Annotated in this window: 55 protein-coding genes (1 of these 55 only partly in view); 34 read left to right on the top strand and 21 right to left on the bottom strand. The window is 55.5% G+C overall.

Features of this window, described 5'->3' with window-relative positions; genetic code table 11:
• The first annotated feature begins 140 nt into the window (after window positions 1–140).
• Entirely contained in the window at window positions 141–527 is a 387-nt protein-coding gene (gene ridA, locus JOE25_RS09565; RefSeq protein WP_209634456.1) for a 2-iminobutanoate/2-iminopropanoate deaminase, read from the top strand.
• Between the two features lie 44 nt (window positions 528–571).
• Here ridA and JOE25_RS09560 read toward each other — a convergent pair whose 3' ends face one another.
• Together JOE25_RS09560 and JOE25_RS09555 are read right to left on the bottom strand one after the other, a co-directional pair.
• Window positions 572–832, bottom strand: coding sequence for a hypothetical protein (locus tag JOE25_RS09560; RefSeq protein ID WP_209634453.1), 261 nt, complete (start codon window positions 830–832; stop codon window positions 572–574).
• Window positions 833–840: 8 nt separating this feature from the next.
• Window positions 841–1467 (bottom strand): hypothetical protein, encoded by a 627-nt coding sequence (locus tag JOE25_RS09555; protein WP_209634450.1) that lies wholly within the window; start codon window positions 1465–1467, stop codon window positions 841–843.
• 277 nt (window positions 1468–1744) lie between these two features.
• Here JOE25_RS09555 and JOE25_RS09550 point away from each other — a divergent pair, with 277 nt between their 5' ends.
• The 4 genes from JOE25_RS09550 to JOE25_RS09535 all read left to right on the top strand — a co-directional run bounded on the left by JOE25_RS09550 (window position 1745) and on the right by JOE25_RS09535 (window position 5698).
• Entirely contained in the window at window positions 1745–3181 is a 1437-nt protein-coding gene (locus JOE25_RS09550) for a circularly permuted type 2 ATP-grasp protein (protein ID WP_209635272.1), read from the top strand.
• Window positions 3175–4104 carry an alpha-E domain-containing protein gene (locus JOE25_RS09545; RefSeq protein WP_209634447.1) on the top strand — a complete coding sequence of 310 codons (930 nt, stop codon included), beginning with the start codon at window positions 3175–3177 and terminating at the stop codon, window positions 4102–4104. Before JOE25_RS09550 ends, JOE25_RS09545 begins: the two co-directional genes overlap by 7 nt.
• Window positions 4101–4895: a transglutaminase family protein gene (locus JOE25_RS09540; protein WP_209634444.1), complete on the top strand. Its 795-nt coding sequence runs from the start codon at window positions 4101–4103 to the stop codon at window positions 4893–4895. Before JOE25_RS09545 ends, JOE25_RS09540 begins: the two co-directional genes overlap by 4 nt.
• 74 nt (window positions 4896–4969) lie before the next feature.
• Window positions 4970–5698: a proteasome-type protease gene (locus JOE25_RS09535; RefSeq protein WP_209634441.1), complete on the top strand. Its 729-nt coding sequence runs from the start codon at window positions 4970–4972 to the stop codon at window positions 5696–5698.
• A gap of 64 nt (window positions 5699–5762) precedes the next feature.
• Here the strand turns inward: JOE25_RS09535 and JOE25_RS09530 are convergent, their stop codons facing one another.
• Both JOE25_RS09530 and mgtA read right to left on the bottom strand, forming a co-directional pair.
• On the bottom strand, window positions 5763–8156 hold the full coding sequence (locus tag JOE25_RS09530) for a family 20 glycosylhydrolase (RefSeq protein WP_209634439.1): 2394 nt from the start codon (window positions 8154–8156) through the stop codon (window positions 5763–5765).
• Between the two features lie 156 nt (window positions 8157–8312).
• Window positions 8313–11021 carry a magnesium-translocating P-type ATPase gene (gene mgtA, locus JOE25_RS09525; RefSeq protein WP_209634436.1) on the bottom strand — a complete coding sequence of 903 codons (2709 nt, stop codon included), beginning with the start codon at window positions 11019–11021 and terminating at the stop codon, window positions 8313–8315.
• Window positions 11022–11440: 419 nt separating this feature from the next.
• On the opposite strand from mgtA, the gene treR reads away from it, so the two are divergent.
• The 4 genes from treR (at window position 11441) to JOE25_RS09500 (ending at window position 16267) form a co-directional block, all read left to right on the top strand.
• Window positions 11441–12388 carry a trehalose operon repressor TreR gene (gene treR, locus JOE25_RS09520; protein ID WP_209634433.1) on the top strand — a complete coding sequence of 316 codons (948 nt, stop codon included), beginning with the start codon at window positions 11441–11443 and terminating at the stop codon, window positions 12386–12388.
• Window positions 12389–12681: 293 nt separating this feature from the next.
• Window positions 12682–13824, top strand: coding sequence for a tail fiber domain-containing protein (locus tag JOE25_RS09515; protein ID WP_209634431.1), 1143 nt, complete (start codon window positions 12682–12684; stop codon window positions 13822–13824).
• Window positions 13825–13909: 85 nt separating this feature from the next.
• Window positions 13910–16006 (top strand): S-type pyocin domain-containing protein, encoded by a 2097-nt coding sequence (locus JOE25_RS26575; RefSeq protein WP_245209810.1) that lies wholly within the window; start codon window positions 13910–13912, stop codon window positions 16004–16006.
• A gap of 9 nt (window positions 16007–16015) precedes the next feature.
• The gene (locus JOE25_RS09500) at window positions 16016–16267 is read left to right on the top strand and encodes a colicin E3-like toxin immunity protein (protein WP_209634429.1); all 252 of its coding nucleotides are present in this window, start codon (window positions 16016–16018) and stop codon (window positions 16265–16267) included.
• A 195-nt stretch (window positions 16268–16462) separates the two neighbouring features.
• Here the strand turns inward: JOE25_RS09500 and JOE25_RS09495 are convergent, their stop codons facing one another.
• Window positions 16463–16876: an Exc2 family lipoprotein gene (locus tag JOE25_RS09495; RefSeq protein ID WP_209634427.1), complete on the bottom strand. Its 414-nt coding sequence runs from the start codon at window positions 16874–16876 to the stop codon at window positions 16463–16465.
• Window positions 16877–17175: 299 nt separating this feature from the next.
• On the opposite strand from JOE25_RS09495, the gene treB reads away from it, so the two are divergent.
• A complete protein-coding gene (treB, locus tag JOE25_RS09490; protein WP_209634426.1) occupies window positions 17176–18591 on the top strand; it encodes a PTS trehalose transporter subunit IIBC in 1416 nt (471 codons plus the stop codon).
• A 65-nt stretch (window positions 18592–18656) separates the two neighbouring features.
• Window positions 18657–20321, top strand: a complete 1665-nt coding sequence (treC, locus tag JOE25_RS09485; RefSeq protein ID WP_209634424.1) for an alpha,alpha-phosphotrehalase — start codon at window positions 18657–18659, stop codon at window positions 20319–20321.
• 27 nt (window positions 20322–20348) lie between these two features.
• Here treC and JOE25_RS09480 read toward each other — a convergent pair whose 3' ends face one another.
• Complete coding sequence (locus JOE25_RS09480; protein WP_209634422.1) at window positions 20349–20873, bottom strand: NAD(P)H-dependent oxidoreductase; 525 nt, start codon at window positions 20871–20873, stop codon at window positions 20349–20351.
• Between the two features lie 104 nt (window positions 20874–20977).
• On the opposite strand from JOE25_RS09480, the gene JOE25_RS09475 reads away from it, so the two are divergent.
• From JOE25_RS09475 to nrdG, 3 genes are all read left to right on the top strand, one after another.
• A complete protein-coding gene (locus JOE25_RS09475; protein WP_209634420.1) occupies window positions 20978–21886 on the top strand; it encodes a LysR family transcriptional regulator in 909 nt (302 codons plus the stop codon).
• A gap of 271 nt (window positions 21887–22157) precedes the next feature.
• A complete protein-coding gene (nrdD, locus tag JOE25_RS09470; RefSeq protein ID WP_209634418.1) occupies window positions 22158–24296 on the top strand; it encodes an anaerobic ribonucleoside-triphosphate reductase in 2139 nt (712 codons plus the stop codon).
• Window positions 24297–24356: 60 nt separating this feature from the next.
• A complete protein-coding gene (nrdG, locus tag JOE25_RS09465) occupies window positions 24357–24821 on the top strand; it encodes an anaerobic ribonucleoside-triphosphate reductase-activating protein (RefSeq protein WP_209634416.1) in 465 nt (154 codons plus the stop codon).
• Window positions 24822–24823: 2 nt separating this feature from the next.
• Here the strand turns inward: nrdG and JOE25_RS09460 are convergent, their stop codons facing one another.
• The 3 genes from JOE25_RS09460 to JOE25_RS09450 all read right to left on the bottom strand — a co-directional run bounded on the left by JOE25_RS09460 (window position 24824) and on the right by JOE25_RS09450 (window position 26560).
• Window positions 24824–25102 (bottom strand): type II toxin-antitoxin system RelE/ParE family toxin, encoded by a 279-nt coding sequence (locus JOE25_RS09460; RefSeq protein WP_209634414.1) that lies wholly within the window; start codon window positions 25100–25102, stop codon window positions 24824–24826.
• An 8-nt stretch (window positions 25103–25110) separates the two neighbouring features.
• Window positions 25111–25398, bottom strand: a complete 288-nt coding sequence (locus JOE25_RS09455) for a type II toxin-antitoxin system RelB/DinJ family antitoxin (protein WP_174354082.1) — start codon at window positions 25396–25398, stop codon at window positions 25111–25113.
• Window positions 25399–25501: 103 nt separating this feature from the next.
• Complete coding sequence (locus tag JOE25_RS09450; protein WP_209634412.1) at window positions 25502–26560, bottom strand: permease; 1059 nt, start codon at window positions 26558–26560, stop codon at window positions 25502–25504.
• Between the two features lie 226 nt (window positions 26561–26786).
• On the opposite strand from JOE25_RS09450, the gene phnF reads away from it, so the two are divergent.
• From phnF to phnP, 11 genes are all read left to right on the top strand, one after another.
• A complete protein-coding gene (phnF, locus tag JOE25_RS09445; protein WP_209635268.1) occupies window positions 26787–27512 on the top strand; it encodes a phosphonate metabolism transcriptional regulator PhnF in 726 nt (241 codons plus the stop codon).
• A complete protein-coding gene (phnG, locus tag JOE25_RS09440) occupies window positions 27513–27956 on the top strand; it encodes a phosphonate C-P lyase system protein PhnG (RefSeq protein WP_209634410.1) in 444 nt (147 codons plus the stop codon). It begins immediately after the preceding gene.
• Window positions 27957–27959: 3 nt separating this feature from the next.
• Window positions 27960–28541, top strand: coding sequence for a phosphonate C-P lyase system protein PhnH (phnH, locus tag JOE25_RS09435; RefSeq protein WP_209634408.1), 582 nt, complete (start codon window positions 27960–27962; stop codon window positions 28539–28541).
• The gene (locus tag JOE25_RS09430) at window positions 28541–29626 is read left to right on the top strand and encodes a carbon-phosphorus lyase complex subunit PhnI (protein ID WP_209634406.1); all 1086 of its coding nucleotides are present in this window, start codon (window positions 28541–28543) and stop codon (window positions 29624–29626) included. Before phnH ends, JOE25_RS09430 begins: the two co-directional genes overlap by 1 nt.
• Complete coding sequence (locus JOE25_RS09425) at window positions 29619–30479, top strand: alpha-D-ribose 1-methylphosphonate 5-phosphate C-P-lyase PhnJ (RefSeq protein WP_037426030.1); 861 nt, start codon at window positions 29619–29621, stop codon at window positions 30477–30479. The genes JOE25_RS09430 and JOE25_RS09425 overlap by 8 nt, the downstream gene beginning before the upstream one ends.
• Window positions 30479–31267: a phosphonate C-P lyase system protein PhnK gene (phnK, locus tag JOE25_RS09420; protein ID WP_209634404.1), complete on the top strand. Its 789-nt coding sequence runs from the start codon at window positions 30479–30481 to the stop codon at window positions 31265–31267. Before JOE25_RS09425 ends, phnK begins: the two co-directional genes overlap by 1 nt.
• Window positions 31268–31283: 16 nt before the next feature.
• Window positions 31284–31988 (top strand): phosphonate C-P lyase system protein PhnL, encoded by a 705-nt coding sequence (phnL, locus tag JOE25_RS09415; protein ID WP_209634402.1) that lies wholly within the window; start codon window positions 31284–31286, stop codon window positions 31986–31988.
• Window positions 31988–33124: an alpha-D-ribose 1-methylphosphonate 5-triphosphate diphosphatase gene (gene phnM, locus JOE25_RS09410; protein ID WP_209634401.1), complete on the top strand. Its 1137-nt coding sequence runs from the start codon at window positions 31988–31990 to the stop codon at window positions 33122–33124. The genes phnL and phnM overlap by 1 nt, the downstream gene beginning before the upstream one ends.
• A complete protein-coding gene (phnN, locus tag JOE25_RS09405) occupies window positions 33124–33693 on the top strand; it encodes a ribose 1,5-bisphosphokinase (RefSeq protein WP_209634399.1) in 570 nt (189 codons plus the stop codon). The genes phnM and phnN overlap by 1 nt, the downstream gene beginning before the upstream one ends.
• Window positions 33690–34292, top strand: a complete 603-nt coding sequence (locus JOE25_RS09400; protein WP_209634397.1) for a DapH/DapD/GlmU-related protein — start codon at window positions 33690–33692, stop codon at window positions 34290–34292. The genes phnN and JOE25_RS09400 overlap by 4 nt, the downstream gene beginning before the upstream one ends.
• 74 nt (window positions 34293–34366) lie before the next feature.
• A complete protein-coding gene (gene phnP / locus JOE25_RS09395; protein WP_209634395.1) occupies window positions 34367–35149 on the top strand; it encodes a phosphonate metabolism protein PhnP in 783 nt (260 codons plus the stop codon).
• Here the strand turns inward: phnP and JOE25_RS09390 are convergent.
• Both JOE25_RS09390 and JOE25_RS09385 read right to left on the bottom strand, forming a co-directional pair.
• Window positions 35100–35738, bottom strand: coding sequence for an NAD(P)H-binding protein (locus JOE25_RS09390; RefSeq protein ID WP_209634392.1), 639 nt, complete (start codon window positions 35736–35738; stop codon window positions 35100–35102). The genes phnP and JOE25_RS09390 overlap by 50 nt on opposite strands.
• 172 nt (window positions 35739–35910) lie before the next feature.
• The gene (locus JOE25_RS09385) at window positions 35911–36345 is read right to left on the bottom strand and encodes a YhbP family protein (RefSeq protein WP_209634389.1); all 435 of its coding nucleotides are present in this window, start codon (window positions 36343–36345) and stop codon (window positions 35911–35913) included.
• Between the two features lie 431 nt (window positions 36346–36776).
• On the opposite strand from JOE25_RS09385, the gene speFL reads away from it, so the two are divergent.
• The 4 genes from speFL (at window position 36777) to JOE25_RS09365 (ending at window position 41100) form a co-directional block, all read left to right on the top strand.
• Window positions 36777–36881, top strand: a complete 105-nt coding sequence (gene speFL / locus JOE25_RS09380) for a leader peptide SpeFL (RefSeq protein ID WP_112363015.1) — start codon at window positions 36777–36779, stop codon at window positions 36879–36881.
• 276 nt (window positions 36882–37157) lie between these two features.
• Window positions 37158–39320 carry an ornithine decarboxylase SpeF gene (gene speF / locus JOE25_RS09375; RefSeq protein ID WP_209634387.1) on the top strand — a complete coding sequence of 721 codons (2163 nt, stop codon included), beginning with the start codon at window positions 37158–37160 and terminating at the stop codon, window positions 39318–39320.
• Window positions 39321–39383: 63 nt separating this feature from the next.
• Window positions 39384–40700 (top strand): putrescine-ornithine antiporter, encoded by a 1317-nt coding sequence (gene potE / locus JOE25_RS09370; protein ID WP_209634385.1) that lies wholly within the window; start codon window positions 39384–39386, stop codon window positions 40698–40700.
• A gap of 91 nt (window positions 40701–40791) precedes the next feature.
• The gene (locus JOE25_RS09365) at window positions 40792–41100 is read left to right on the top strand and encodes a GIY-YIG nuclease family protein (RefSeq protein WP_209635266.1); all 309 of its coding nucleotides are present in this window, start codon (window positions 40792–40794) and stop codon (window positions 41098–41100) included.
• Here JOE25_RS09365 and JOE25_RS09360 read toward each other — a convergent pair.
• Both JOE25_RS09360 and JOE25_RS09355 read right to left on the bottom strand, forming a co-directional pair.
• Entirely contained in the window at window positions 41087–41590 is a 504-nt protein-coding gene (locus JOE25_RS09360) for an N-acetyltransferase (protein WP_209634383.1), read from the bottom strand. The two genes, JOE25_RS09365 and JOE25_RS09360, sit on opposite strands and share 14 nt — an antisense overlap.
• The gene (locus JOE25_RS09355; protein WP_209634381.1) at window positions 41584–42105 is read right to left on the bottom strand and encodes an SCP2 domain-containing protein; all 522 of its coding nucleotides are present in this window, start codon (window positions 42103–42105) and stop codon (window positions 41584–41586) included. Before JOE25_RS09355 ends, JOE25_RS09360 begins: the two co-directional genes overlap by 7 nt.
• A gap of 257 nt (window positions 42106–42362) precedes the next feature.
• On the opposite strand from JOE25_RS09355, the gene JOE25_RS09350 reads away from it, so the two are divergent.
• The 4 genes from JOE25_RS09350 to JOE25_RS09335 all read left to right on the top strand — a co-directional run bounded on the left by JOE25_RS09350 (window position 42363) and on the right by JOE25_RS09335 (window position 46376).
• Entirely contained in the window at window positions 42363–43358 is a 996-nt protein-coding gene (locus tag JOE25_RS09350) for a peptidase U32 family protein (RefSeq protein ID WP_209634379.1), read from the top strand.
• An 11-nt stretch (window positions 43359–43369) separates the two neighbouring features.
• Window positions 43370–44248 carry a U32 family peptidase gene (locus JOE25_RS09345; RefSeq protein WP_209634377.1) on the top strand — a complete coding sequence of 293 codons (879 nt, stop codon included), beginning with the start codon at window positions 43370–43372 and terminating at the stop codon, window positions 44246–44248.
• Window positions 44249–44456: 208 nt separating this feature from the next.
• A complete protein-coding gene (locus JOE25_RS09340; RefSeq protein ID WP_209634375.1) occupies window positions 44457–45713 on the top strand; it encodes a M24 family metallopeptidase in 1257 nt (418 codons plus the stop codon).
• A 27-nt stretch (window positions 45714–45740) separates the two neighbouring features.
• On the top strand, window positions 45741–46376 hold the full coding sequence (locus JOE25_RS09335; RefSeq protein ID WP_209634373.1) for a CerR family C-terminal domain-containing protein: 636 nt from the start codon (window positions 45741–45743) through the stop codon (window positions 46374–46376).
• Between the two features lie 15 nt (window positions 46377–46391).
• On the opposite strand, the gene JOE25_RS09330 is transcribed toward JOE25_RS09335, so the two are convergent.
• Genes JOE25_RS09330 through JOE25_RS09320 form a run of 3 tightly spaced genes read right to left on the bottom strand, consistent with a single transcriptional unit; the run spans window position 46392 to window position 49635 of the window.
• Window positions 46392–47531 (bottom strand): ABC transporter permease, encoded by a 1140-nt coding sequence (locus JOE25_RS09330; protein WP_209634371.1) that lies wholly within the window; start codon window positions 47529–47531, stop codon window positions 46392–46394.
• Window positions 47528–48682: an ABC transporter permease gene (locus JOE25_RS09325; RefSeq protein ID WP_209634369.1), complete on the bottom strand. Its 1155-nt coding sequence runs from the start codon at window positions 48680–48682 to the stop codon at window positions 47528–47530. The genes JOE25_RS09330 and JOE25_RS09325 overlap by 4 nt, the downstream gene beginning before the upstream one ends.
• Entirely contained in the window at window positions 48664–49635 is a 972-nt protein-coding gene (locus JOE25_RS09320) for an efflux RND transporter periplasmic adaptor subunit (RefSeq protein ID WP_209634367.1), read from the bottom strand. Before JOE25_RS09320 ends, JOE25_RS09325 begins: the two co-directional genes overlap by 19 nt.
• 225 nt (window positions 49636–49860) lie before the next feature.
• Here JOE25_RS09320 and JOE25_RS09315 point away from each other — a divergent pair, with 225 nt between their 5' ends.
• A complete protein-coding gene (locus JOE25_RS09315) occupies window positions 49861–50874 on the top strand; it encodes a luciferase-like monooxygenase (RefSeq protein WP_209634364.1) in 1014 nt (337 codons plus the stop codon).
• A 34-nt stretch (window positions 50875–50908) separates the two neighbouring features.
• Here JOE25_RS09315 and yedF read toward each other — a convergent pair whose 3' ends face one another.
• The 5 genes from yedF to pnp form a co-directional block, all read right to left on the bottom strand.
• Window positions 50909–51148 (bottom strand): sulfurtransferase-like selenium metabolism protein YedF, encoded by a 240-nt coding sequence (gene yedF / locus JOE25_RS09310; protein WP_004952879.1) that lies wholly within the window; start codon window positions 51146–51148, stop codon window positions 50909–50911.
• Window positions 51145–52359 carry a selenium metabolism membrane protein YedE/FdhT gene (gene yedE / locus JOE25_RS09305; RefSeq protein ID WP_209634362.1) on the bottom strand — a complete coding sequence of 405 codons (1215 nt, stop codon included), beginning with the start codon at window positions 52357–52359 and terminating at the stop codon, window positions 51145–51147. Before yedE ends, yedF begins: the two co-directional genes overlap by 4 nt.
• Window positions 52360–52505: 146 nt before the next feature.
• Window positions 52506–54464, bottom strand: a complete 1959-nt coding sequence (locus JOE25_RS09300) for a DEAD/DEAH family ATP-dependent RNA helicase (RefSeq protein WP_209634360.1) — start codon at window positions 54462–54464, stop codon at window positions 52506–52508.
• Between the two features lie 308 nt (window positions 54465–54772).
• The gene (gene nlpI, locus JOE25_RS09290) at window positions 54773–55657 is read right to left on the bottom strand and encodes a lipoprotein NlpI (protein ID WP_012004952.1); all 885 of its coding nucleotides are present in this window, start codon (window positions 55655–55657) and stop codon (window positions 54773–54775) included.
• A gap of 137 nt (window positions 55658–55794) precedes the next feature.
• On the bottom strand, window positions 55795–56856 hold the 3' portion of the coding sequence (gene pnp, locus JOE25_RS09285) for a polyribonucleotide nucleotidyltransferase (RefSeq protein ID WP_209634358.1). 1056 nt of this gene lie beyond the right edge of the window; only the last 1062 of its 2118 coding nucleotides appear in the window; its start codon lies off the right edge, out of view — the gene reads right to left on this strand; it ends in the stop codon at window positions 55795–55797.

Raw genomic sequence — 56856 nt, 5'->3', positions numbered from 1 at the left:
GGAGACGGCGCTGTTATTCTCCCGGCGACGCCCTATAATGGGGTTTCTGGATAGAACAACCCACGTTGCTACCCAATGGATTTTAAGCCGTAGCCAACAACGCTGCGGTTTGAAAGACGAAGGGTAAATTAGGAGAAAAAATGTCACGTAACATCAGCACTGAACTCGCCCCGGCAGCCATTGGTCCTTACGTGCAGGGCGTTGATCTGGGCAGCATGATCATCACTTCCGGTCAGATCCCTGTCGATCCTAAAACCGGTGCCGTTGCCGACGACGTGACCGCTCAGGCACGCCAGTCACTGGAAAACGTTAAAGCGATCGTTGAAGCCGCAGGCCTGAAAGTCGCCGATATCGTGAAAACCACGGTATTCGTGAAAGATCTGAACGATTTCGCCACCGTTAACGCCGCGTACGAAAGCTTCTTCACCGAACATAACGCGCCTTTCCCAGCACGTTCTTGCGTCGAAGTTGCTCGTCTGCCAAAAGACGTGAAAATCGAAATCGAAGCCATCGCCGTTCGTCGTTAATTCTACGGCAACGCGCCCAACGGTCAGCCATCGGCTGGCCGTTTTTATTGGCTTGCGCGACGGATGCCGCCGGCAGCTTCTATTATCGGAGAGGATTGAGGTTTAATGTTCTTCGCGGCTTGTTTCAAAACGGCTATCACTTCCTCACGAGAAGCGGTAATCGGCATCCCCTGGGGTGTCAGGTTATTAATCTCCTCAGAAGTATAGGTTTTTACCCCCCTCACCTTTTCCCCTTCGGTTTTGTATACCTCCAGCTCATAGGCGTCATTTTTCGCTATAAGCCGATCCGTGGTTTTAATGACCATATTTCCCCCTATAATCCCGCCAGTTGATCGTCATTGTCGCTCAAATAATGTGCAACTTCAATCGAGGCCGAGTCCTCGATAAACCATTGGAATAATGCCTGCGCATCACGGTAGAGAATGCCTTTATCGCCAGCGGTGATATCAATAAAGTGATGCTCGTTGATGTAATAATCAGCGACTCTCACATTGACAGGCGATATTAGCCGTAAGCCAGTACATCGGGTGTCGACCATCAATAATATCGCAGCATAGAGAGCAAAACGGAAAGTATTACCATCAAGACACGAGTCCTGGATGTGGAAATTTTGCAGCATTTCAACATTCAACACCGCAGACATATCGCCCGCTGCGGGACAGAACTGGCATATGCAGGCTCCGGCCGGCCTCTGAGCCGCATTCAGGATCTTAAAGCTAAATTTAAAAATATCAGGGTTATCCAGCGCCGCACCGCTTAATGCCCATGGGATACGCAAATTTTCAGCTTGCTGACGCGTCTGCACGATGCACCATTCCAAATCCTCACCAGTCAGCATGTGCACCTGAATGTTATAGGCCGCGGCAGTAAAAATTTCATTGGCGGTAGCCAAGGCGGCTCGCCCAAGCTCCTGAATGTCAAAATCATGCGGCATCATCATTCCCTTGAATACTTTTTAAAATTAACCTGTTAGAAAAATCCTTTTCTGTTTTATCGCTATCTTTTTATGCCGTTGAGGAAGAAGCAATCCCCGTTTTTTGTTACTGAGTCAGGCTCCGCAAATTTGCCCTTTTTTAAGGCGACGTTTGCTGCCAATGCACCTTAAACGTGCTTTCCTGCCCCTGAAACACGCCATTAGGTGCCATTTTCGCCCCTTTCTCACCTTGGCACATTTTATGCTGGATCCGTTTACAGCCTGTAATGTCGACGAGGTGATGATGCTAAATATCGATCTGTCCGCTTCACCGTTTTTTGATGAGATGCTTCTGGCTGAGGGTAAACACCGGGGTCACTACGAAGCTTACTGGCACTGGCTGCAAGAGGCCGACCAAAAGGCCATTCAACGCAAAAGAGAAGAAGCTGCACTGCTGTTTCACCGAGTGGGGATTACCTTTAATGTCTATGGTGATGACGATGGTGCCGAACGCCTGATCCCGTTTGATAGCGTGCCACGCATCATTCCCGCCAGCGAATGGGCGATGCTCGATCGCGGCATTCGCCAACGTGTTCAGGCGCTAAACGCCTTTCTTCACGACATTTACCATCAACAACATATTCTGAACGCCGGGATCATTCCGGCAGAACAGGTGCTGGCGAACGATCAATATCAGCCTTGTATGCAAGGAGTCGATCTGCACCGCAATATTTACGCGCACATCGTTGGCGTGGACATGGTGCGTAACGGTGACGGCCAATATTACGTGCTGGAAGATAACCTGCGCACGCCCTCCGGCGTTTCCTACATGCTGGAAAACCGCAAGATGATGATGCGCCTGTACCCCGAACTGTTCGCCCAGCAACGCATTGCACCGGTGGAACGCTATCCGTCGCACCTGCTGCAAACCCTGCGCGAAAGCTCGCCGATTAACGATCCCACGGTCGTGGTACTGACTCCGGGCCGCTTTAACAGCGCCTATTTCGAGCACAGTTTCCTGGCGCAGCAGATGGGGGTTGAGCTGGTGGAAAGCGCCGACCTGTTCGTCAAGGACGGCGCCGTGTTTATGCGCACCACCGCCGGGCCTTGCAAGGTGGATGTGATTTACCGCCGGGTGGACGACGCTTTCCTCGATCCGCTGGCGTTCCGCCCCGACTCGATGCTCGGCGTTCCGGGGCTGCTGTCGGTTTACCGCACCGGCAATGTGGTACTGGCAAACGCCATTGGCACCGGCGTGGCCGACGACAAGTCGATCTATCCGTATGTGCCGGACATGGTGCGTTTCTATCTGCAAGAAGAGCCGATCCTCAACAACGTCCCCACCTGGCAATGTCGTCACAAGAATGAGCTGTCCTATGTGTTGGCCAATCTGGATCAGATGGTGGTGAAAGAGGTCCACGGTGCCGGTGGTTACGGCATGCTGATCGGCCCGGCGGCGACCAAAGACGAAATCGCCCATTTCCGCACCTTGCTGTTAGCCAAACCCCATAACTACATTGCGCAAAATACCCTGGCGCTGTCGACCTGCCCGACTTTCGTCAACGAAGGCTTGGCCCCGCGGCATATCGATCTGCGGCCGTTTGCCCTCAGCGGGGCTGAAATTCGGCTGGTGCCCGGCGGGCTGACGCGTGTGGCGCTGGCGCAAGGTTCGCTGGTGGTCAACTCGTCGCAAGGCGGGGGAACCAAGGACACCTGGGTGTTGGAGGACGACATATGCTGAGCCGAACTGCCAGTGAACTCTATTGGATGGCCCGCTATCTGGAGCGGGCAGAAAGCATTGCCCGGGTACTTGATGTGACCAACAAGCTGTCGATGATGCCAATCCGCGACAGCGAAGATCAGGATTTGCAGGTGCCACTCAATTTGACCAGCACCGGGCAACTGTATGCCGCCGCCTATCCCGATCTGACCATGGCCAACCTGGTGAGTTTTTTCGCACTCGACAGCCGCAATCACAGCAGCATTTACAGCTGCCTGCAAATGGGGTGGAACAATGCCCATGCGGTGCGTGGCAGCCTGTCCTCCGAGGTGTGGGAGTGCATTAATGCCACCTGGATCGAGATGAAGCTGATCCGCCGCCAAGGCATAGGTTCGGTAGGCGCAGATGCCTTTTTCGACTGGGTGAAAGAGCGTTCACACCTGTTTCGCGGTGCCATGTTCGGCACCTTGTTACGCAGTGACGCCATGTGCTTTATCCGCCTCGGTACCCTGTTGGAGCGAGCCGACGGCACCGCACGCCTGCTGGGGGTCAAGAATACCTTGATGGACAGCGACGGCGACCCGGTACGCGAGTATTACCGCATGGACACGTTGCTGCGGGCCGTGAGCGCGCGCGAAGCCTATCACAGCATCTACAAACAGCAGCTCAGCCGGGACACCATTGCCGAACTGATGATCCTGCGTAATGAAATCCCACGCTCCCTGCTGGCCTGCGTCGGCGACATGGTGCAGCAGCTGGAGCAAATTGGCGGTAACCGTTCAAATCAGCCACGCCGACTGGCGCACACCCTGCACGCCGAGCTGCGATTCAGCAGCATGAAAGACCTGAACAAGGTGGGGCTAACCAACTGGTTAGACGCGTTTCTCGGGCAGATTAGCGGTATTGCGGAGAGCGTCCATCACACTTATCTGGAGGCACAATGAAACTGAACATTGAGCACAATACCCATTATACCTACGCCCAGCAGGTACAGCGTAGCACCCAGTATCTGCGCCTGACGCCACAGGACTCAGAGCATCAACGCATCATCTCCTGGCAACTGACGCTGCCGGAAGAGGCGGTATGCACCACCGACGCCTTCGGCAACGTGCTGCATGTACTGACGCTGGATCATCCACACCAGGCGATTACCATTCAGGCCCATGGCGTCGTGGAGATTGAAGATAGTGCAGAGGATCAGGTCACGGGGCATCTGTCACCGCTGGTTTTTCTGCGTCACAGCCCGCTGACCCAGCCCGACAGCGCGATACAGGCCTTTGCCCTGCGCTATCATCAACCACAGGCGGTGCTGGACGGGCTGGAAAACCTGATGGGCGAACTGTTGCTAAAAATGCCTTACAGCCCAGGCTCCACCAGCGTCACCGACAGCGCCGCCCAGGCATTCGCGACCGGTACCGGCGTTTGCCAGGATCATACCCATGTGTTTCTGGCCTGCTGCCGCAGCCTGAACATTCCGGCGCGCTACGTCAGCGGCTATCTCTACAGCGAAGACTCCACCCATGTCGCCACCCACGCCTGGGCAGAAGCCTGGATCGACGAACGCTGGCACAGCTTTGACGTCACTAACAATACCCGCTTGCCGAATCAGCACCTTAAGCTGGCCGTGGGCATCGACTATCTGGACGCCTGCCCGGTGCGCGGCATGCGGTTGGGGGGAGGGTGTGAAAATATGCAAACCATGGCCGAAGTGCAGATGATGCCAACCGGGCAATAGCCCCTTGCCGAAAGCGAAGGTTTACGGCACGCTGGCGTTTGGCGGCGTGCCAGTAATGTTTTGAGGGATTTGGTATGACCTATTGTGTGGCCATGCGCTTGTCATCCGGGCTGGTCTTTGCTTCCGATTCACGCACCAATGCCGGAGTGGACCATATTTCCACCTTCCGCAAACTGCACGTGTTCCAACAAGACGGTGACCGCATGCTGGTGCTGCAAAGCGCCGGTAACCTGGCAACCACCCAAAGTATCATTAGCCTGCTGCAGCGCCGCTGCAAGGACACCGAACGTCTCAACCTGTTGAATGCACCCAGTATGTACGAAGCCGCCACGCTGGTGGGCGAAACGGTGCGTGAAGTGATCCAACGCGACAGCGAAGCACAGCAGAGTGGCAGCACCACTGACTTCAGTTGTAACCTGTTGCTTGGCGGCCAGATCACGGGCGAAGAGATGCGATTATTCCATATCTACCCGCAGGGTAATTTTATCGAAGCCACCCGCGATACGCCTTATTTCCAAATTGGCGAAAGTAAGTACGGCAAACCGATTATTGATCGGGTGCTGAATTACGACACGCCATTGGAACAAGCAATGCAGTGCGCGTTGATTTCGCTCGACTCTACGCTGCGCAGCAACCTGTCGGTCGGCCTGCCGCTCGACGTGATGATCTACCCACGCGACAGCTTTAGCAGTTCGCAACAGTACCGCATCACCGAAGATCACCCACATTTTAGCGCCATCCGTAAAGGCTGGGGCGAAGGGTTAGTCAGCATTTTCAAACAGTTGCCGCCGTTGCAACTGTAGGTTTTTGAGGGCTCAGCATGCTGAGCCCCTATACATGTTGAGCTCCGACGCCCGCTGACTTACCTCACTCGACGGCGCTGGCGCGCAATAGCGTTTCCAGCGGATATACCGCCGCAATCACCACTTCATCCCGTATCTGCGCCGCTGCGTCAAGCTGCTGCTGTATCTGCGCCGCTTCTGCCTTACTCAGCGGCTTGTCCTGTTGATAACGCTCCAACAGCATCAGCCCCAGCGCGGATAGCGCGCCGACATCTTGCGCCACTGGCGCCAGATCCTGCATCACCCGGTTACCGGCAATCACCGTTTTTACCGGTGCAGTATTGAGCTGCCAGCGTTGTAGGCGCTCACGCAATGCCTGCGCTGACGCACGGTCGTTGCGATCCTTCACCAAAGCGGCAACCTGCTGGCCCATTTCGCGCACCGCGTTACTTTCCGGGGGTAAGGCATCGGCAAAGCGGTTCAACGGTTCGAACTGATGGTAATTGCCGGCCTTGAATTTGAGATGCTGACGGGTGTAGTACTGGCCCGGCTCCACGGCTTCGGCCAGGGTTTGCAGCGGTGCAATCTCTACGCTATTTGCGAGCCGGGTAAATTCGCGCGCGGTCTCAGCATGCTGTTGCAGCCCCACCGACACCACCGACCAGGCATCAACCGCCGCCAAGCGCCGATACATGTTGTTTTCATCGGTCACATCCTGCGCCGACCACAAACGCTCCGCTACCGCAAACCCACGTGGCCACAGCTTGAGATCAAGGATGGGCGCTCTGATATTTTCCGCCCACAGCGCCGCTTCACCGCCGAGAATATTGGCCTGCTGCTTCACCCCCGGCACTACCGGCATCTTGCCTGCCGGGATAGCCGCCAGCTTGCTGCCGCTCGTCGGGTAACGTACGTTGCCGACCAACGTATACCCGCTGAGTTTGTCTTGATCTAGCCTGAACACCGGACGCGTATCCCCCATCCAGGTATCGAGACGGAAACTCACCTGTTTTGGGGAACGCCAGACAATATCGTGCAACGCACGGCGCGACTTGCCGTTGAAGTCAATAAAACCGCGCCAGCCCTGTTTCCCTTCAATCAGAGTAAAACTGCCCTCCACTGCGCTGCCCTTCAGGCGTGGCATGCTGAACTGCCAGCTCTGCACCTTCTCATCAGGCTGTACCTCGGTAGCGACGCCCAGTGGTTGAGGCAGGATCTCATTGCGATAGTGATATGCCGTGCTCTGCGGTTGATCGAGGTAGAAGCCGGTGGACAGGATCCCTTGATAACCGTCCTGCGCACTGGCGCCGAGCGAGTCTGGCCCCTGCCAAGACTGGATAACGATGGTGCGCGGCAGAGACGGATGATAAATCTCATCCCAGCCGACCATCTGCCGCTGGTGCTGTTCAAGGATTTTTTCCAGCCTCTGGTTGAAGTAGGCCTGCAACGCATGAGCGTCTGCCAGCTGATGTTGTTGCATAAAGGCCTGAATGGTTTTTGATGCTTTCCACTGGCTGGCATCGACCTCGTCACCGCCAATATGCAGGTAGGGATCGGGGAAGATCGCCGCCAGCTCACCAATGATCGCGTCAACAAATTGATAAACTTCATCGCGTGTCGGATCCAGGGTGGGCTTATGTACGCCCCACTTGCGCTCCATTTGATACGGCCCCGGCGCGCTCATCAATTCCGGGTAGGCCACGGCGATACTGGAAGCATGGCCTGGCAGATCGATTTCCGGCACGACGCGGATGCCGCGAGCGGTGGCGTAGGCCACCACCTGTTGCATCTGCTCGCGGGTATAAAACTGGCCATCGCTGGCCTGCTGTTGCAATTTAGGGTAATGCTCGGAGGCAAAACGCCAACCCTGATCGTCAGTCAGGTGCCAGTGAAATACGTTGAGTTTGGCTGCTGCCATGCCGTCAAGCTGGCGCAGAATATCCGCCACCGGCAGGAAATGACGTGCGGAATCTAACAGCACACCGCGCCACGGGAAGCGCGGCACGTCGGTAATGCTCACCCACGGCAGGAAAGTGTTCTGCCCATCGGTCTGCACCAACTGGAGCAGGGTTTCCATACCCCGTAGCGCACCAAAACGGGTATTTGCCGTCAGCGTAACGCCGTCCGGCTTCACCACAAGTTTATAGCTCTCGTCACTGCCCGGCAGCGGCTGCATCGCCACCTTATCTTTGATATCGACCTGAATGACCACACCCGCGTTTGTTGCTGCCTGTGGTGCCAACGTCCAGCCGGTTTGCAGTTCAATACGCTGCCGCCAGCGCTGCTGTGCATCGGCCAAATCGTCGCCCTGTACCTTGATCGATAAGCGGTGATCCAGCACCAGCTTGCCCGCTGGCTGGGTCAGGTCAACCTGTTGTGGCCAGGGCATCAGCGGCAGATCGCCGGCCGGCTGCGCCAGTGCGCCCAGAGACAACAATAACGATGAAGCCAGTAGCGTATAACGCAAAGTTCTGTGCATCAGAAATTCCTCAGAGGAAAAAATATCAATAAAAACAGCAAACGATAATGAAGCTGTAAATAAAGACTGAGCACAGTGCAGATGTCCAACCCTGAGGCTGAAAAGCCGGGTTGGATCACAGATGCCCCTCCTACGGACGCAAGAGGGGCGCGGGTATTATTGCCAGCCGTAGCGGCGCACAAACCAGCCTTTTACGCACTGGGTCAGCACCATGTAACCGGCCAGGATCAGCACCAACCACGGGAAATAACCGAGTGGCAGCGCCTGCAATTGCAGGAAGCCGGCCAACGGCGAGAACGTCAACCCAATGCCGGTCGTGATCACGACCAGAGTCATGATACACAGCGGCCACGAAGGACGACTCTGAATAAACGGAATTTTGCGGGTGCGGATCATGTGCACAATCAGCGTTTGCGACAGCAGGCCCTCAACAAACCAACCTGACTGGAACAGCGTCTGCATTTCTGGCGTATTCGCCTTAAACACCCACCACATCAGGCTGAAGGTCAGCACGTCGAAGATCGAACTGATCGGTCCGAAAAACACCATAAAGCGCCCAATATCGCCGGAGTTCCAACGCTGTGGCTGCGTTATCTGATCGTCATCCACGTTATCAAAGGGAATCGCAATCTGCGAAATATCATACATTAGGTTCTGAATCAGCAGGTGCAGCGGCAACATCGGCAGGAACGGCAGGAAAGCGCTGGCGATCAGCACGCTGAACACATTCCCGAAGTTGGAGCTGGCGGTCATCTTGATGTACTTGAGCATGTTGGCAAAGGTACGCCGCCCCTCGATCACCCCCTGCTCCAGCACCATCAGGCTTTTTTCCAGCAGAATGATATCCGCCGCTTCCTTGGCAATATCCACCGCGGAATCAACGGAAATACCAATATCCGCCGCACGCAGCGCGGGCGCATCATTGATGCCGTCCCCCATAAAGCCGACCACATGGCCCTGCTGGCGCAGCAGCTTGACGATACGCTCCTTGTGCAGCGGCGTCAGCTTGGCGAACACCGTGGTGCGTGCCGCCGCTTGTGCCAGCTGCTCGTCGTCCATTTGTTCGATTTCACTGCCGCGCAGCACATGATCCGCCGCCAGCCCGACGTCTTTACACACTTTCGCCGCCACCAGCTCATTGTCACCCGTGAGAATTTTCACCGTGACACCGCTGTTTTTCAACGCCGCCAGTGCCGGCGCCGTGCTCTCTTTCGGTGGATCGAGGAAGGCCACATACCCTTCGAGGATCAAATCGGATTCATCGGCCACACTATATTCATGGGCCTGCGCCGGCAGGATTTTGTTCGCCACCGCCACCACCCGCAGCCCTTGCTGGTTAAGATCGTCGGTGATACGCCGAATCCGAGCCAGCAACGCCTCAGTAAGCGGGATGACCTCATTTTCCTGCCGCACATGGCTGCAAATCGCCAGCATCTCTTCCAGCGCACCCTTGCAGACAAGCTCGTGATATTGCGCGTCTTTGGCGACCACCACCGACATGCGGCGGCGCTCAAAATCAAACGGGATCTCATCGACCTTGCGGTAATGCTGCAGCACATCCGGCTGTTCATTTTGCTCTGCGCAGCTCAGCACCGCCACATCCAGCAGGTTTTTCAACCCCGTCTGGTAGTAGCTGTTCAGCCAGGCATAATGCAGCACCCGGTCACTGGCGACACCGAAGACGTCAGTGTGGCGTTCCAGCACGATTTTATCCTGGGTCAGGGTGCCGGTTTTATCAGTGCACAGAATGTCCATGGCGCCAAAGTTTTGAATGGCATCCAGACGTTTGACGATCACCTTCTGCTTGGACAGTTTCACTGCCCCTTTGGCCAATGTCGACGTGACGATCATCGGCAGCATTTCCGGGGTTAGCCCCACCGCAACCGACAGCGCAAACAGCGCGGCCTCCCACCAGTCACCCTTGGTGTAGCCGTTGATCAACAACACGATCGGCGTCATCACCAACATAAAACGGATCAACAGCCAGCTGACCTTGCTAATGCCGCTCTGGAAAGCGTTCGGTTGTTCATCCTGGTTGATTACGCGCTGCGCCAACTGGCCAAAATAGGTGTCTCCACCGGTGCCGATCACCATCGCAAGCGCCGTGCCACTCACCACGTTGGTCCCCATAAAGCACAGGTTTTGGCATTCCAGCGGATCTTCCGCCTGGCCGCGCAGCTCGGCAATCTTTTCTACCGGCAGAGACTCACCGGTCAGCGCGGCCTGGCTGATGAACAGATCCTTCGCGGACAGCACGCGGAGATCTGCCGGGATCATGTCGCCCGCCGCCAATTTAATGATATCGCCCGGTACCAGCTGAGATATCGGCAGTTCAATATGCTCGCTTTTGCCCGTCAGCGCGTCACTGCGGATCACTGTCGCGGTGTTGCTGACCATAGCTTTCAGCGCATCCGCCGCCTTGTTGGATCGCGCTTCCTGAATGAAATTCAACAGCGTTGAGATCACCACCATCAGGGCGATCACCAGCGCGCCGGTCAGATCCTCCGTCGCATAAGAGATCATGCCCAGCGCGGTCAGCAACAAATTGAACGGATTGCGGTAGCAGTGCCACAGGTGTTGCCACCAGGCCTCTTGCTGCTGATCGTCGATAATGTTTTCACCGCAGCGCTGGCGCACCACATCCGCCTCATGGGCGGTCATCCCTTCCGGGTGGCTATGGAAGCGCAAATAGAGCTGGGTTGTGTCGGCAACAGCACAGTCTATACGTTGCTGCGCCAGGCCGGCGGGCAGCCCCTGTGCTTTGCCGCCAAGGCCATCCAACAGGCTGTCACGGTGCACCAAACGGCGCGGTAAATTGCGGCTGAGCAGGCCCAGCAGCCGACGGGGGATATTTTTCAGTTTCATTTTTTCGCACCTCGTCGCCCATTGCCTCACGACAGCGGGTGAACGCAGGATCTTTCCCCTGCCAGGCTTTCGGACACGCCAAAAAGCCTCTGCCGGGGCAGATTCTTGTATTTTTAAAAGCAGCAGGAGCGAACGACGGACGTGCGCTACCGGTTACCGTTTACTTCACCGGTAAAACAGCAGCGCAGAACGGGCAGGTTTTACCGGATCACCGAGTGAGTGTCTAAGGCTGTCGGATCGGGATCCATACGGGTGATAACCTCCGGTAAATGAAAAGATCAAACGACAAGAGCGGCCGTTCAGCGCAGTACACAAATCCCCTTATTGCGCCAAGATCCGTTGCGGAAAATAGGCTATGCTGACGGGCATTCAGCGTACGCCGTCAATTTACGCCTTTTAACCTAAACGACAAGTAAACCATGCAAAACCGGCTGACCATCAAGGACATCGCACGCCTGAGCGGCGTAGGAAAATCCACCGTATCACGGGTGTTGAACAACGAAGGCAGCGTAAGCCCGCAGACCCGCGAACGGGTAGAAGCGGTGATCCGTCAGCAGGGGTTTACGCCGTCCAAGTCGGCACGTGCGATGCGCGGCCAAAGCGACAAAGTGGTGGGGATTATCGTTTCCCGACTCGACTCGCCGTCGGAAAACCAGGCGGTGCGCACCATGTTGCCGCTGCTGTATCAACAGGGCTTTGACCCCATCGTTATGGAAAGCCAGTTTGAAACCCGGTTGGTGAAAGAGCATCTGCACGTCCTGCAACAGCGCAACGTCGACGGGGTGATCCTGTTTGGCTTCACTGGCCTGACCGCGGCGATGCTCAGCCCGTGGCAAGACAAGATGGTCGTGCTGGCGCGTGAATACGAAGGTTTTTCTTCCGTTTGCTATGACGATGACGGTGCCGTACGGCTGTTGATGGAACGCCTGCAACAACAAGGCCACCGGCATATCAGCTACCTGGGGGTGCAACTGTCGGACGCCACCACCGGCCTGCGTCGCCACCAGGCTTATCTGGACGCTTGCCAACAACAACAGATAACCCCAAGCGTCGCCTTGGGCGAGCTGAGCTATCAGAGTGGTTTCCAACTGGCGGCTTCTGCCATCGACTCCCAGACCACGGCACTGGTGTGCGCCTCGGACACCATCGCCCTCGGTGCCATCAAATACCTGCAACAACAGCATATTGCCCCACTGCAGGTATGCGGCATCGGTAACACCCCGCTGCTTAACTTCCTGTTCCCCGAGACATTTTCTGTTGACCTCGGCTACGGCAGCGCCGGGCTGCAGGCAGCCCAACAGTTACTGGGCCAGCTCAGCGGTGAATTGGGTATCCGCCAGATCATCGTACCAAGCAAACTCGCCTGACAGCGGGTAGTTGTTTACCTCTCGATAACCTTCAGCCTGAAATCCCCTGTTGATGCTCACACCTAGTGAGCGTCAATTCATCGCTATTTTGTACCAGCCACCACACAACAACCGGTAATCGACCGTCTTCACTCCCCCAAGTAAATTACTGTTTATACACAGTTATCACTGTGTGTTTAAGCGGTTTTTCAGCACAGGGAATGTGTACTCCTGCACCTCTTAATCAAGGTGATAGGCAGGGTTCTTTGACGCTGTTAACCATCAAAAACAGAGTGTCGAAAAGGAAGATAATCATGGCTGAAGAAAAGAAAAATGCTCAGGTAACTAATGGCGTTAATGACGATGTGACTGAGCTGAAATCACTGACAACCCTGCGTAAACGCGTTATCAGTGACGGTGAGATTGTGACCAAAGCAGCAAACGGTTTTCGCCTGGCAAACGGCAATACCGGCGTGATGCTACGTAACGATGGTCAGGCCTTTTACGTCCTCACCACGGCGGCTGGCCAGGCCCAGGACGGGCAATGGAATACCCTGCGCCCATTGGCGTTTAACCTTTCCACCGGCAGGGTTGCACTGGGCAATGGCGTTGACATCTCCGGTGGCGCGGTGGTGTCGCACAATGCCGGTATTTCCACCGCGACTACCGGCCCTGCACCTCTGATCAATGGCCAGACCTATGACGCAGCCCCCGTATATACCAATTTCACCAGCGGTAACATAACCACCACCATGATGATGGGTTCCCGTATTGTTCCCGGCAAAGAAGACTACGGCCTGCTGTCCTACCGTGACTGGCAGGGGAATCGGAATGAATTACAGGTCAGAGCCAACAGCGAGCTTTCAGTGGGGCAATTGGTCAAACGCAATGTGAATGGATGGATTTTGGCCACTGGAACCCAAAGCGTTAATAACAATGCGGATCGATATACTCAGGGGGTTCGCATCCAAGGAGAAAATAATCTGGTATCAGAGCTCTACCATTATGAACGTATTGGGAAACATAATCTTATGGGGATTCATGTTTCTAATGGCGGGCAACACGCCTGGTATGAGTTTCTGCATACGGGGTATGCCTATACCAACGGGGGTTGGAACAGCAGCTCAGATGCCCGCATGAAAACAGACATCGAGAAAATAGAGGGTGCTCTGGATAAGTTGGGGAAAATTGGCGGTTATACCTACCTGAAACAGGGCGTTCCGGAAGCCGGGGTAATAGCCCAGGAAGTCGAAAGCGTATTACCTCAATCCGTCACCACCACCGAACTGAAATTAAATGACGGCAGCGTTCTGAAAGATGCCCGCGGCATTAATATTAACGGCGTAGTCGCGTTGCTGGTTGAGGCGCTAAAAGAAGAACGTTCACTTCGAGAGGCTGAACGCGACGCATTTGAAACACGACTGACTGCTTTGGAAAAAGCCACTTTAAACACCTGAGTGCCACTTGTTTATAGTGGGCTAATTTTATCGTACAGCCCACATAACAGGATATTTATAACGCGTTGATAAAAAGAGGCGCTCTATGTTCTTTAATGTGAATACAAAATTCTTCCTGTGCCTACCCGGCGGTGAAGATAGCATGACGGTTTCTACTGACCGAGACCGCCCCGGGCCAACGGGGCCAACGGGGCCAACGGGTAATAATGGCGGCGACCGCGATAATTCCGGCTCTTCGACGACGGTAAAAACCCTTAATACCGGTGACAGCTACATGACACCGTTAGGGCCTGTGGTGATTGACGGGAATGGACATCCCACCATGAATGGCATCGTCATGACAGCGGAAAATACCTCATTTATCGATTATGCCGGGGGCTCTTACCGTGTTTTGAGTTCATTGGTCAAGTCGACGCCTCAAACCCACACGCCCGACAGCGCAAAACCTGAGGTGCAGATAAAAGCGGAAAACCATATTGCCGGTGGAAGCTGGGCCGGTGCGGGGCCTATCGACGGGACGCTTATCAATGCGGCGATTGGCGATGCGGTAAGGAAATCCCTTCCCACGAGCACAGTCGCCGCGACGTCCACACCCACGTACAAGGTGATGCGCACTGCGTTTGACAAACAGCCTCTCGATAAACAACCGCCATCCCAAAAACAAATCGTTGACGCCTGGCAAAAATCGCATGACCTGATGCCTGATACGGTCACCACGCGGTATGAAACCGGGGGCAGTAACAATAATCGCACGGTGATCAAAACATCGCCTAATGAGGCAAAAAAAACGCAGGCTAAAGCGGTTGTCCAGGTCACCGACGATATCCAAAACGCGTTAAGCCAGCATCAGGCCACCGATGCTGCTGCTAAGGCTGAGGCTGCCCGCAAAGCCGAAGAGGCCCGCAAAGCCGAAGAAGCCCGCAGAGCCGAAGAGGCCCGCAGAGCTGAAGAAGCCCGCAGAGCCGGAGAAGCCCGCAAGGCCGAAGAAGCCCGCAAGGCCGAAGAAGCCCGCAGAGCCGAAGAAGCCCGCAGAGCCGAAGAAGCCCGCAGAGCCGAAGAGGCGAGAAAAGCACTGTTTGCCAAAGCCGGTATTTTGGACGCACCAGCTTTCACGCCCGAAAAGGCGCAAGCAGCCAATGCTGCATTAACGACCGTAGGCGCAATGGTACTCAACCGTGCACCTGCCATGCTACAGGCGTCGACGGTTGCACAGGGTGTAATGACAACCTCCAGTGAACTGGCCGGTTCTGTAGCGGGCGCGTTGTGGCGTGCGACAACTGAAGTCGGCAGCATACGCACTACCACTACTGTTGCGGCAGGGTCGATGCTGGGGGCTTTTGCTGTCGGGTTCATCCCAACAGCAGCCGGAACGGGGAGTGACCAGGTGCCTGGTCGTGATATCAATATGTTTGCCTTCCAGGCCAGTCTGGCGGCAGCCGGAACAACGACAATTCAACCTGGAATGACCTCGGTGGATTTGCCAGTACGTGGATTCATATCAACAAACAGAGATGGAACACAGAGTGTAAACTTTGTCAGAACGGGGATCGGCGGCGTATCTGCCAGCGTCCCGGTGTTCAGACCGGTTCGTGATGAGAAAACGGGGCTTGATAAAATCACGCTGCCCGCAATAGAAGGGGTTCCCGCCCGGACTATACTGATAAACCCGGTGCCGACGGGCCCTGCTGCGCCTTCGCATACCGGCAACGGTTCGCCGGTACCCAGGACGCCGGTACATACTGGAACCAATGTCAGACAGGCGGACAGCATTGTCGTCACGACCTTCCCTGCGGACGTCGTCCACAATTTGCAAGATTTTATCCTGTGGCAACCGGACGCGTTGGAAACCGGCGTTGAAGCTATCTATGTGATGGTTAGCAAGCCCAGGAAGGGAGTAAAAGATTACGGCCATGATTATCATCCATCACCTGAAACAGTGGAAATCAAAGGCCTTGGTGAGTTAAAAGAAACTCGAAAGAAAACACCAAAACAAGGCGGTAGTGGTCTGCGTGACCGATGGATTGCTGATAAAGGTCGAAAAATATATGAGTGGGACTCCCAGCATGGTGAGCTTGAGGGATATCGTGCAAGTGATGGCTCCCATCTTGGTGCATTTGATCCTAAAACAGGGATACAGGTTAAAGGTCCCGATCCAAAGCGAAACATTAAAAAATACCTTTAAGGGGGATTTATGGGTTTAAAATTAAGGCTGGAATGGTTTGATAAAAAAACCGAGTTGTTAGTAGGAAAGGAATACTCGAAAGACTTTGGTGATAATGGTTCAGTCATTGAAGATTTAGGCCTGCCGTTAAAAGACAATATCAACAACGGTGGTTTTGATGTCGATAAATCGTGGGTTCCTTTGCTACAAACTCATTTTAAAAATGAAATTGAATTGGAAAAATACTGGTATCAAATTTCATTCGATTATCATGATAATTGATAGCTTAACGTACCTTTTATAGATTTTTCTTGGTACTTGGTAAATGAATGCACCCATTTTCCCGATGAGTGCACCGTGTAAGGCCATCTCCTTAGGAGGTGGCCACATTTTACTAATACAATCTTCTTACTCTCTATCCGTTTGCCCTGAAGAGATATAGGTGGGGTAAATAACTATTAACTCAAAGCACAACCCTCAAGGCCGGCCTTCATAGCCATCCCAGTAAGTAGCCACGGCGGAATCCAGCAGGATCTGCTGTCGCTTCTGCGGGTTGTCTACTGAATACTTACGATTGATAAAGATACTTTTATTGCCTGTTTCACCGATGAATTCAGGGCTGCGGAAATAGGCTTCCCTCTGCTCCGCCTGCTGGCGCGTCAATCCCTTGGCCCGATCGGTTTTCCCCATCTGATAGAACTGATCAAAGAACGGGATAGACGCTTTTATCGAATCAGGAATTTGGGTGCGCATTTCAGGGGAAAAATCCTCCCGCGCCAACTGATAAATCGCATGCCGGGCGTGGCGCTCCGGGCTGCTTTTTTGGCTGGTACAGGCGCTCAGGAACAGGGCGGTGAACAAAATAAGGGTGCGGGGTACTGTCAGTATCATCATTCTTCCTTGAAAAAAGTGCGTGGTCGCGGCATGAATGCCACCCAAACAAACCAACCTGTTGATTGTTAAGGCTGACAGTATAGCCAGCATTTCGTGTATTCAAAATAATGCCCCTGAATATTTCGGCCAGCGCTCACATTCCCCTGCCGTAAAAATGGTCATTTTTTTATCGTTTTGTGATCCTTACCCCAAACCGGGAACGTTCCCATTCCATAAGAAAAGCGGAATGACTAAGCTTTGATCATGATTCGGACAACACCTCTGCGGCAGTCTCATACCAAGAAAGGTATCTAATAATGGGCAAAGTAAAACAGCAGGATATCGATCGCCTGATTGTGCTGGTGGGCGGACGCGAGAATATCGCCACCGTCAGCCACTGCATTACCAGGCTGCGTTTCGTTCTTAATGATCCCAGCCAAGCAAAACCGAAAGAAATCGAAGAGTTGCCGATGGTCAAAGGCTGCTTCACCAATGCCGGGCAGTTCCAGGTAGTGATTGGCCCGGAGGTCGGTGACTATTATCAAGCTTTGATCGCCACCACTGGCGTTAATGAAGCCGATAAAGAACAGGCCAAGGTCGCCGCGCGCCAGAACATGACCTGGAGCGAACGTGCCATCTCCCACTTCGCCGAAATCTTCTTCCCACTGCTACCCGCGCTGATCAGCGGCGGTTTGATCCTCGGCTTCCGCAACGTGATCGGCGACATCCCGATGTCTGGCGGCCAAACGCTGGCGCAAATGCACCCGGCGTGGAAAACCATCTACGACTTCCTGTGGCTGCTCGGCGAAGCCATCTTCATGTTCCTGCCGGTCGCCATCTGTTGGTCAACGGTGAAAAAAATGGGCGGCACGCCGGTGCTTGGCATCGTGCTGGGCGTCACCTTGGTATCCCCGCAGTTGATGAACTCCTATCAGCTCGGCCAGCAGATTCCAGAAGTGTGGAACTTCGGCTGGTTCACCATTCAAAAGGTCGGCTATCAGGCACAGGTTATCCCTTCGATGCTGGCCGGTATGGCGCTGGGCTGGATTGAAACCCGCTTGAAAAAGATCGTGCCGGATTACCTGTATCTGGTGGTGGTGCCGGTGGTTTCACTGCTGCTGGCGGTGTTCCTGGCGCACGCCTTTATCGGCCCGTTCGGCCGCATGATTGGCGACGGCGTAGCCTGGGCGGTGAAAGCCGTAATGACCGGCAGCTTCGCGCCGATTGGTGCCGCGCTGTTTGGTTTCCTGTATGCGCCACTGGTGATTACCGGTGTGCATCAGACCACGCTGGCCATCGATATGCAGATGATTCAAAGCATGGGCGGCACCCCAGTGTGGCCACTGATTGCGCTGTCTAACATTGCGCAAGCCTCAGCGGTGCTGGGCATTATCATTGTCAGCCGTAAAGCCAACGAGCGTGAAATATCGGTACCGGCGGCAATTTCTGCCTACCTCGGCGTCACCGAGCCGGCCATGTACGGGATCAACCTGAAATACCGCTTCCCCATGCTGTGCGCGATGATCGGCTCCGCCTTCGCCGGTTTGATCTGTGGCCTGGACGGCGTGATGGCCAACGGTATCGGCGTCGGCGGTTTGCCGGGCATCCTGTCGATCAAACCGCAGTTCTGGATGATTTACACGGTGGCGATCCTGGTGGCGGTCATTATCCCGCTGGTACTGACCATCATGGTTTACAAACGCAAAGCCAGCCGCGGTGAGCTGCCGGTTTAACTCACGCGATATGAATGTAGGGGCCCGGTATGCCGGGCCTGTTGTCACGATTCAAAGGTATGACTATGAGCAATCCAATCCCCTGGTGGCAAAACGGCGTCATCTACCAAATCTATCCAAAGAGTTTTCAGGACAGCACCGGCAATGGCTACGGCGATCTGGCCGGAGTGACCCAGAGGCTGGACTACCTGCAGGAACTAGGTATCGACGCTATCTGGCTGACGCCGGTGTATGTCTCACCGCAGGTGGATAATGGGTATGACGTGGCGGACTACTGCGCCATCGACCCGGCCTACGGCACGATGGAGGATTTCGACCGACTGATCGCTGCCGCCCACCAGCGCAGCATCCGCATCGTGATGGACATGGTGTTCAACCATACCTCGACCGAACACCCTTGGTTCAAAGCCTCACAGGATCCTAACAGCCCGTTCCGTCAGTTCTACGTTTGGCGCGACGGTGAAGGCGACACGCCGCCAAACAACTGGCGTTCCAAGTTCGGCGGCAACGCCTGGCAATGGCACGCCGACAGTGGCCAGTATTATCTGCACCTGTTCGCGACCGAGCAGGCAGATCTTAACTGGGAGCACCCGCCGGTACGCGAAGAACTGAAGAAAGTGTGTCAATTCTGGGCCGATAAGGGCGTCGATGGTCTTCGCCTCGATGTGATCAACCTGGTCTCCAAGCAGCAAGATTTCCCCTCCGATAACCAGGGTGACGGCCGCCGTTTCTATACCGACGGGCCGCGCATTCATGAGTTTCTGCAGGAGATGAGCCATGACGTATTCCAGCCACGCGGCTTGATGACAGTGGGTGAGATGTCGTCCACCACATTGGAACATTGCCAACAGTATGCGGCGAAAAGTGGTGAAGAGCTGTCGATGACCTTCAATTTTCACCACCTGAAAGTGGACTACGCCGGTGGCGAAAAATGGACGCTGGCAGCACCTGATTACGTTGAACTCAAACAGATTTTCCGCCACTGGCAACAGGGTATGCATAACCAGGCCTGGAACGCGCTGTTCTGGTGTAACCATGACCAACCGCGCATCGTTTCCCGTTTCGGTGATGAAGGCGAACTGCGGGTACCGGCCGCCAAAATGCTGGCAATGGTGCTGCATGGCATGCAAGGCACGCCTTACATCTACCAGGGCGAAGAGATCGGCATGACCAACCCGGGCTTTAGCGCCATCGGGCAGTATCGCGATGTGGAAAGCCTGAACATGTACGCCGAACTTAGCGCACAGGGCAACAGTGACGCCGAGCTACTGGCGATATTGGCCAGTAAATCACGCGATAACGGCCGCACTCCCATGCAGTGGAGCGCCGCACCGAACGCCGGCTTTACTCAAGGTACACCGTGGATTAGCTGTGTGGAGAACTACCCGCAGATCAACACCGAAGCCGCACTGGCCGATCTGGACTCGGTGTTTTACGCCTACCGTCAGCTGATTACCCTGCGCAAACAGTACCCGCTGCTCACCCACGGTGACTATCAGGATCTGGCCCCGACTCACCCGGCGCTATGGTGCTACCAACGTCGTTGGAACGGTCAACGCCTGCTGGTAGTGGCTAACCTCAGCCGCGAACCGCTGGCCTGGCAAGCGGAAGGCGCGGAGGCATCAGCGTTGTGGCGCCCACTGATGAGCAACTACGCCGATGCACCATCGCAGCCGCAAGCCGCGACCTTACGGCCATTCGAAGCCGTATGGTGGATATTAGAAGACTAATGCTGTCGGGGCGTAGCCTGCTGCGCCCTACAGTTTTTCTACCTGCGCCACCACCCCCGCCGCCTCTTGCGCCAGGCGTTCATCGCTCATATCAAATACGCCCTGTACCAGATACGGCGGCAGATAATCCATACCGGTCAGGTTAGCCATCGCATGGAACGGACGCAGCAAATCCTCGACCGGATAGCGGTTATAGCCTTCTGCCGTATAGGCCTGCTGATTACCGCCGGTAGTCACCACCAGCTGCAAGGGTTTGCCCTGCAGTTTGGTGCCATCGGTGCCGTAAGCAAAACCGTGGGTTAATACCGCATCCTGCCACTCACTAAGAATGGCCGGCGAGCTGTACCAGTAGAAGGGGAACAGCATCACCACGGCATCATGGTTTTGCAGCAGCTCTTGCTCACGCGCCACATCGATTTGATAGTCCGGATAAGCACGCATCAGTTCGTGGACGGTGACGTTAGGCAAAGGGCGCAGTGCTTCGATCAACGCTTTGTTGATACGTGAATCATCCGGGAAACGGTGGGCGGTCAACACTAAAATACGCGACATAAGAGATCCTTGATTGATATTTGATAGCCTATTTTTCCATTTCCTTTGCCCAAGGTGTAGGCTGCTGATTGTCACTTCAATTTCAACCGAAAGTATCAACCACTATGTCGCTGCCCTATGACGTGCATCGCCTGTTGCCGGCCTTTCTCGCCGCGGCTCAGGCACAGAACTTTTCCGCCGCCGCGCGCCAGTTGGGCGTTACCCCGGCGGCGATCAGCAAAAATATCCGCGTGTTGGAAGAGAAGCTGGCACTGCGGCTGTTTCAGCGCAACACTCACAACGTGGTGCTGACCGACGAGGGCAAGGTGCTGTTGCAACAGGTGGCGCCGCTGTGGCAAGCGCTGTCCGCCACGCTGGAAACGGCCGGTAGCGCGCAGCAGACGCCTTCCGGCACGGTGCGCGTCAGCATGATCCCCGGTTTCGGCCGCCAAATGCTGATGCCCTTGATCCCCCAGTTTCTCGATCGCTATCCGCAGATCGATCTCGAGCTTTCACTGGATGCGCGAGTGGTCAATCTGGTGGGCGAAGGTTTTGACGTGGGTATCGGCAGCCGGGTCGATCCCGACAGCCGACTGGTAGCGCGCCCCCTGTACCCCATGCAGATGGTGCTGGCAGCCTCACCCGGTTATCTGGCGCAACATGGCATGCCGATGGATCCTGACGATCTGTTGCAACATAACTGCCTGCTGCACCGCAATCCAGCGACCGGACGCAGCGCAAAATGGCCGCTGCGCCAGCTCGGCGAAGCCAAAACGCTGGAGCTGCATGGTCGCCTGGTTGCCAGCCGGCCCGAGATGCTGCTGGATGCAGCACTGGCCGGATTAGGTATCGCCTGTCTGGCTCGCTGGTACACGCAACAGCATTTTGCGCAAGGTACCCTGCTGCCGGTGCTGGCAGACTGCTGGCCACAGCCGACCCAACTGTGGCTGTATTACGCCTCTGCCGATCTGCCGCCCCGGGTACGCGTCTGGGTTGAGTTCTTACTCGAACATTTCCGCCACCGCCCGGCCTGAATTTCAGGCCGTAAATTATCCTTTGTACAGCTAACGTCCGCTCTTTCCATTTCTTTGTTCCACGTCAAAAGAATCCCGCCAATATCTATATATAGTGCATTAAGAAATATCAGCACCTATATATAGTAGTTATCCACAAAACCATCCACACGTCGCCTCAGCCCTTGTGCGCTGCGGCATTGCCCTGTGGATAAGCCGAAATCATACCGATACCCAATAGCTTTCAGGCTCAAGGGCATCAGTGCTCCCTCGGGGAACAAGGAGTAACAACGTGAAACCAGTAGTGATTAAACGGGACGGTTGCCAGGTACCTTTTGACGAAGCACGCATTGGACAAGCTGTCGAGCGGGCCGCGCTGGCCGCCGGAATTGTCGATGCCGACTACTGCGCTACTGTCGCCCGTGTGGTCGCTCAACGGATGTCACAGCAGCAGCGCGTTGATATCCATGAAATACAGCAGGCAGTTGAAAATCAGCTGATGGCCGGCAAATACAAACAGCTGGCACGCGCCTATATCGAGTATCGTCACGATCGTGACGTGGCGCGCGAGCTGCGCGGGCGACTCAACCAAGAGATCCGCGGCCTGGTGGAGCAAAGCAACATGGCATTGCTGAACGAAAATGCCAATAAAGACAGCAAGGTGATCCCCACCCAACGCGATCTCCTGGCCGGGATCGTTGCCAAGCACTACGCCAAGCAGCATATCCTGCCGCGTGACGTGGTGCTGGCCCACGAACGTGGTGAGATTCACTACCACGATCTCGATTACTCGCCCTTCTTCCCTATGTTCAACTGCATGTTGATAGATTTGAAAGGCATGCTGACCAACGGCTTCAAGATGGGTAACGCCGAGATCGAGCCGCCGAAGTCGATCTCCACCGCGACCGCCGTCACCGCGCAGATCATCGCACAGGTCGCCAGCCATATTTATGGTGGCACCACCATTAACCGCATCGACGAAATCCTGGCCCCCTTCGTCAGCGAAAGCTTCAACAAGCATCGGCAGGTCGCCGAAGAGTGGCAGATCCCCGACGCGCAAGGCTACGCCATGGCACGCACCGAGAAAGAGTGTTACGACGCCTTCCAGTCACTGGAGTACGAGGTCAATACCTTGCACACCGCCAACGGGCAGACGCCGTTCGTCACCTTCGGATTCGGCCTGGGCACGTGCTGGGAATCGCGGTTGATCCAACAGTCGATCCTGAAAAACCGTATCGCCGGGCTGGGTAAGAACCGCAAGACGGCGGTATTCCCGAAACTGGTGTTCGCGATCCGCGACGGCCTGAACCACCAGTATGGCGATCCAAACTACGACATCAAACAGTTGGCGCTGGAGTGCGCCAGCAAGCGCATGTACCCAGACATCCTCAATTACGATCAGGTGGTGAAAGTCACAGGTTCGTTCAAAACGCCGATGGGTTGTCGTAGCTTCCTCGGCACCTATGAAGAGGAAGGCGAATTGGTCCACGACGGCCGCAACAATATCGGTGTCATTAGCCTAAACCTGCCGCGCATTGCGCTGGAAGCCATGGGGGATGAAAGCCGCTTCTGGCATTTGCTGGATCAACGTTTGCTGCTGGCGAAAAAGGCACTGATGACGCGCATCGCACGGCTAGAGGGTATCAAAGCCCGGGTGGCCCCCATTTTGTATATGGAAGGTGCCTGCGGTGTGCGGTTGAAAGCAGACGACAATATCGCCGACATTTTCAAAAATGGCCGCGCGTCGATCTCGCTGGGTTATATCGGCTTGCATGAAACGATCAATGCGCTATTCGGCAGTGAACAGCACGTTTACGACGATGAAGCCCTGCGCGCCAAAGCGGTCGCCATCGTTGCGCACCTGCGGGCCGCCACCGACAGCTGGAAAGAAGAGACCGGCTACGGTTTTAGCCTGTACAGCACACCAAGCGAAAACCTGTGCGATCGCTTCTGCCGACTCGACACCGCCGATTTTGGCGTGGTGCCAGGCGTAACCGACAAAGGCTATTACACCAACAGCTTCCACCTCGACGTGGAGAAAAAGGTCAATCCGTACGACAAACTGGATTTTGAAGCGCCTTACCCACCATTGGCCAATGGCGGGTTCATCTGTTACGGCGAATACCCGAACCTGCAACACAACCTGAAAGCGTTGGAAGACGTGTGGGATTACAGCTACAGCCGCGTACCTTATTACGGTACCAACACGCCGATCGATGAGTGCTACGAGTGCGGCTTTACCGGCGAATTTTCCTGTACCAGCAAGGGCTTCACCTGTCCAAAATGCGGTAATCACGAGCCGTCCAAAGTGTCCGTTACGCGCCGGGTGTGCGGCTACCTCGGTAGCCCGGACGCCAGGCCGTTCAACGCCGGCAAACAAGAAGAAGTGAAGCGCCGGGTGAAACACCTGGGGAATGGGCAGATCGGCTAACGCCGGGCTGTTATGAATCTGGGCTCAGCATGCTGAGCCCCTACCGTCAGAAAGCGAAATATGAATTACCACCAGTATTACCCCCTCGACGTGGTCAACGGCCCCGGCACCCGCTGCACGCTGTTTGTTGCCGGCTGCGTGCACCAGTGCCCCGGTTGCTATAACAAAAGCACCTGGCGGCTCAACTCCGGCCAGCCTTTTACTCAGGAAATGGAAGACCGGTTGATTACCGATATGAATGACGCGCGCATTCCGCGCCAGGGGCTGTCGCTGTCCGGCGGCGATCCGCTGCACCCGGCCAATGTAGCGGCGGTGCTGCAACTGGTAAAACGGGTACGCGCCGAATGCCCCGGCAAGGATATTTGGCTGTGGACCGGTTATCGACTGGCGGAGCTGGACGCACAGCAAATGCAGATAGTAGACAGGATTAACGTATTGATTGACGGCAAGTTCGTGCAGGATTTGAAAGACCCGGCGCTGATCTGGCGCGGCAGCAGCAACCAGGTGGTGCATAGGTTGCGATGACGCTACAAGTCAGGGAATTTCTCTCGTTGATGAGCAACCGCTAAAACCTTAATCACATCGCCGACAACAACGTATAAAACTAATAATGAAGCTTGACTGATCAATAATTTACGCGCCTGTTCGTACCAAATCTTACCGAGTTCAGGGTTAGCCAGCAGGCGCTTCACTGCCTTATCTATCTCGGAATCAGCCTGCTCAGAAGCCTGTGGATTAAAGGGATAGAGAAAATCAAAAATACGTTCCCTGTCCCGTAACGCTTCATCATCCCATTCGACGCGCATAACAATCCCTATTTTTGGTCGTATTTCGCCCGGACTTTTGCCTTAAAGGCATCCATGCTTTCTTCAACCTGCTGCTGGCTAAGATAGACCGCACTTCCTTCATGTAAACGGGCAAAGGCGGCATCAACTTTTTCTCGCAGCCAATTCTCATGCTGTTCAAGAGCCCGTTGCTCATCCGCCATTTGTTCAGTCAAACGTCGACACGCCTCACTCAGCGTGATCCCCTTGGCTTCTGCCGTTTTCTGCGCCAAACGTTTAGTCTCATCTTCAATGCGAAACTGGATACGACTTTCCATCTTGAGACTCCTACATTCGCTCAATAATTCACCTCTGACAAGCAGCCAATGTTAGCACACTTGTGACAACACAAAACGAATGAAAGACTATTTATTAAACAAATTACACCAACCCCATCCCCACCACGCCCGTGATGATGCCGCACAACACCACCAGCAATGCAGTCAGACACAGCGCTTTGGCAGAGAAGGCTTTGTTCAGCATCAGCAGCGAAGGCAAGCTGACCGCGGGCAGGGTCATCAACAGCGCCAGCGCCGGGCCGGTGCCCATCCCCGCCAGCATCATGGCCTGCACAATCGGAATTTCCGCCGCCGTCGGGATCACGAACAGGCAACCGGCTATCGCCAACCCAATAATCCACAGCAGGCTGTTATCTATCGCGCCATCGGCATGCGGGAACAGCCAAACGCGCGCGGCCCCGAGCGCCAGCACGGCCAGAATGTAAATCGGAATGGTTGACCAAAACAGCGACCACAACGCCTTGAGCCAACGGCCGAGGAAGGGGTGATCCTCAGTTTTATCCAGCGGTATCAGAGGCTGTTGCAGCGCAGCGGGGTGTGGATCCTTAGCCGTAACACGCTGCACCAGCCAGGCAATGCCGAGCACCATAACGACGCCCGCCACCAGCCGGATCGCGGCAAACTGCCAGCCGAGCACAAACCCCATAAAAATCAGCGTCGCCGGATTTAACACCGGGTTACTGAGCCAGAATGCCATCGCCGCCCCGCTGGATACCGACTGGCGACGCAGCCCGGCGGCAACCGGTGCCGCACAACAGGTGCACATCATCCCCGGCAGAGCCATCGCCGCCCCCAGCAAGGTGCCGGAAAAACGCGGGTGTCCCAACGTGCGTATCAGCCAATCACGTGGGATCAGCACCTGTACCAGTGAGCCCAGCACCACGCCCAGTACAGCCGCCTTCCACACCGCGGTGAAGTAGACCAGCGCATAGTGCCATGCCGCCAGCCACGGGCTGCTCTCACCGTTAGCCAGTATCGATTTGCCGATCGAGTGAGTATCCGCCGCCAGGAAGGCCTTGCCGTAATAAGGCTGCCATTTGACGTAGTAGAGGCCCACGGCCATCACCAGCAGAAACAGGATCGGCTTCCACAATGGCCAAGGGCGGGGACGGTTTTCAGTTGCAGTCAGGGGATGCGGCATGGGGTTGGCTCGGTTCAATCATCAATAGCATCAGCTTAGCGCGACGCAGGCCCGTACGCATCATCGGCCTGTCCTAAATAGTTCATCTGTTCGCCACCGACGCGTAACGCGATTGTCATCTGGCCCCGGCAAGATTATGCCAACTTCACCACGGGGTACACATCATGCAACGCCAACCATCTGCATACAGCGAGTGGGTATCCGGCACGACGAGGTTTTTATTATGATGGACTTATCTAGACATCCGACCAGTTTCCCTACCCGTTACAAGCAAATCGCGGCACAGCTTGAGCAAGAGTTACGCACCCAATACCGCTGCGGCGACTATTTGCCTTCCGAGCAGCAGTTGGCAGAGCGCTATCAGGTGAACCGCCATACCTTGCGTCGCGCCGTCGACCAATTGGTGGACCGCGGCTGGCTACAGCGCCGACACGGCATTGGCATTCTGGTGCTAATGCGCCCGTATGATTACCCGCTGCATGCCAATACCCGCTTTAGCCAGAACCTTTTCGAACAGGGAAGTCACCCCACCAGTGAGCGCTTACTCGCAGTATTACGCCCGTGTAATGGGCATATCGCCAGTGCGCTGTCACGTGAAGAAGGCGAAATGGTGATCCATCTGCGTACCCTGCGTCGGGTCAACGGCGTGCCGATGAGCGTGATCGACCATTATCTGCCTGATTTGGACTGGTGGCCGGCACTACAGCAGTTCCACAGCGGTTCGCTGCACGAATTTATCGAATCAAACATCCACCAGTCGCTGACCCGCAGCCAGACGCGCATCAGCGCACGCCGCGCTCAGGCTAAAGAGAGCCGGTTACTTGAAATTGCCACCCACGCACCTCTGTTGTGCGTACGCACCCTGAACGTCTGCACCGGCAGTGACAGCGTGGCGGAATACTCCGTCAGCCTGGCGCGCGCCGACATGATTGAACTGACGATGGAGCACTGAATGCAAACCTTACAGCCTAGACAACGCTGGATGTCAGTATTGGCGCACAGCCAACCCGCCCAGTTGCGCAGCCACTGGCAGGCGCTGAACCTGAACCCGTGCTTCCAAACCCTTCGCGCACCGGAGATTGGCCTGGCGCAGTTGCAGGGGCGCATGGGCGCGACCGGCCGCCGCTTTGTATTGGGTGATATGACCGTCACCCGTGCGGTGGTCCAACTCGACAACGGCGGTTACGGTTATAGCTACATTGCCGGGCGTGACAAGGCTCACGCCGAACTTTGCGCACTGGCAGATGCCCTGCTGCAACAGCCGGATCAGGCCGAGTTACTGCAACAGCAGCTGATTGAGCCGCTGGCTGCCCTTCAGCATGAACAGCGCCAGCTGCGTGCGCGGGCAGTGGCGTCCAGCCGGGTGGATTTCTTTACGCTGGTGCGGGGGGATTAATCCATGAGCCTACTGACAGGTTTTGCACAACCGATCGAACAATCACAGCACGCTTTTCGCTTGATTCTTAAAGCGTTAAGCGAGCCTGGGCATGTCGTTACGCTTCCGGGTAGCCCCGCCTGGGGCACCCTGAACGCCGCCAGTACCGCCGCGCTACTGACACTGGCAGATCAAGAGACACCACTGCAACTCTGCCCAGCGCTAGAAAGTGAGCAAGTACTAACAAACATTCGCTTCCACAGCGGTGCACCATTGGCAACACAGGCAGATAACGTGAGTTTTGCCCTGTTTGATATGCAACTACAAGCCACTGATTTACAAGCATTACCGCACGGCAGTGAGATTTCCCCTGAATTCAGTACCACCGTGGTGGTGCAGATCGCGAGTTTAGAACAAGGCACCGCATTACGGCTGACCGGCCCCGGCATTGAACATCAACGGGTTATCTCACCGTCGTTACCCCCGGCACTGCTGGACTATCTCATCAACCGACCGCAACGCTTCCCGCTGGGGTTGGACTTTCTACTGACCTGCGGTGAACGTCTGCTGGCGTTACCGCGGACCACCCGCGTGGAGGTGTGCTGATGTACGTTGCCGTTAAAGGGGGCGAAAAAGCCATTGAGGCCGCCCATCAGTTACAAGAGCAATTGCGACGCGGTGACGACAGCGTGCCGGCGCTCGGCACTCAACAAATTGAACAACAGTTGGGATTGGCCGTGGATCGCGTGATGACCGAAGGCGGTATCTACGACCCGGAGCTGGCAGCGCTGGCGATCAAGCAGGCGAGCGGCGATCTGGTCGAGGCGATTTTCTTACTGCGCGCCTATCGCACCACCTTGCCACGGCTGGCGGTCAGCGAGCCTTTAGAGACCGTAAATATGCGGCTGGAACGCCGTATTTCTGCGGTTTACAAAGACTTGCCCGGTGGGCAGGTTCTCGGCCCCACCTACGACTACACGCACCGCCTGCTGGATTTTGCCCTGTTGGCGGAAGGCGAAACACCGCGTGCTCCCCATGCCGACGAACCCTTGCCAGAGAATTGCGCGCACGTGTTCAGTCTGCTTAGCCAGCAGCAATTAGCGCAGGCGGAACAGGATGACGGCAGCACGCCAGATGACATCACCCGCAATCCGCCGGTTTACCCTTGTTCACGCTCGGCACGCCTGCAACAACTGGTGCGCGGCGACGAAGGTTTCTTGCTGGCCCTGAGCTACTCCACCCAGCGTGGCTACGGTCGCACCCACCCGTTCGCCGGTGAGATCCGCACCGGCTATGTGTCGGCGGAGATCGTACCTGAAGAGCTGGGTTTCGCCGTAGATATTGGCGAGATCCTGTTAACCGAGTGCGAAATGGTCAACGGTTTCATTGACCCGGTCGATCAGCCACCGCATTTCACCCGCGGCTACGGCCTGGTGTTTGGCCGCGCTGAACGCAAAGCGATGGCGATGGCGCTGGTGGATCGTGCTCTGCAAAGCCCCGAATACGACGAAGGTATCGCCAGCCCGGCGCAGGACGAAGAGTTCGTACTGGCCCATGCCGATAACGTCGAAGCCGCCGGTTTTGTTTCCCATCTCAAATTGCCGCACTACGTCGACTTCCAGGCCGAGCTGGAATTACTCAAGCGTCTGCGCCAGGAATTCAGCGAGCGTCAGGAGGCCCGCAATGAGTGAAGTATTAACCGGTTATAACCTTGGCTATCTGGACGAACAGACCAAACGCATGATCCGCCGCGCGATTTTGAAGGCGGTGGCGATCCCCGGTTATCAGGTCCCGTTCGGCGGCCGTGAAATGCCGATGCCCTACGGCTGGGGGACTGGCGGCATTCAGTTGACCGCCAGCGTGATTGGCCGTGCCGACGTACTGAAAGTGATTGACCAAGGGGCCGACGACACCACGAACGCGGTTTCCATCCGCCGCTTCTTCCAACGCGTTGCCGGGGTTGCCACCACCGAACGCACGCCGGAAGCCACGCTGATCCAGACCCGGCACCGTATCCCGGAAACCGCCTTGCGCGAGGACCAAATCCTGATTTATCAGGTTCCGATCCCGGAACCTCTGCGCTTTATCGAACCGCGTGAAACCGAAACCCGCAAGATGCACGCACTGGAAGAGTATGGCGTGATGCAGGTGAAGTTATATGAGGACATCGCGCGCTACGGCCATATTGCGACCACCTACGCCTACCCGGTGAAGGTCAATGACCGCTACGTGATGGACCCGTCGCCGATCCCGAAATTCGATAATCCGAAGATGCACATGATGCCCGCACTACAGCTGTTTGGCGCTGGGCGTGAGAAACGTATCTACGCCCTGCCACCGTTTACCAAGGTAGAAAGCCTGGACTTCGACGATCACCCCTTCAGCGTGCAGCAGTGGGACGAACCTTGCGCGCTGTGCGGCTCACGCCACAGCTATCTGGATGAAGTGGTTCTCGACGACCAGGGCAACCGCATGTTCGTCTGCTCCGACACCGATTACTGCCAGCAGCAACTGGCGCAACCTTCGCAAAAGGTGCAGCACTGATGACTTCTACCCCGTTGAGCACCACGCCGCTGCTGTCAGTGGCTAACCTGACCCACCTGTACGCACCCGGCAAAGGTTTTAGCGATGTGTCTTTCGATATTTATCCCGGTGAAGTGCTGGGTATTGTCGGCGAATCCGGTTCTGGCAAAACCACCCTATTGAAATCCATCTCTGCACGGTTGGCACCGCAGAATGGGCAGATCCTCTATCGTCCTCAAGCCGGGCAACAGCATGATCTGTATGCGATGGCGGAAAGCGATCGCCGCCGCCTGCTGCGCACCGATTGGGGCGTGGTGCATCAGCACCCGCTTGACGGGTTACGGCCCAAGGTGTCTGCCGGCGGCAACATCGGTGAACGTCTGATGGCTATCGGTCAGCGCCACTACGGCGATATCCGCCGCCAGGCCAGCCAGTGGCTGGAGGACGTTGAGATCCCTGTGTCGCGCCTTGACGATCTGCCGACCACCTTCTCCGGCGGTATGCAGCAGCGGTTGCAAATCGCCCGCAATCTGGTGACCCACCCGAAACTGGTATTTATGGACGAACCGACCGGCGGGTTGGACGTGTCGGTACAGGCGCGGCTGCTCGATCTGCTGCGCACCCTGGTGGTGGAGATGCAGTTGGCGGCGGTGATCGTGACTCACGATCTTGGCGTAGCGCGCCTGCTGGCACACCGATTGTTGGTGATGAAACAAGGCGAGGTGGTGGAAAGTGGGCTGACCGACCGGGTGCTGGACGACCCGCACCATCCCTATACCCAACTGCTGGTTTCTTCGGTGCTGTCGTAACGTAAGGTGATAACAGATGACTATTCAGATCCGGGTTGAACACCTCAGTAAAACCTTTGTGCTCCACCAGCAACACGGCACACAACTGCCGGTGCTACAGGATGCCAATATGACCGTCAGCAGCGGTGAATGTGTCGTTCTACATGGCCATTCCGGCAGTGGAAAATCGACCCTGCTGCGTTCGCTGTACGCAAATTACCTGCCCGACAGCGGCCATATTTGGGTCAATCACCAGGGCGAATGGTTGGACATGGTGCAGGCCGAAGCACGCCAGATTCTGGCCGTACGCCGCCACACTCTGGGCTGGGTCAGCCAGTTTCTGCGGGTGATCCCGCGCATTAGCGCGCTGGACGTGGTAATGCAACCGCTGTTGGAACAAGGCGTTAACCGCAACGAATGCCGTGAACGCGCCGAAACGCTGCTCAATCAACTCAACGTGCCGCAACGTCTGTGGCAGTTGGCGCCATCCACTTTCTCTGGCGGTGAACAACAGCGGGTCAACATCGCACGCGGCTTTATCGTCGACTACCCGATCCTGCTACTGGATGAGCCGACGGCCTCACTCGACAGCCGCAACAGCGCGGCGGTCGTCGGCCTTATCGAACAGGCAAAACAGCGCGGTGCCGCAATCGTCGGCATTTTCCATGATGAAGGCGTCCGTCAGCAGGTCGCCGACCGGTTATATGACATGCAGGCGCCACAGGCGCTGGAGATCCTCTGATGATCATCAATAACGTTAAGCTGGTGCTGGAAGATCAGATCGTCGAAGGATCGCTGGAGATCAGCGACGGCATTATTCGCAGCTTTACCGATACGCCGAGCCAGTTGCCGCAAGCACTGAACGGTGAAGGTGGCTGGTTACTGCCAGGGCTGATTGAGCTGCATACCGACAATTTGGACAAGTTTTTCACCCCGCGCCCGAATGTCGACTGGCCGGCACATTCGGCGATGAGCAGCCACGATGCGCTGATGGTTGCCAACGGCATCACCACGGTGCTGGACGCGGTGGCAATCGGCGACGTGCGTGACGGCGGGCACCGTCTGGAAAACCTGCAAAAAATGATCGATGCCGTGATCCACAGCCAGCGTGCGGGGGTCAACCGCGCCGAACACCGGCTACACCTTCGCTGTGAACTGCCGAACGAAAGCACCCTGCCGCTGTTCGAACAGCTGATGGACAAGCCTGGTGTGTCGCTGGTGTCGTTGATGGACCATTCGCCGGGCCAGCGTCAGTTCGCCTCGCGTGAAAAATACCGCGAGTATTACCAAGGTAAGTATCACCTCAATGACCAGCAAATGAGCGAGTATGAAGAGCAGCAGGTAAGCCTCTCCGCCCGCTGGGCAACGCCGAACCGCGAGGCGATCGCTGCCCATTGCCGAGCGCGCAAAATTTCGCTCGCCAGCCATGATGACGCCACCGCGGCACACGTCAGCGAGTCCTGCGGGCTGGGTAGCGTAATCGCTGAATTCCCGACCACCGAGGACGCCGCTCTCGCTTCGCATCAGCAAGGGCTGCAGGTGCTGATGGGCGCCCCCAACATCGTGCGTGGCGGTTCGCATTCCGGCAATGTCGCAGCGCACCATCTGGCGACGCTGGGGGTGCTGGATATCCTGTCCTCCGATTATTACCCGGCCAGTCTGCTGGATGCGGCATTCCGCATCGCCGCCGATGAACGCAACGGCTACAACTTGCCGCAGGCGGTGCAAATGATCACCCGCAACCCTGCCAGAGCATTGGATTTACACGATCGCGGGACGATCGCCGAAGGCTTACGCGCGGACCTGGTATTGGCGCGATCACACGGTGAGCACATCTACGTGCAAAACGTGTGGCGCCAGGGCAAGCAGGTGTTCTGATGGCGTACCTTATCTATTTGATGGGGCCTTCCGGCTCAGGTAAAGACAGCCTGCTGGCTGCACTGCGTGCCGATGCTGACAGCGCGCCGCTGGTTGCACACCGCTATATCACAAGGCCGGCAGACGCTGGCTGCGAAAACCATATTGCGCTCAGCGAACGCGAATTTCTGCGCCGCCGAGCCAAGGGGCTTTTTGCCCTCGACTGGCAAGCGCACCAACACCATTACGCCTTTGGGATCGAGGTCGATCTCTGGTTGCTTCAGGGGATCGATGTCGTGGTCAACGGTTCGCGCGCCCACCTGCCGCAAGCGCAGCAGCGCTATGGTGCACAACTGCTGCCGGTCTGCCTGCAGGTCAGCACCGACATTCTGCGCCAGCGTCTACACAACCGCGGGCGCGAAAGTGCCAACCAGATCGAGCAGCGGCTGGTTCGGGCGGCGGAGTATCAACAGCATCTGCCCCCCCATTGCCGTTTGTTGGATAACGACGGCAACCTCGATGCCACTCTGGCGGCACTGTTCGCGCTGCTGCCTTCATCCACAAAATACCCTCAGGACGCCATACCATGAGCGACTTTGCACAACCGAGAATCGGCGACAACGTGACCCTTACCCGCAGTCGGCTCGGTCTGTATGTCCATCTGGCTGACGACGCCATTCTGGAGGAAGTAGAAATGGGCGACTATTCCTACACTGCCGGACATAACCAGATTTTTTACGCCACCATCGGCAAATTTGTGTCCATCGCCTCTTACGCACGCATCAATCCTGGCAACCACCCTACCTACCAGCGCATTGCCCAACATCATTTCACCTACCGCGCTTCAGAGTACGATCTGGGTGAGGATGACGAGGCATTCTTCGATTGGCGGCGTGAGCACCACGTGACCATAGGCCACGACGTGTGGATCGGCCATAACGCCATCGTGATGCCCGGCGTCAGCATCGGTAACGGTGCGGTCATCGGCAGCGCAGCGGTAGTCACCAAAGATGTCGGGCCTTATGAGATTGTCGCTGGCGTGGCAGCCAAAAAGATTGGCATGCGTTTCGACGATGCCTTGATAGAGCGTATTGAACGCAGCCAGTGGTGGCATTGGGATCATCAGACGCTGCAACAGCGGCTGGCGGATTTCCGTGATATCCATGCCTTTGCGGAGAAATATCTCTAAGGCCTTATCAATATTACCCAATGAATTTCGCGTTGCGGCCAGGCGGCAAAGGCGAAGGGAATAGGAGTGACGACATGCAACTGACGTTTCTCGGCACCGGCGGCGCGCAGCAAATCCCGGTGTTCGGCTGTGACTGTCTGGTGTGTCAGCGGGCGCGGCGTGAACCGGCTTTTCGGCGACGACCGTGCAGCGCGATGCTTAAATTTCAGGGAGAAACGACCTTGCTGGATGCGGGATTGCCGTCGCTAGAACGGCGCTTTTCGGCGGGGGAAATTCAACGTTTTTTACTGACACATTACCACATGGATCACGTTCAGGGGTTATTTCCTTTGCGCTGGGGGTGCGGAAATTTCATCCCCGTGTACGGTCCGGCGGATGAGCAGGGTTGCGATGACCTCTTTAAACACCCCGGTATACTGGCATTTCAGCCTCCGCTTACACCTTTCGAACCTATTGCGCTGGGGGGGCTGCACGTCACCCCACTGCCCCTACAGCATTCGAAACTCACGCTGGGTTATCTGATCCAGGCCGCAGGGAAATCACTGGCCTATCTGACCGATACCGTCGGTTTGCCGCCGGATAGCGAGGCTTTCCTGCGCCAAGTGCCGCTGGATTTGCTGGTACTCGACTGTAGCCTACCGCCCCAACCACAGGCGCCACGCAACCATAACGATTTAACCCGTGCGTTGGAGATCCAGCAGCGCCTGCAGCCGGGCCGCACGTTGCTCACGCATATCAGCCACCATCTCGATCTGTGGCTGATGGATAACGAATTACCGCTCGGCCTGGAATTGGCGTTCGATAATCTCAGCGTGTGCTGTGATAACAATGCAGCCGATCGGATTCCAATACCTTAACGCCGCTGCCGGGACTGAACGCCTGATCCAGCAGCGTCTGCGCCACATCCTTCGCGGCAACGGCGCGCCATTTGCCGGGTAACAACGAGAACAATGGCGCGGTGATGCGTTCGAGCAAACGTGGCGACGAACGTTCGCCCAACAACATTGAGGGGCGTACCAACGTCAGGCGCGGCCAGTTTTGTTCACGCAATGCCTGCTCCATGTTCCCTTTAGTACGGTTATAAAGGAAGGTAGAGCGGGGATTTGCACCTAATGCGCTGACAACCAGACAGTGTTGGGCGCCTAACCGCCGGCCGGTCAACGCGCTTTCGATCACCAGCGTGTAGTCGACATAGTGGAAATTCGCATCGCTGCCCGCCTCACGTCGTGTGGTGCCTAAACAACAGAAAACAATATCGGCCGGTTGCTCCTGCTCTGTCAGCAATGCGAACAGATCATCACCCACAGGGTTGGCTAATTTTTCATGCGCCGGCAACGGCTTACGCGTCGGCGCTACGATCGCCGTGACCTGCGGATTGGCCTGCAACAAACGCAGCAATTCGCTGCCCACCAGCCCTGTGGCCCCTACAATGAACACCCGTGCCATAGATCCTCCCGCCAATTGATGAGTATGAGAAAGTATACACACTAGATCATTGGAGTTGCGTCGAGGCGGCAAGTCTGTAAATCCCCTGGAGCCTGGTCAACCAGGTGACCGGGGTGAGCAGGCGCAGCCAACAAAGAGGCAGCTTCAAGTATGACGGGTATAGTGTGTTGTGTCAGGCCCGCGCCCAATGCAGCTTTTTACCGAAGCCGAGCGTGTTGTCCGTCATTTTCACTTCTTGCAGTTCCAACCGCCAAATCGGTGCTTTCATCATCTTGGCTATTGGAAAACGCTTACAGTAACGCGCCCGGGCCAAGGCTTCTTCATCGCCGGTCAGTATCACCGCTTCGGCCCGATACTGTACGCCGCGGATCAGTGCGATAGTCTTCGGCTTTGGCGCGACTGTCCCCACCACCCCCGCGTTTTTCAGCATCAGTTCGCCGTGACGCGTGTGCGTTTCCGTCATCACCCATAGCGCCATATTCTCGGCATCAAGCACGTAAAAACAGTTGGCACACCACATGTCCATACCATTGCCGGCGCACAGCGTTAGCACATGCTGCTTACTGAGGAAATGCACGATCTGTTGTTGCTCTTCAGTCGTTTTCAACGTCTGTTCTCCCTTTTACCTCTCCTCATCTTACCCTGCGTTGTTGAGGAGGGTCACAAATAACGATAATGCCTGCAAAAACGAAAATAGAATATAAAAACAATAAAAGTGCATTAATATTCCAAACAACCACAAGTGGGTTTATAACATAAAAAAAACAAAGCATCTTTATATGTGCATTATACAGCCGGTTTAAACGGGGTTCTTTTGCTCAGTCTTTATCTCGGGCAAAGCGTAATGCAAAAAACCCTTTTTCTTTTATCAATCTATTTACATGCAGAAAATCCCATAAATCACTTTTTATGCACACAACTGGATAATAAATGAATAATTATTTATCAATTGCCGCATTTACGTGACTAACGTCACATAATTTAGCTTGAAGGGCGTTAAAATAGCGCCATCTTTTCACTCAGCAAGGTGGATTAGAAATGGAAAACAACAACCGCAAAATGGCGCATATTAGGCGCACCACACATATTATGATGATGGCTCATCGCAGCTGCTTTAGCTTTGCCTTCTTTAACTTCAGATAACGCCCCCTCTCGCTTTACCCAAAGCAGCTTGTCACTATTACACCCACATTATTTATCCTGAGAAATCGGGACGGATATGCACTTTAATTTTTCAATAAATCGTGCAAGTGAATAGCTGCATGGCGTAAGCGCCGCATCAGAAAATACAAAAGAGCGAACTCAGGCTGTGCTATTAAGCACTGCCGCGTTCTTCTCTCGCCTTTATTTTATATAAGGTACCCACGATAAGATCACGCATCTTGTCGGTGGAAGACCTTTGCCTGAAGAATGATGAAAATGAATAAATTAAAAATTGCCGCCAATACCAAAACCCTAGGCTGTTTTGAAACTTCTCGCGAAATTGTCGATGTCCATCAGAGCGACTTTAATGATATTGCTGCCATCGTATTGTCAGTAGAAGACGTCACGCAGGGTATGGTGGCGCATCTCGAAGAGATCGGCTTGAATATTCCTGTGTTCGTCGCAGTTTGCTGCGAAGAAGAGTTGGACAACGCCATACTGCCTGCCCTGCATGGCGTATTTGAACTCTGTGGAAAAAACACCCAGTTCTATGGCAAACAGCTGGAAGCCGCAGCGGTTAAATATGAGAGTGAACTGCTGCCTCCTTTCTTTAATACGCTCACGCAGTATGTCGAGATGGGTAATGCGACCTTTGCTTGCCCTGGGCATCAGGGGGGTGAATTTTTCCGTAAACATCCGGCAGGACGCCAGTTCTTTGACTTCTTCGGCGAGACCCTTTTCCGTTCTGATATGTGCAACGCAGACGTGAAGTTGGGGGATTTACTGATTCATGAAGGCGCCCCCTGCGCAGCACAACAGCATGCCGCTAAAGTGTTTAACGCAGATAAAACCTATTTCGTTCTCAACGGCACATCTGCCTCAAACAAGGTCGCGACCAACGCCCTGCTGACACGCGGTGATTTGGTGCTGTTTGACCGTAATAACCATAAATCGAACCACCATGGCGCGCTGATCCAGGCGGGGGCAACGCCGATCTATCTGGAAACTGCCCGTAATCCGTTTGGCTTTATCGGCGGAATCGATGCTCATTGCTTTGAAGAACGCTATTTACGTCAGCAAATCCGCGAAGTCTCCCCTGAACGCGCCAATGAAGCCAGGCCTTTCCGTTTGGCAATCATCCAGTTAGGCACCTACGACGGCACCATTTATAACGCCCGTCAGGTGGTCGATAAAATTGGTCATCTGTGCGATTACATTTTGTTCGACTCTGCCTGGGTTGGTTATGAGCAATTCATTCCAATGATGAAGGACTGCTCGCCGTTGCTGCTTGAGCTCAACGAAAACGATCCGGGGATCATTGTTACTCAGTCTGTCCATAAACAGCAGGCCGGGTTCTCACAAACCTCGCAAATCCACAAAAAAGACAAGCATATCAAGGGGCAAGATCGCTACTGCAACCACAAACGCTTTAACAATGCCTTTATGCTGCATGCGTCCACCAGCCCGTTCTACCCCCTGTTTGCCGCACTGGACGTCAATGCCAAAATGCATGAAGGCAAGAGTGGCCGGCGTCTGTGGAAAGAGTGCGTTCGCGTCGGCATTGAAGCACGCAAGATGCTGCTGGACACCTGCAGCCTAATCAAACCTTTTGTTCCAGACCAAATCGACGGCAAAGCCTGGCAGTCCTATGACACTGAAACGATGGCCAACGACTTGCGTTTCTTCAACTTTGTTCCCGGCGAGAAATGGCACGCCTTTGAAGGCTATGCGGAATCGCAGTATTTTGTCGATCCGTGCAAATTGCTGCTCACTACGCCGGGAATTGATACGGCAAGCGGTCATTATAGCGATTTCGGTATTCCGGCAACCATTTTGGCCAACTATCTGCGCGAAAACGGCATCGTACCGGAGAAATGCGACCTCAATTCTATTTTGTTCTTGCTTACACCGGCCGAAGACATCGCCAAAATGCAGCATTTGGTGGCGCTTATTGCCCGTTTCGAAAAGCATATCGAACAAGACTCTTTAATTAGCGACGTTTTGCCTGCGGTTTATAAAAATAACCAGCAGCGCTATGAAAACTATACCCTTCGCCAGCTCTGCCAAGAAATGCACGACCTCTATGTAAGCTACGACGTTAAGGAACTGCAAAAAGAAATGTTCAGGAAGAGCTATTTCCCTCGTGTAGCCATGAATCCACAGGATGCGAATACCGCATTTGTTCGCGGCAATGTGGAATTAGTCTCGCTGGCAAAAGCCGAAGGCAGAATTGCCGCCGAAGGTGCCTTGCCTTATCCCCCAGGTGTTTTGTGTGTTGTGCCTGGGGAAATTTGGGGTGGTGCTGCACAGCGTTATTTCCTGGCATTGGAAGAAGGCATCAATTTATTGCCTGGTTTCGCACCGGAATTACAAGGCGTGTATATCCAGAAAGATGAAGATGGCTGGAACCGTGCTTACGGTTACGTAATGAAAAATTAAACACCTTACAAGGCGGTGAATACCCTTCACCGCCCAGATCGCATTATAAAAGAGAGAATGATCATGAGTAAGTCTACTAATAAAATGGGGGTCGTGCAGCTAACGATCCTCACCGCAGTGAACATGATGGGTTCTGGCATAATTATGCTGCCGACTAAACTGGCCGAAGTGGGCACAATTTCCATCGTATCCTGGTTGGTCACTGCCATAGGTTCAATGGCGCTCGCTTATGCCTTCGCCAAATGCGGCATGTTCAGCCGAAAATCCGGCGGCATGGGCGGGTATGCCGAATACGCCTTCGGTAAATCGGGGAACTTCATGGCGAATTACACCTACGGTGTATCGCTGTTGATTGCCAATATCGCCATCGCTATTTCCGCCGTCGGCTACGGCACTGAATTGTTTGGCGCCAATCTAAGTCCACTGGGGATCTGTATCGCCACCATTGGCGTGCTGTGGTTAGCGACGGTTGCTAACTTCGGTGGCGCGCGCATTACCGGCAGGATCAGCGGTATCACGGTCTGGGGCGTTATTATCCCGGTCGTGGGGATCTCTATCATCGGCTGGTATTGGTTCAGTGGCAGCGCCTATATCGCCGCATGGAACCCGCATTCGGTACCCACCTTTGAAGCCATTGGGGCTTCTATCTCCATGACCCTGTGGGCGTTCCTGGGCCTTGAATCCGCCTGTGCCAATACTGACGTAGTGGAAAACCCTGAACGGAATGTTCCGATCGCCGTACTCGGCGGCACCCTCAGTGCTGCGGTTATCTATATCGTTTCAACCAACGTCATCGCCGGCATCGTCCCCAACATGGATCTGGCGAATTCGACCGCGCCTTTCGGGTTGGCGTTTTCACACATGTTCAACCCGACGGTCGGTAAGATCATCATGGCATTGATGATCATGTCCTGCGTCGGCTCGCTGCTGGGTTGGCAGTTCACCATTGCGCAGGTGTTCAAATCCTCTGCCGACAGTGGCTTCTTCCCGAAAATTTTCTCAAAACTCAGCAAGGCGGATGCACCGGTTAAAGGCATGCTGACCATTGTTGTCATCCAGAGCCTGTTGTCTCTGATGACCATCAGCCCGTCACTGAATAAACAGTTCAACGTGCTGGTGAATCTGGCGGTGGTGACCAATATCATCCCCTACATCTTGTCGATGGCAGCGCTAATCATTATTCAAAAGGTGGCGAAAGTGCCGGAGAACAAAGCGCGGATCGCCAATATTATCGCCGGTATTGGGGCACTCTACAGCTTCTATGCACTCTACAGTTCCGGCGAAGAAGCCATGATGTGGGGCGCAATTGCCACCTTCCTCGGCTGGACGTTATACGGCATGGTTTCACCGCGCTTTGAAATGGCGGGGAAAAAAGGCTAACGGGCGTCAACTCTGGGTGGCCGGGGATGGGATTACGGCAGGGAACATGCCATCATATTCCGACCTTGGCCACCAACGTTGCTGCTTATCCATGACGGAAACACACTCAGCCTGGCATCTCTACATGCTGCGCATGCCCAGCGGTATGCTATATACCGGCATCACCACCGATGTGGCACGGCGGTTAACGCAACATCAAGCCGGTAAAGGTGCGAAGGCACTGCGAGGGAAAGGGGAACTGGTGCTGGCGTTTCACTGCCTGGTGGGGGATCGCTCGAAAGCATTGAGACTGGAATACCGGGTAAAACAACTGACTAAAATGCAAAAAGAGAGGCTGGTGAGTCACCCGCCTCTTTCATTGGATTATTTACTGCCGGACGTTAATGTTAAAGCCGGTTAAACGGCTCTGAGTACTCAACCAATCCGCTTACGTCGGTCAAGGCATCTTCCGCCAGTGGGTACACCTGGAACGCAGTTTCGGTTCCCGGCCAACGACATTGCAGGCCGTAGGCGGCGGCAGGCTTAAAGCCCAATCGCCCGTAGTAGGCCGGTTCGCCCAGTACGACTACCGCGGCATAGCTGAACTCGTTCAGTGCATCCAACCCCTCGTAAATCAGCTTTTCGCCCAACCCTTGCCGGCGCAGGCTTTCATCTACCGCCAGCGGAGCCAAACCGACCCATTGGCGATCAACGCCTGCGACATCTACCGGGCTGAACGCGGCATAACCCACCACGCCGCCTTCATCGTCGGTGGCGACAATGCCGAGCGTCAGCAGGCCATCTTCGCGCAGTTGTTGCACCAGGTCAGCCTCATCATCACGGCCGAAGGCGCGGCGCAGCAGCGCATCGATCCCCGCGGCATCTACCGGAATTTCTACGCGAATTAGCATGATACCGGCACACGGGAAGTGTGCACCGTGCCCTCCTGCAGCCCTGCTTCCACAAACTCAGCCAGTTGCAGCAGACCCACGCGCAATGGTGTAGGCATAGCTTCCAGCTCAATGGCGTCCATCAGATTTTTTACGTACAGGCCCAATTCGGTATCCCCTTCAATCTGCAGCCGACGCTGAAAGAACAGCGTATCCGGATCTTGCTTACGCGCCGCGATCAGAATCAGATCGTTGGCGTCCCCGCTGAAGCTCACATCAGCCTCGGCGTGTTGGCTGACAACCAGTTTGTCGTTTTCTACCGTCATAAACCAGTGTAGCGCCAGATCGCGAACTTCGATCTTTAACCAGCGCGACTCGAGAAATGCCAGATCGCCATCCGCCAACGCCTGACGGAACTGCCAGCCCAACACCTGTTCCAGAAGTTGACGCTGCAAAACAAACGGCGTGAATTTTAGCGGTACGCGCAGCAGCGACGGCCCCTGGCGCACAATGCGCGCTCGTAATTGTTCCAACACTGTCGTTCACTCCTTTCAATACAGACTCGCACTATTTTGCCACAATGACGCGCGGCTGAAGCGCTCTATATCAACAAATAGTGCATTTCACCGCCAACGTTATCAATACGCCAGAAGCTGCCCCAAATCAAAGCCTGTTCATCGCGCTTTCACTAAAATTGCCTCCCGATTAGCGTTTGCCGGTTGGAAACGGTCACCGGCAACCATTGTGACAGCCTACGCCCGTCACGGGTGTGCGGCTGAGTCAGGATAAATCTATGGAGCTGCTTTGTCCCGCCGGTAATCTGCCGGCCCTGAAGGCTGCGGTGGATAACGGCGCAGATGCCGTGTACATCGGCCTGAAAGATGATACTAACGCGCGCCACTTTGCCGGCCTTAACTTCACCGAGAAAAAGCTGCAGGAAGCGGTCGACTACGTGCACCGCCACAACCGTAAACTGCACATTGCCATCAACACATTCGCCCACCCGGACGGTTATGCCCGCTGGCAGCGCGCAGTAGACATGGCGGCACAATTGGGTGCCGACGTGTTGATCCTGGCTGATTTGGCCATGCTGGAATACGCCGCCGAACGTTACCCGCAGCTTGAGCGTCATGTGTCAGTGCAAGCCTCCGCCACCAATGAAGAGGCAATCCGCTTTTACCAACGCCATTTTGATGTCGGCCGGGTCGTCCTGCCGCGCGTGTTGTCGATGCATCAGGTCAAGCAGTTGGCACGTACCAGCCCAGTACCACTGGAAGTCTTCGCCTTCGGCAGCCTATGCATCATGGCCGAAGGACGCTGCTACCTCTCTTCTTATCTGACGGGGGAGTCGCCCAATACCGTCGGTGCCTGCTCGCCGGCACGCTACGTGCGCTGGCAACAAACGCCTCAAGGTATGGAGTCACGCCTGAACGGCGTGTTGATCGACCGTTACCGGGATGATGAGAATGCCGGCTACCCTACCCTGTGTAAGGGCCGCTATTTAGTCGACGACGTGCGTTATCACGCGCTGGAAGAACCCACCAGCCTCAATACGCTGGAGCTGCTGCCAGAGCTGCTGGCCGCCAATATTGCCTCTGTGAAGATCGAAGGTCGCCAGCGCAGCCCGGCCTATGTCAGCCAGGTTGCCCGCGTTTGGCGTCAGGCCATTGACCGCTGTCAGGCCGATCCGGCTGCCTATCATGCTGATGCCGGCTGGATGGAAGCCCTTGGGGCGATGTCTGAAGGTACGCAAACGACGCTCGGTGCCTATCACCGCAAATGGCAGTAGCAGGAGGAAACATGAAATACGCATTAGGCCCGGTGCTGTACTACTGGCCGAAAACCGAGGTCGAAGATTTTTACCGGCAAGCGGTGAGCAGCAGCGCAGAGATTATTTACCTCGGCGAAAGTGTCTGTACCAAACGGCGCGAGATGAAGGTCGGTGATTGGCTCGCGTTGGCACAAGAGATCGCCCGCAGCGGTAAACAGGTGGTGATCTCCACGCTGGCGCTGTTGCAGGCCCCCTCTGAGCTGAACGAGCTCAAACGCTATGTGGAAAACGGGGAATTCCTGATTGAGGCCAACGATTTAGGCAGTGTGAACATGGCGGCAGAACGTGGCCTGCCGTTCATCGCCGGCCATGCCCTAAACTGCTACAACGCCTATACCCTGCGCCTGCTGCACCGTCAGGGCATGATGCGCTGGTGTATGCCCGTTGAATTGTCACGTGACTGGCTGGCTAAACTGCTGGAACAGTGCGATGAACTGGGTTTCCGCCAGCAGTTTGAGGTTGAAGTGCTGAGTTATGGTCACCTGCCGCTGGCCTATTCTGCACGCTGCTTTACCGCACGCTCGGAAGATCGCGCCAAGGATGAATGCGAAACCTGTTGTATCAAATACCCGCAGGGGCGAATGATGCGCTCGCAGGAACAGCAGCAGGTGTTCGTGCTCAATGGCATTCAGACCATGAGTGGTTACTGCTACAACCTGGGTAACGAGTTGGCCAGTATGCAGGGATTAGTGGATATCGTGCGCCTGTCTCCGCAGAGCACGGAGACGTTGGCGCTGGTCGAGCGCTTCCGCGCCAACGAGCAAGGTGCACAGCCGCTGGCTTTGACCAATCACGCCGACTGCAACGGCTACTGGCGCCGGGTGGCGGGGCTGGAATTGGTGTCTTAGCGAGGTAAGCGCCGGCGGCACTCTGCCGCCGGTGTTGGTTTACGCCGTACGTTTCTCCTGTTTTCTCTGCAGCATTCCTCACTTTGCCGCCTTCAATCACCCGCTTTACGCGCCATTATCTGTTTTGTTCACTGTGCTTCTTGATTAATTCATTTGAATGAATTAATTTTTTAGACGACATTCAATAAATGAGATGAGGAGTAACGACATGCTGACACGCCCTGAACCGTTATCTCTGGCCGAGCGCGACCGCCGCTGGCAGTTGGCGCGGGACATTATGCAGGCGGAAGATCTTGCGGCCCTGATCGTCTATGGCGACCGGGAAGCGGCCGCCCCTGCCGGTTTCGCACCGGATTGCTACTTCACCAACGATCGTCCCGGTTCGATCGTCGTTTTCGTCGGCGATGAATCACCACGCATTTACACCTTCGCTTCAATGATGGTGGCCGACCACCTGCAGGCCTCGTTGCGCGGCGATCTACAGTGGGTCGGTGCGGAACAGCTGTTCGTCGGTAAAACCGGCCGCGATGTCGGTGCCTGGCTGGCCGAGCGCCGTTTAGCAGGAACCCGCATCGGCATCATCGGGCTGGAACCATACCCCCCCTTCTACTTCGACGGCGCCATGCCGGCCCGCACGCTGCAGGGGTTGACGGAGGCGCTCCCAACGGCCAATTGGATACCGGTCTACCGCGAATTCTTCCGGCGCGCCTCGGTAAAAAGCGAGGAGGAATTGCTGCTGGTACGCTATGCCGCACACATCGGCGAAGCCATGAGCGAAACATTGCGAGCCACTGCCAGCCCCGGCGTTTCCGAAGCCGATCTGGTGGCAGCGGTGACGGCGACCTGCTTCTCGATGGGCGGTTATACTGCAGAGCTGCTGTTGGGATCCGGCCCCGAATACGTCGGTTGGGGGCCACCGGCCTGGCAATATCGCGCTCAGGCGCCACGGGTTCTGCAAGAAGGCGATTTGGTGTTGTCGGAGATCTTCGCGCTGTACGGTATGATGGAAACCCAGCATCAGGCCGCCGTCGCCATCGGCGAGGTACACCCCGATATTCTGAGCGCTGCGGCGATCGCCAGAGCGAGTTATGAGGCGGGATTAGGCGCGCTACGAACGGGTAACACCTTCGGCGATGTGGTCGACGCCATGGAACAACCGCTGCTGGCCGCCGGTGGCTGGCACGTGCATCCGCTGATCCATAGCCTTAATCCCTATGGTCCGGTCGGTTTCGGCACCGCGCCCGGCATAGAGTCTCTCCCCGAAGCCGCCCGTTATGCGCAGCTCAGGCGTTTGCCTACCGTGGGGCGTGAACTGCCGCTGCAAGCGGGCATGTGCTTCGCTTTTGAACCCAACTGTGCTTTCGGCAGGCATATGGCCAACATCGGTGGTACGGTATTGGTGGGTGAAACAGGCGGCGTGGCACTGAATGAGAACTCAACCCGGCTGATGTTCGCAGGCGGCTAACATCGATAATCAGGAGACAATGTTTCAATGCAGAATCAGGACAGGCTCAATGAGCGTACCCGCGAAACCCAGGAACGTCTTATCCGGGCAGGCTTGAGCCTGTTCAGCAAACATGGGCTCGAAGGCGTGCGCACCCGCCAACTTGCCGAAGCGGCAGGGGTGAATCAGTCCGCCATTCCCTACCATTTTGGCGGCAAGGAGGGCGTCTATCTGGCGGTGCTGGAACATGTAGCCGGTAGCATTGTCGCTCATTTGGCCTTCCCGCGCCGCCTACTCGCCGGGCAAACCCCGGCGGAAGGGTTACGGACATTGATGCAAGATTTCGTTACCGCCTTGCTGGGGTCGGAAACATCTGCGGCAAGCAGCCTTTTGTTGGTACGTGAACAGCTCCAGCCCAGTACGGATTTCGATGCTCTGCATACCCGTTTATTCTCACCGCTGCATCATGCCGTGAGCGAGCTGGTCACGGCGATCCGCTCCGACCGACCTGACCTGAAAGAGAATATCCTGCGCGCGCACGCGATACTCGGCCAGGCGTTATCCTTCGCCATCGCGCGAGAGGCGCTGTTGCGAAGGCTGGGAGAAAACGCGCTGTCGCCACAGGATATCGCGCAGATCGCCGCTCTGGTTGGCACGATGTCAGTCGCCGCCGCGCAAGGCTGAACGCGGCGGCATCGGTTACGCCCGCCGTTTCCTGAACATCCCGCGCAACGCCACGCTGTTGCGAATAAAGCCCACACCGAAGCCCAACAGGGTGTAAATGATCCCCAGCACCAGCAGCATCACTACGTCACCCCCGACTTCGTTCAACGAAAGCCCCATCTGGTTAACCCCCGCAACGGCTTTGGTCGCCCAAGTGGAGGGAATACAATAGGAAATCGCCCGCACCCAGCCCGGCATCGCCTGCAGCGGCCAGATGGTACCGGAGAGGTAGAATATTGGCGTGGTAATAAAGGCCAGCGTCAGGTAGATCATCTCTACGCTGCGCAGACACTCGGTCACCAGCTTGCCCAGCCCCAATACCGCCAGCAAAAACGGGAACGTCAGCAGCAGAATTTCCGCAATGCCCGCGGTTTGCCGGTAGCCAAGCACCCATGGCCACAGCACAAACAGCACGATAGACAAAAATAACCAGATAGGCAGCAACGCCGTCAGCCCCCCCAGATGTGCTGCCAGCGGTGCTTTCCCACCAGGCATGCTCTTCATGGCAATACTGACTCGCACACAGGCAATCAACAGCGAGTGCTGTAGAAGCATCACCAACAGGCCGGGGAAGATAATTGCCGCAAAGCTGATACCTGGGTTGAACACATCCAACGTCTGCCCCACTATCGGCGTCAGGATCACCTGCGCCTGGCGCTCACTGAAGCCGCTGCGCAGCAGCAGCCCGTTGTTGTACTGGGTCAGCAGTTGCTGATAGGCCGCCACGACGTCCTGCTGGATCTGGCCATTCGCCAGGCGGTTGGTCGCATCGCCGTAAACCGGCACCACGATATTTTGGCCGCTCAGGATCTTCTTCTCCAGATCCACCGGCATGATGATCACCGCGAACAGCTTGCGCCAACCGAGATCGCGCTGTGCCTGTTCCAGGCTGTCGTAGGTCACGATGGCGATTTTCGATGTGGCGTCCAGTTGACGGATAAGTTGACGGCTGGCAGTGCTGTGATCCTGATCGATAACACCCACCGGCAAATCCCATACCGTGCGGTTGGCATAGACCATACTCATCACGCACAGCGACAGGATCAACATCAGCCACATCGGCCGCTCAAGCATCCCGAGCAGCACCCGGACGAAAGTTTGCCAATAGAGCTTCATCCTGCGCTCCCTTCTTTTTGCAGCCGCACCAAGAGCCGGTTGCGCACCAACAGCCCAGCCACCAGCGGATAAATCGACAGCAACGCACAAACGCTGAAAATGGCACTGGCCGGCACCTGCCGCAGGAACACGTCAAACATCGCGTACAGTGCGTGGGTCAGCGGCTCGATATTGGAGATAATACGCGCAGGCAGCGGCATCGACAGTTCCGGCACCGCCATGCCCGAGAAGGTCAAAGCAATACTCACCAAAATGGCGATCAGGCTGTAAGCGGTGATGGTCGTGCTGGTGAAGGTAAATAACAGCAGGCCAATGCTTTGCGCCGCCATGACATAGAAAAAAGCGATCATCAGCATGAACAGCGGATTGCCGCTGACGCGAGCATCAAAAATACCGACCAGCGCGGCAATCTCCACCATCAGCAAACTGGTGAAACAAAGGGTATAGGGCGCCAGTTTACCGAGCAGTGCCAAGCTGAACGGGCGGGCTTTCAATAGCGATTTACTGCGCGCCAAAACGTAGATCGTGCAGGTCACCACAAACAGCTGCAGTAAATGGATGGTGGCGGCAAACTGCTGGTAATAGATGTAACTGCCGCTGGCGTTAAACAAGCTGCCATAGGATAACGTCACGTCCGCCAAAGGCGGCAGCGTCTTACCCATCTCACCCGCGATAATACTGCGGTAGCTGGCGTTAATCTCAGCCATCAACCCGCTGAAATCCTGGGTGGAATACAGACCGGCACCGTAAAACAACGCGTTGTAGTACATCACTACGCTGGGCTGCTTGCCTGCCAGCGCGTTGGCTTCAAAATCCGGTGGCACATACAGTAGTGCGTAATCTTGCGCACTGCGCAGACGATGCAGCGACTCAGCCAACCCACCGTTATAAGCTTCAACATGGGCATGTGAACCAGCATCCAACCTTCGGGTCAACGACTTGGACAATGAGCTGTGATCGTTATCCACCACCGACACGGGCAGATCCAGCAAGGTCCCTTCCGAAAAGTTACTGCTGATCAGCCCAAACAGGATCAACGGAAAGATCCAGCTTAGCCAGTGTACAACCGGGCTGCGGAAGGCCATGCGACATTCGTTATCGAATGCGTGGCTAAAACAGCGCCAACCGGCCCTTACTCTTTCCATAGCCATAAGCTGCTCATCCCTGGACGCAAGCCTTCCACCGGTTGTGACGGATACAGACGCACTTCAAACGTTTTCAGATCGAAGTCACCGGTAGCGCGCGTGGCGCGTTTGGTGGCGTAATCACCCAGTGGGGCGATATAGCGTACTTCGGCTTCAATCATTTTGTCCTTCAGCGCCGGTACACGCATTTTGATCTTATCGCCCTTGCGAACATGGGCCAAAATGTCTTCGCGCAGGTTGAACACGAAATAGGCGTCAGGAATGCGGATCAACGTCAACAGCGGGCTACCGGCGTTCAACAGTTCCCCGACCTCTGCCGGAATAGGCCCCACTTCACCATCGACCGGCGCTAACACCTGCAAATCGTCCGTCTGTGCTTTGACTTGCAGCAGATTTTCTTCCGCCGCCCGCAACGCCGCCGCGTATTGTTGCCGCAGTTCGATACGGTCACCGTTGGTGCCTTCATCCAGATTGGCTTTGGCCGCTTGCACCTGCTGGAAGGCGGTATCACGCGCACGGCGTGAGCTGTCCAGCTCAGACTTCGAAATATAGCCTTTGCCAGATACGCTCAAGTTACGGTTGTAATCGTTCTGCGCATTACGGTATTGCGCTTCAGCCTGCGCCAGATTGGCACGCAAGTTGCGGATGCTTTCTTCACGCGTCCCGTGCAACGACTGATCGAGCTGCGCCTTGGCTTCGTCCCGCGTCGCCTGTGCAGAGCGCAGCTGGGCCATCAGCTCTGGGCTGTCGAGCTGAATCATCACCTGCCCGACCTTCACGTCGTCACCGCGTTCCACCAAACGTTCTACGACCCGCCCCTTGGCCTTAGACGCCACAATCACCTCGGGTGCGTCCACTTCCCCTTGCAGCAGCAGGTCTTGGTTATGGGCACGGAACAAAATCGCCATGGCGATCGCTACCACCATCAATAGCAGGGTAAACAATGTCTTTTTTTTCATTATCTCAGCTCCCTGAGCGGTAAGCGGCAGGCGGAAATCAACACGTCCATATTTCAATAAGCTCCCAAAAAACCATTTTTATCATAAGGATATTACAAGCACATATATCCTCTTTTATAACCATAAATTGGATTATGCTTTTAACACTAAAAGCACATTCTGCTTTGTAGTTTGCAGATCCCTGCAATCGCCCTTTAAGCGATCAACTCTTTGATGGACGATGACATGACTGAAAAAACTGCGGTACCGGTTTCGGTACTGGATTTATCTCCCATCCCGCAAGGGGCCAAACCGCGTGATGCGTTTCATGCCTCTTTAGATTTAGCACAACACGCCGAGAAATGGGATTACCAACGCTATTGGCTGGCTGAACACCACAATATGACCGGCATCGGCAGCGCGGCAACGTCGGTGCTGCTGGGTTATCTCGCGGCCGGCACCCAAAGCATTCGTCTTGGTTCCGGCGGCGTAATGCTGCCTAACCATTCGCCGTTGGTGATCGCCGAACAATTCGGTACGCTGGAATCGCTGTACCCTGGGCGTATCGATTTGGGCCTTGGTCGCGCCCCCGGCACCGATCAGCGCACCATGATGGCGCTGCGCCGCCATCTGTCCGGCGAAGTGGATAACTTCCCTCGCGACGTACAAGAACTGCAACATTACTTCTGCGATGCGCAGCCAGGACAGCCGGTGCAGGCCGTCCCCGGGCAAGGATTACATGTACCGCTCTGGCTATTGGGCTCCAGCCTGTATAGCGCCCAACTGGCAGCCAAGCTCGGCCTGCCATTTGCTTTCGCGTCCCACTTTGCGCCGGAGATGCTGTTCCAGGCACTGAACCTGTACCGCGATAATTTCAAGGCCTCCGAACAATGCCAACACCCGCACGCCATGGTATGCGTCAACGTGGTGGCTGCCGACAGCGATGCCGATGCGCGCTTCCTGTTTACCTCGATGCAGCAGCAATTTATTAATCTGCGCCGCGGCTCGCCGGGCCCGCTGCCAGCGCCAGTGGACAATATCCACGCGCTGTGGACAGCCGGGGAGCAATACGGGGTCGATCAGGCGTTGCGCATGTCGATTGTCGGGAATGAAAGCACGGTTCGTAACGGATTGCAGACATTACTGCGCGAAACCGGCGCGGATGAAATCATGGTCAACGGCCAGATTTTTGATCATCAGGCACGGCTACATTCGTTTGAGATTGTTGCCGCAGTCAAAGGCGATCTGGTGAAAGGCTAAACGACTCGGGCGCCTGCACGGCGCCCTCATTTTATCAGCGCTGGATTAAATAACGGATGGTCGGCCCGTCCTGTTGGATATCCAGCACCTTGTAGCCATGGTTGCGCGCATCGAGAGGAATGTTGTTGATCGACTGCGGGCAATCGCTGATTACCTCCAGGATTTCCCCCGGCTTCAACTGCGGCATCGCCTCCAGCGTCGCCACCGCCGGATAAGGACAAGGCTCGCCGAGCATATCCAGCCGGTAATCCGGCACTATCGCCGCTTGCTTCATGACACACTCCTTAAATTAACCACCTGCGCATTGGGTTTCGCGCGGAAAAAACGCTTCTCCCACCACAGCATCGCGGCAAATGCCAATGCCAGCAGCAGGTAGGTCACAAGCAACCCTCCGATAGGACCGAAGGTATCGAGTAAATTGACTTTGTCGTAATCCGTCGCCAATGCCGGGGCCAAATCATCCCAATAGTAAGCCAACAGCGTGGCCCCGATAATATTACCCAGCCCGACCCACCAATAGTGGACTTGCCCTTCCACCGCCCGATACATCCAGCCGGTTTCACAACCACCGGCCAGCACGATGCCAAAGCCGAACAGCAGGCCGCCGAGTACCGCATTCGGGCCGGCCCACATGATTTTCGGCGCCACACCCAGTTGCACATAACTGAAAATGCCAATGGCGCTGACCGCCATGCCGATGATGATCGCTTTTGCCATATGAGTACGTCCGGTGATCCATAAATCACGAAACGCCGAGGTAAAGCAGATCTGTGCGCGTTCAATCAACAGGCCAAAACCGATACCAAACAACATGGCAATACCCAGCTTCGGCGCATCAAATAACGTCCACAATGACCAGGCAATCGACAGGAAGAAAATCACCATCCCCAAACGGAAGCGGCGACGAGCCTGCTCCGGCTTTTGCGTCAATGGTGCGGCAGCCTTCACTTTCTGTAATTTTATCGGGATGCGGAACATGGGCAACAGGGTAAATTTAGCGCCAAAGTAAGAGCCCGCGGCGGTTGCCAACGCGAAGAACCAAGCGTGGAGCGAGAACTGAGGAATACCGGTAAAGAACGCAGCCAGATTGCAACCCATCGCGAGACGCGCCCCAAAACCGGCGATAATACCGCCCAGCAGCGCTTGTACAATACGGATACGATGCTGCGGCTGCCGCAGCTTGATGTTATTGGCCCACAGCGCCGCAGCGATACAGCCGGCGAACATGCCGATGATCATCCGGCCATCAATGCGTTGCAGCGGCGTCCCCTCAAGGCCAATGACTTTGAAGTAACCCCATTGTTCAGGGTGGAAACCAAACCATTGCAATACATGGCCGCCCCAACGGGTAAATTCCCCCGTTACCGCCCAGAAGGTACCGGTCAGGCCGAAGTAATAGGTAGAAAGGATCCCCGCAGCAATCACCGCGGGTAAAGGTGCCCAAAAACGCACCAGGTATTGAGACTTAAACTGCTGCCAACTCATGGCATCTCCCGTGCATAGTATCCATAAGAAAAAACCTTATAAATGATACGCCATTTTCCTGCACTTCATGGTGAATTTCAGGCATAAAAAAACCAGCCCGAAGGCTGGTTTTTAGTCCGACTCACCGCGAACGGTTAAATCAGGCGTTATGCATCACCGAAGCGACGACGTGGTGTAGCCGGAGCGGCGTCATCACGACGTGGTGCGCGCTGGCCATCACGGTTGAAGTTGCCGCCACGACGCTCGCCACCGTTGCCAGCAGGTGCAGCAGCACCGCCTTCACGACGATCACCGAAAGAACGACGGCCTGGGTTTGCCCCTTCACGACGTTCGCCGTTGAATGGACGACCACCGCCACGACGCTCGCCGTTACCGGCAGAAGCTGGACGCTCACGACGCTCATGCGGCTGTGCATCACCCAGCAGTTGCATGTTCATCGGTTTGTTCAAGATACGGGTACGGGTGAAGTGAGACAGGATCTCGCCCGGCATACCTTTTGGCAGCTCAATAGTAGAGTGGCCAGCGAACAGCTTGATGTTACCGATGTAACGGCTGCTGATGTCGCCTTCGTTAGCGATCGCGCCAACGATATGACGAACTTCCACGCCATCATCACGGCCCACTTCAATGCGGTACAGCTGCATTTCGCCAACGTCACGACGTTCACGACGTGGACGCTCAGCGCCACCATCACGGCTGTCTGGACGTGAATCACGACGACGGTCGTTACCACGATCGTCACGGTCGTTGAATTCACGACGTTGACGCGGTTTGAATACAGGATCCGGTGGCAGAATCAGAGGACGTTCACCCTGGGCCATTTTCAGCAGTGCTGCGGCCAGCGTTTCCATTTCCAGCTCTTCTTCCGGCTGCAGTTTAGCCAGCAGTGCGCGGTACATGTCCAGATCGCTGCTTTCCAGCTGTTGCTGTACTTTAGCGGCGAACTTGGCCAGACGACGCTCACCCAGCAGTTCTGCATTTGGCAGTTCTACTTCTGGAATGGTCAGCTTCATGGTGCGTTCGATGTTGCGCAGCAGGCGACGTTCGCGGTTTTCTACGAACAGCAGCGCACGGCCGGCACGACCAGCACGGCCGGTACGGCCGATACGGTGAACGTAAGACTCTGAATCCATAGGGATATCATAGTTTACAACCAGGCTGATACGCTCAACGTCCAGGCCACGAGCCGCAACGTCGGTCGCGATCAGAATGTCCAGACGGCCACTCTTCAGACGCTCCAGGGTTTGCTCACGCAGGGCCTGGTTCATGTCACCGTTCAGCGCGGCGCTGTTGTAGCCACTGCGCTCCAGCGCTTCAGCCACTTCCAGGGTCGCGTTTTTGGTACGAACGAAAATAATCGCCGCATCAAAATCTTCAGCTTCCAGGAAACGCACCAGCGCTTCGTTTTTACGCATGCCCTGTACAGTCCAGTAACTCTGGCTGATGTCCGGACGGGTAGTGATGCTGGATTGGATGCGCACTTCCTGCGGCTCTTTCATAAAGCGGCGGGTAATGCGACGGATCGCTTCCGGCATAGTTGCAGAGAACAGCGCGGTCTGATGTTCAGCCGGGATCTCCGCCATGATGGTTTCTACGTCTTCGATAAAGCCCATGCGCAGCATTTCGTCGGCTTCATCCAGCACCAGACCGCTCAGGTTAGAGAGGTTCAGGGTGCCACGCTTCAGGTGGTCCAACAGACGGCCTGGAGTCCCTACTACGATTTGCGGGCCCTGACGCAGAGCGCGCAGCTGCACGTCATAACGCTGGCCGCCGTACAGGGCCACGACGTTAACGCCATGCATGTGTTTAGAGAAATCGGTCATCGCTTCAGCAACCTGAACCGCCAGTTCGCGGGTCGGTGCCAGCACCAGGATCTGAGGTGCTTTCAGGGAAGCGTCAAGGTTGTGCAACAGTGGCAGCGAGAATGCTGCAGTTTTACCGCTACCGGTCTGTGCCATGCCCAGCACATCACGGCCGTTCAACAGGTGAGGAATACACTCAGCCTGGATCGGTGACGGTTTTTCGTAGCCCAGATCGGTCAGGGCAGAAATGATAGGAGCAGACAGCCCCAGGTCAACAAAAGAGGTTTCAAGCTCAGTAGTCATGTACACGTGCCTCATTAATAATGGCAGCCAGTCTACATAACTCGTCGAGAAAATTTTCAGTCATTTTCATTGAAAAGTGTGAACCGGCTCAAATTAGATTATAAAACGAACAAAAAAGCCCTCGCCCGTAAAGGCGATAACTTTGGCGGTAAAACCAATGTCAATCAGGCTGATTACCCTTCATCTTCCAAGCTGCTGTGTTAGCTGCTCTCCCTCATCCTCGTCACTTAGTGAACTAAGCTCCCAGGGATTCGTTAGATTGCCGCCTTGCCGCAACGTGAAATCTTTTGGGTAGAGGTGTTCGTCAGCTATTGCTGGTCCGATTCCGATAGGTCGTCTTGTTCTTGGCCCAACAGCGCCAATTCCAACAATGCATAGCGGTGCTCAACGAAATTATGAACGTTGTTAGCAACCGTCAGTTTGAACAGCGCCGAAGCGGTGTCCTTGTCCCCCAGACTTAGGTAATGTTTACCTAAATAGAAGTCAGTTTCACTGAGATGCTCAGCGAGCGAAGTGTTATCCGTTGCATCTGCCTTGAGGCGTTCCATCAGCGTTTTTTCGCTAATGTTGCCCAGGTAGAATTCGACAATATTCCATCCCCATTGCCCTCGGTTCGCTTTGTCATAACGCTGCTGGAGCGCTACGTCAGCCTTCTTGGGATCGATTTCTCTTTCCACAAGATACAGCCACAACGAACGGAAGGGATCGTTTGGGTCGTCTTGATAAAACGCCTGCAGATCATCCTGCGCCAACGGGAAGCGGCCGCCATAATACAGTGCGATGCCCCGGTTTAAACGCGCGTAATTGTAAGTTGGATCAAGCTCTAGTACAGAATCAAACGCTTCATAGGCAGCATCAAAATTGCCTGCCTGCGTTAAGTAAATGCCCAGGTAGTTGAAAACTTCTGGCATATCAGGACGTATTGCTAGCGCTTGCGAGAAATCATTGCGCGCTAATGCACGTAGCCCGAGGCTATCATACAACACACCGCGCTCATATAAAAGCTGCGCACGCTCATCGTCCGTCAGTGCCCGGCTGGCAAGTATTTGTTCCATGCGCGCCAGGATCACTTCCTGCTGCAGAGTTGGCTGCAACGGGATTGCCAAAACTTCGTCTTTACGCCAATCATGGTTGCTGCATCCTGCCAGCATGAGTGCTGTCGCAACGTAACACCAGCGCAAGAAAGGCTTCATTTCCCACTCCCGAAGACAAACATTGGATGAACGTCCTGTCATCCGTTTGCTAATACGCAGGCATCCTACCCGCGCGATACGAACAGCTCCCAACCCCATGGCGGGGAGCTGTAAATCTATCTATACAGTTTTTCTACTTATTCTGCTTCAGGCGCAGGTGAACCTGCTTCTGGTGCGGTCGCTTCTTTGATGCTCAGACGCACACGGCCCTGACGGTCAACTTCCAGTACCTTCACAGGCACTTCCTGACCCATTTGCAGATAGTCGGTCACTTTCTCAACACGCTTGTCAGCGATTTGAGAGATGTGAACCAGGCCTTCTTTACCGCCGCCGATCGCCACGAATGCGCCGAAATCAACGATACGGGTAACTTTACCCTGGTAAATACGGCCAACTTCGATCTCAGCAGTGATCTCTTCGATGCGGCGAATAGCGAATTTCGCTTTCTCACCGTCGGTAGCAGCGATTTTAACTGTACCATCATCTTCGATTTCGATGGTAGTGCCGGTCTCTTCAGTCAACGCACGGATGACAGAACCGCCTTTACCAATCACGTCTTTGATCTTATCCGGGTTAATGCGGATAGTATGAATACGTGGTGCAAACTGAGAGATATCGCCACGCGGAGTGCTGATAGCCTGTTCCATCACGCCCAGGATGTGCAGACGTGCGCCCTTGGCTTGGTTCAGTGCCACCTGCATGATTTCGCGGGTGATGCCTTCAATTTTAATGTCCATCTGCAGCGCAGTGATACCGTCGCGGCTACCGGCCACTTTGAAGTCCATGTCGCCCAGGTGGTCTTCGTCACCCAGAATGTCGGACAGAACAACAAAGTTGTCTTGTTCTTTCACCAGGCCCATTGCGATACCCGCAACAGCAGCCTTGATTGGCACACCTGCGTCCATCAGCGCCAGAGAAGCGCCACAGACTGAAGCCATGGAAGAAGAACCGTTAGATTCGGTGATTTCAGAAACCACACGCACCGTGTACGGGAAATCTTCTGCTTTAGGCATCATAGCTAATACGCCACGTTTCGCCAGGCGACCGTGACCAATTTCACGACGTTTAGGCGAACCCACCATCCCAGTCTCACCAACGGAGTACGGAGGGAAGTTGTAGTGGAACAGGAAGCTGTCGGTCTTCTCGCCCATCAGCTCATCCAGATTCTGTGCATCACGGGCAGTACCCAGCGTTGCAGT

The organism is Serratia sp. PL17, from assembly GCF_017832355.1.
GTDB lineage: Bacteria > Pseudomonadota > Gammaproteobacteria > Enterobacterales > Enterobacteriaceae > Serratia.
This window is presented reverse-complemented; position numbering and strand designations above follow the sequence as displayed.

What these genes read in the sequence shown, in the direction of transcription:
- ridA (WP_209634456.1), top strand. Translation starts at nt 141, where the DNA reads ATGTCACGTAACATCAGCACTGAACTCGCCCCGGCAGCCATTGGTCCT.
- JOE25_RS09560 (WP_209634453.1), bottom strand. Translation starts at nt 832, where the DNA reads ATGGTCATTAAAACCACGGATCGGCTTATAGCGAAAAATGACGCCTAT.
- JOE25_RS09555 (WP_209634450.1), bottom strand. Translation starts at nt 1,467, where the DNA reads ATGATGATGCCGCATGATTTTGACATTCAGGAGCTTGGGCGAGCCGCC.
- JOE25_RS09550 (WP_209635272.1), top strand. Translation starts at nt 1,745, where the DNA reads ATGCTAAATATCGATCTGTCCGCTTCACCGTTTTTTGATGAGATGCTT.
- JOE25_RS09545 (WP_209634447.1), top strand. Translation starts at nt 3,175, where the DNA reads ATGCTGAGCCGAACTGCCAGTGAACTCTATTGGATGGCCCGCTATCTG.
- JOE25_RS09540 (WP_209634444.1), top strand. Translation starts at nt 4,101, where the DNA reads ATGAAACTGAACATTGAGCACAATACCCATTATACCTACGCCCAGCAG.
- JOE25_RS09535 (WP_209634441.1), top strand. Translation starts at nt 4,970, where the DNA reads ATGACCTATTGTGTGGCCATGCGCTTGTCATCCGGGCTGGTCTTTGCT.
- JOE25_RS09530 (WP_209634439.1), bottom strand. Translation starts at nt 8,156, where the DNA reads ATGCACAGAACTTTGCGTTATACGCTACTGGCTTCATCGTTATTGTTG.
- mgtA (WP_209634436.1), bottom strand. Translation starts at nt 11,021, where the DNA reads ATGAAACTGAAAAATATCCCCCGTCGGCTGCTGGGCCTGCTCAGCCGC.
- treR (WP_209634433.1), top strand. Translation starts at nt 11,441, where the DNA reads ATGCAAAACCGGCTGACCATCAAGGACATCGCACGCCTGAGCGGCGTA.
- JOE25_RS09515 (WP_209634431.1), top strand. Translation starts at nt 12,682, where the DNA reads ATGGCTGAAGAAAAGAAAAATGCTCAGGTAACTAATGGCGTTAATGAC.
- JOE25_RS26575 (WP_245209810.1), top strand. Translation starts at nt 13,910, where the DNA reads ATGTTCTTTAATGTGAATACAAAATTCTTCCTGTGCCTACCCGGCGGT.
- JOE25_RS09500 (WP_209634429.1), top strand. Translation starts at nt 16,016, where the DNA reads ATGGGTTTAAAATTAAGGCTGGAATGGTTTGATAAAAAAACCGAGTTG.
- JOE25_RS09495 (WP_209634427.1), bottom strand. Translation starts at nt 16,876, where the DNA reads ATGATACTGACAGTACCCCGCACCCTTATTTTGTTCACCGCCCTGTTC.
- treB (WP_209634426.1), top strand. Translation starts at nt 17,176, where the DNA reads ATGGGCAAAGTAAAACAGCAGGATATCGATCGCCTGATTGTGCTGGTG.
- treC (WP_209634424.1), top strand. Translation starts at nt 18,657, where the DNA reads ATGAGCAATCCAATCCCCTGGTGGCAAAACGGCGTCATCTACCAAATC.
- JOE25_RS09480 (WP_209634422.1), bottom strand. Translation starts at nt 20,873, where the DNA reads ATGTCGCGTATTTTAGTGTTGACCGCCCACCGTTTCCCGGATGATTCA.
- JOE25_RS09475 (WP_209634420.1), top strand. Translation starts at nt 20,978, where the DNA reads ATGTCGCTGCCCTATGACGTGCATCGCCTGTTGCCGGCCTTTCTCGCC.
- nrdG (WP_209634416.1), top strand. Translation starts at nt 24,357, where the DNA reads ATGAATTACCACCAGTATTACCCCCTCGACGTGGTCAACGGCCCCGGC.
- JOE25_RS09460 (WP_209634414.1), bottom strand. Translation starts at nt 25,102, where the DNA reads ATGCGCGTCGAATGGGATGATGAAGCGTTACGGGACAGGGAACGTATT.
- JOE25_RS09455 (WP_174354082.1), bottom strand. Translation starts at nt 25,398, where the DNA reads ATGGAAAGTCGTATCCAGTTTCGCATTGAAGATGAGACTAAACGTTTG.
- JOE25_RS09450 (WP_209634412.1), bottom strand. Translation starts at nt 26,560, where the DNA reads ATGCCGCATCCCCTGACTGCAACTGAAAACCGTCCCCGCCCTTGGCCA.
- phnF (WP_209635268.1), top strand. Translation starts at nt 26,787, where the DNA reads ATGGACTTATCTAGACATCCGACCAGTTTCCCTACCCGTTACAAGCAA.
- phnG (WP_209634410.1), top strand. Translation starts at nt 27,513, where the DNA reads ATGCAAACCTTACAGCCTAGACAACGCTGGATGTCAGTATTGGCGCAC.
- phnH (WP_209634408.1), top strand. Translation starts at nt 27,960, where the DNA reads ATGAGCCTACTGACAGGTTTTGCACAACCGATCGAACAATCACAGCAC.
- JOE25_RS09430 (WP_209634406.1), top strand. Translation starts at nt 28,541, where the DNA reads ATGTACGTTGCCGTTAAAGGGGGCGAAAAAGCCATTGAGGCCGCCCAT.
- JOE25_RS09425 (WP_037426030.1), top strand. Translation starts at nt 29,619, where the DNA reads ATGAGTGAAGTATTAACCGGTTATAACCTTGGCTATCTGGACGAACAG.
- phnK (WP_209634404.1), top strand. Translation starts at nt 30,479, where the DNA reads ATGACTTCTACCCCGTTGAGCACCACGCCGCTGCTGTCAGTGGCTAAC.
- phnL (WP_209634402.1), top strand. Translation starts at nt 31,284, where the DNA reads ATGACTATTCAGATCCGGGTTGAACACCTCAGTAAAACCTTTGTGCTC.
- phnM (WP_209634401.1), top strand. Translation starts at nt 31,988, where the DNA reads ATGATCATCAATAACGTTAAGCTGGTGCTGGAAGATCAGATCGTCGAA.
- phnN (WP_209634399.1), top strand. Translation starts at nt 33,124, where the DNA reads ATGGCGTACCTTATCTATTTGATGGGGCCTTCCGGCTCAGGTAAAGAC.
- JOE25_RS09400 (WP_209634397.1), top strand. Translation starts at nt 33,690, where the DNA reads ATGAGCGACTTTGCACAACCGAGAATCGGCGACAACGTGACCCTTACC.
- phnP (WP_209634395.1), top strand. Translation starts at nt 34,367, where the DNA reads ATGCAACTGACGTTTCTCGGCACCGGCGGCGCGCAGCAAATCCCGGTG.
- JOE25_RS09390 (WP_209634392.1), bottom strand. Translation starts at nt 35,738, where the DNA reads ATGGCACGGGTGTTCATTGTAGGGGCCACAGGGCTGGTGGGCAGCGAA.
- speFL (WP_112363015.1), top strand. Translation starts at nt 36,777, where the DNA reads ATGGAAAACAACAACCGCAAAATGGCGCATATTAGGCGCACCACACAT.
- speF (WP_209634387.1), top strand. Translation starts at nt 37,158, where the DNA reads ATGAATAAATTAAAAATTGCCGCCAATACCAAAACCCTAGGCTGTTTT.
- potE (WP_209634385.1), top strand. Translation starts at nt 39,384, where the DNA reads ATGAGTAAGTCTACTAATAAAATGGGGGTCGTGCAGCTAACGATCCTC.
- JOE25_RS09365 (WP_209635266.1), top strand. Translation starts at nt 40,792, where the DNA reads ATGACGGAAACACACTCAGCCTGGCATCTCTACATGCTGCGCATGCCC.
- JOE25_RS09360 (WP_209634383.1), bottom strand. Translation starts at nt 41,590, where the DNA reads ATGCTAATTCGCGTAGAAATTCCGGTAGATGCCGCGGGGATCGATGCG.
- JOE25_RS09350 (WP_209634379.1), top strand. Translation starts at nt 42,363, where the DNA reads ATGGAGCTGCTTTGTCCCGCCGGTAATCTGCCGGCCCTGAAGGCTGCG.
- JOE25_RS09345 (WP_209634377.1), top strand. Translation starts at nt 43,370, where the DNA reads ATGAAATACGCATTAGGCCCGGTGCTGTACTACTGGCCGAAAACCGAG.
- JOE25_RS09340 (WP_209634375.1), top strand. Translation starts at nt 44,457, where the DNA reads ATGCTGACACGCCCTGAACCGTTATCTCTGGCCGAGCGCGACCGCCGC.
- JOE25_RS09335 (WP_209634373.1), top strand. Translation starts at nt 45,741, where the DNA reads ATGCAGAATCAGGACAGGCTCAATGAGCGTACCCGCGAAACCCAGGAA.
- JOE25_RS09330 (WP_209634371.1), bottom strand. Translation starts at nt 47,531, where the DNA reads ATGAAGCTCTATTGGCAAACTTTCGTCCGGGTGCTGCTCGGGATGCTT.
- JOE25_RS09325 (WP_209634369.1), bottom strand. Translation starts at nt 48,682, where the DNA reads ATGGCTATGGAAAGAGTAAGGGCCGGTTGGCGCTGTTTTAGCCACGCA.
- JOE25_RS09320 (WP_209634367.1), bottom strand. Translation starts at nt 49,635, where the DNA reads ATGAAAAAAAAGACATTGTTTACCCTGCTATTGATGGTGGTAGCGATC.
- JOE25_RS09315 (WP_209634364.1), top strand. Translation starts at nt 49,861, where the DNA reads ATGACTGAAAAAACTGCGGTACCGGTTTCGGTACTGGATTTATCTCCC.
- yedF (WP_004952879.1), bottom strand. Translation starts at nt 51,148, where the DNA reads ATGAAGCAAGCGGCGATAGTGCCGGATTACCGGCTGGATATGCTCGGC.
- yedE (WP_209634362.1), bottom strand. Translation starts at nt 52,359, where the DNA reads ATGAGTTGGCAGCAGTTTAAGTCTCAATACCTGGTGCGTTTTTGGGCA.
- JOE25_RS09300 (WP_209634360.1), bottom strand. Translation starts at nt 54,464, where the DNA reads ATGACTACTGAGCTTGAAACCTCTTTTGTTGACCTGGGGCTGTCTGCT.
- nlpI (WP_012004952.1), bottom strand. Translation starts at nt 55,657, where the DNA reads ATGAAGCCTTTCTTGCGCTGGTGTTACGTTGCGACAGCACTCATGCTG.